Source organism: Pseudomonas sp. PS02288, assembly GCF_029959715.1.
Classification (GTDB): Bacteria; Pseudomonadota; Gammaproteobacteria; order Pseudomonadales; family Pseudomonadaceae; genus Pseudomonas_O; species Pseudomonas_O kuykendallii.
Genome location: NZ_JASCPA010000009.1, coordinates 57204 through 101977, shown reverse-complemented (window position 1 = coordinate 101977; position 44774 = coordinate 57204). Strand labels below are relative to the sequence as shown.

36 protein-coding genes and 1 pseudogene (1 of these 37 only partly in view) are annotated in these 44774 nt (G+C 58.9%); 20 read left to right on the top strand and 17 right to left on the bottom strand.

Annotation, left to right across the window (positions count from 1 at the left end; translation table 11 throughout):
- Positions 1–259: 259 nt before the first annotated feature.
- The 7 genes from QMX85_RS06210 (at position 260) to QMX85_RS06180 (ending at position 4832) form a co-directional block, all read left to right on the top strand.
- The gene (locus QMX85_RS06210; RefSeq protein ID WP_004420416.1) at positions 260–589 is read left to right on the top strand and encodes a hypothetical protein; all 330 of its coding nucleotides are present in this window, start codon (positions 260–262) and stop codon (positions 587–589) included.
- A 95-nt stretch (positions 590–684) separates the two neighbouring features.
- Positions 685–1653: a DUF932 domain-containing protein gene (locus QMX85_RS06205; protein WP_282339282.1), complete on the top strand. Its 969-nt coding sequence runs from the start codon at positions 685–687 to the stop codon at positions 1651–1653.
- 75 nt (positions 1654–1728) lie between these two features.
- Positions 1729–2733 carry a lambda-exonuclease family protein gene (locus QMX85_RS06200; RefSeq protein WP_282339281.1) on the top strand — a complete coding sequence of 335 codons (1005 nt, stop codon included), beginning with the start codon at positions 1729–1731 and terminating at the stop codon, positions 2731–2733.
- 91 nt (positions 2734–2824) lie between these two features.
- Positions 2825–3775 carry a hydrolase or metal-binding protein gene (locus QMX85_RS06195; protein ID WP_282339280.1) on the top strand — a complete coding sequence of 317 codons (951 nt, stop codon included), beginning with the start codon at positions 2825–2827 and terminating at the stop codon, positions 3773–3775.
- Entirely contained in the window at positions 3747–4244 is a 498-nt protein-coding gene (radC, locus tag QMX85_RS06190; RefSeq protein ID WP_223624054.1) for a DNA repair protein RadC, read from the top strand. The genes QMX85_RS06195 and radC overlap by 29 nt, the downstream gene beginning before the upstream one ends.
- A gap of 13 nt (positions 4245–4257) precedes the next feature.
- Positions 4258–4467, top strand: a complete 210-nt coding sequence (locus QMX85_RS06185; RefSeq protein WP_282339279.1) for a hypothetical protein — start codon at positions 4258–4260, stop codon at positions 4465–4467.
- 53 nt (positions 4468–4520) lie between these two features.
- A complete protein-coding gene (locus tag QMX85_RS06180; RefSeq protein ID WP_282339278.1) occupies positions 4521–4832 on the top strand; it encodes a hypothetical protein in 312 nt (103 codons plus the stop codon).
- Here QMX85_RS06180 and QMX85_RS06175 read toward each other — a convergent pair.
- A complete protein-coding gene (locus QMX85_RS06175; protein ID WP_282339277.1) occupies positions 4819–5166 on the bottom strand; it encodes a helix-turn-helix transcriptional regulator in 348 nt (115 codons plus the stop codon). The two genes, QMX85_RS06180 and QMX85_RS06175, sit on opposite strands and share 14 nt — an antisense overlap.
- Positions 5167–5303: 137 nt before the next feature.
- Between QMX85_RS06175 and QMX85_RS06170 the strand changes: the two genes are divergently transcribed.
- The 3 genes from QMX85_RS06170 (at position 5304) to QMX85_RS06160 (ending at position 7104) form a co-directional block, all read left to right on the top strand.
- Complete coding sequence (locus tag QMX85_RS06170; RefSeq protein ID WP_282339276.1) at positions 5304–5657, top strand: hypothetical protein; 354 nt, start codon at positions 5304–5306, stop codon at positions 5655–5657.
- A gap of 127 nt (positions 5658–5784) precedes the next feature.
- On the top strand, positions 5785–6588 hold the full coding sequence (locus QMX85_RS06165) for a hypothetical protein (protein WP_282339275.1): 804 nt from the start codon (positions 5785–5787) through the stop codon (positions 6586–6588).
- A 213-nt stretch (positions 6589–6801) separates the two neighbouring features.
- The gene (locus QMX85_RS06160; protein WP_282339274.1) at positions 6802–7104 is read left to right on the top strand and encodes a hypothetical protein; all 303 of its coding nucleotides are present in this window, start codon (positions 6802–6804) and stop codon (positions 7102–7104) included.
- Between the two features lie 37 nt (positions 7105–7141).
- Here the strand turns inward: QMX85_RS06160 and QMX85_RS06155 are convergent, their stop codons facing one another.
- The 7 genes from QMX85_RS06155 to QMX85_RS06125 all read right to left on the bottom strand — a co-directional run bounded on the left by QMX85_RS06155 (position 7142) and on the right by QMX85_RS06125 (position 20123).
- Positions 7142–9973, bottom strand: coding sequence for a DUF499 domain-containing protein (locus QMX85_RS06155; RefSeq protein WP_282339273.1), 2832 nt, complete (start codon positions 9971–9973; stop codon positions 7142–7144).
- 103 nt (positions 9974–10076) lie between these two features.
- Positions 10077–10658, bottom strand: a complete 582-nt coding sequence (locus tag QMX85_RS06150) for a hypothetical protein (RefSeq protein ID WP_282339272.1) — start codon at positions 10656–10658, stop codon at positions 10077–10079.
- A complete protein-coding gene (locus QMX85_RS06145; RefSeq protein ID WP_282339271.1) occupies positions 10642–11685 on the bottom strand; it encodes an AAA family ATPase in 1044 nt (347 codons plus the stop codon). The genes QMX85_RS06150 and QMX85_RS06145 overlap by 17 nt, the downstream gene beginning before the upstream one ends.
- 13 nt (positions 11686–11698) lie before the next feature.
- Positions 11699–14590 (bottom strand): DUF1156 domain-containing protein, encoded by a 2892-nt coding sequence (locus QMX85_RS06140; protein ID WP_282339270.1) that lies wholly within the window; start codon positions 14588–14590, stop codon positions 11699–11701.
- Positions 14591–15646 (bottom strand): hypothetical protein, encoded by a 1056-nt coding sequence (locus QMX85_RS06135; RefSeq protein WP_282339269.1) that lies wholly within the window; start codon positions 15644–15646, stop codon positions 14591–14593.
- A 157-nt stretch (positions 15647–15803) separates the two neighbouring features.
- The gene (locus QMX85_RS06130) at positions 15804–19337 is read right to left on the bottom strand and encodes a helicase-related protein (protein WP_282339268.1); all 3534 of its coding nucleotides are present in this window, start codon (positions 19335–19337) and stop codon (positions 15804–15806) included.
- Between the two features lie 114 nt (positions 19338–19451).
- On the bottom strand, positions 19452–20123 hold the full coding sequence (locus QMX85_RS06125; protein ID WP_282339267.1) for a hypothetical protein: 672 nt from the start codon (positions 20121–20123) through the stop codon (positions 19452–19454).
- A 138-nt stretch (positions 20124–20261) separates the two neighbouring features.
- Between QMX85_RS06125 and QMX85_RS06120 the strand changes: the two genes are divergently transcribed.
- Both QMX85_RS06120 and QMX85_RS06115 read left to right on the top strand, forming a co-directional pair.
- On the top strand, positions 20262–21137 hold the full coding sequence (locus QMX85_RS06120) for a WYL domain-containing protein (RefSeq protein ID WP_270067435.1): 876 nt from the start codon (positions 20262–20264) through the stop codon (positions 21135–21137).
- Positions 21122–21730: a plasmid pRiA4b ORF-3 family protein gene (locus tag QMX85_RS06115; RefSeq protein ID WP_282339266.1), complete on the top strand. Its 609-nt coding sequence runs from the start codon at positions 21122–21124 to the stop codon at positions 21728–21730. Before QMX85_RS06120 ends, QMX85_RS06115 begins: the two co-directional genes overlap by 16 nt.
- A gap of 552 nt (positions 21731–22282) precedes the next feature.
- Here QMX85_RS06115 and QMX85_RS06110 read toward each other — a convergent pair.
- The 3 genes from QMX85_RS06110 to QMX85_RS06100 all read right to left on the bottom strand — a co-directional run bounded on the left by QMX85_RS06110 (position 22283) and on the right by QMX85_RS06100 (position 26148).
- Positions 22283–24433 carry an NERD domain-containing protein gene (locus QMX85_RS06110; protein ID WP_282339265.1) on the bottom strand — a complete coding sequence of 717 codons (2151 nt, stop codon included), beginning with the start codon at positions 24431–24433 and terminating at the stop codon, positions 22283–22285.
- A 179-nt stretch (positions 24434–24612) separates the two neighbouring features.
- Entirely contained in the window at positions 24613–25578 is a 966-nt protein-coding gene (locus QMX85_RS06105) for an inovirus-type Gp2 protein (protein WP_069953202.1), read from the bottom strand.
- A 336-nt stretch (positions 25579–25914) separates the two neighbouring features.
- Entirely contained in the window at positions 25915–26148 is a 234-nt protein-coding gene (locus tag QMX85_RS06100; protein ID WP_033978991.1) for an AlpA family transcriptional regulator, read from the bottom strand.
- Between the two features lie 422 nt (positions 26149–26570).
- Between QMX85_RS06100 and QMX85_RS06095 the strand changes: the two genes are divergently transcribed.
- The 8 genes from QMX85_RS06095 (at position 26571) to QMX85_RS06060 (ending at position 34015) form a co-directional block, all read left to right on the top strand.
- Positions 26571–27425, top strand: a complete 855-nt coding sequence (locus QMX85_RS06095) for a hypothetical protein (RefSeq protein WP_282339264.1) — start codon at positions 26571–26573, stop codon at positions 27423–27425.
- A 352-nt stretch (positions 27426–27777) separates the two neighbouring features.
- The gene (locus QMX85_RS06090; RefSeq protein WP_282339263.1) at positions 27778–29016 is read left to right on the top strand and encodes a tyrosine-type recombinase/integrase; all 1239 of its coding nucleotides are present in this window, start codon (positions 27778–27780) and stop codon (positions 29014–29016) included.
- The gene (locus QMX85_RS06085) at positions 29013–29657 is read left to right on the top strand and encodes a hypothetical protein (RefSeq protein WP_282339262.1); all 645 of its coding nucleotides are present in this window, start codon (positions 29013–29015) and stop codon (positions 29655–29657) included. The genes QMX85_RS06090 and QMX85_RS06085 overlap by 4 nt, the downstream gene beginning before the upstream one ends.
- Positions 29658–29727: 70 nt before the next feature.
- On the top strand, positions 29728–29946 hold the full coding sequence (locus tag QMX85_RS06080; protein WP_282339261.1) for a transcriptional regulator: 219 nt from the start codon (positions 29728–29730) through the stop codon (positions 29944–29946).
- A gap of 109 nt (positions 29947–30055) precedes the next feature.
- Positions 30056–30967: a toprim domain-containing protein gene (locus QMX85_RS06075; RefSeq protein WP_282339260.1), complete on the top strand. Its 912-nt coding sequence runs from the start codon at positions 30056–30058 to the stop codon at positions 30965–30967.
- Complete coding sequence (locus tag QMX85_RS06070) at positions 30954–32735, top strand: DUF927 domain-containing protein (protein ID WP_282339259.1); 1782 nt, start codon at positions 30954–30956, stop codon at positions 32733–32735. The genes QMX85_RS06075 and QMX85_RS06070 overlap by 14 nt, the downstream gene beginning before the upstream one ends.
- 327 nt (positions 32736–33062) lie before the next feature.
- On the top strand, positions 33063–33374 hold the full coding sequence (locus QMX85_RS06065; RefSeq protein ID WP_282339258.1) for a hypothetical protein: 312 nt from the start codon (positions 33063–33065) through the stop codon (positions 33372–33374).
- Positions 33371–34015: a helix-turn-helix transcriptional regulator gene (locus QMX85_RS06060; protein WP_282339257.1), complete on the top strand. Its 645-nt coding sequence runs from the start codon at positions 33371–33373 to the stop codon at positions 34013–34015. The genes QMX85_RS06065 and QMX85_RS06060 overlap by 4 nt, the downstream gene beginning before the upstream one ends.
- 302 nt (positions 34016–34317) lie before the next feature.
- Here QMX85_RS06060 and QMX85_RS06055 read toward each other — a convergent pair.
- The 6 genes and pseudogenes from QMX85_RS06055 to QMX85_RS06030 form a co-directional block, all read right to left on the bottom strand.
- Positions 34318–37503: pseudogene (locus QMX85_RS06055) on the bottom strand (DEAD/DEAH box helicase family protein).
- The gene (locus QMX85_RS06050; protein WP_282339256.1) at positions 37503–38879 is read right to left on the bottom strand and encodes a restriction endonuclease subunit S; all 1377 of its coding nucleotides are present in this window, start codon (positions 38877–38879) and stop codon (positions 37503–37505) included. Before QMX85_RS06050 ends, QMX85_RS06055 begins: the two are co-directional and overlap by 1 nt.
- Entirely contained in the window at positions 38876–40858 is a 1983-nt protein-coding gene (locus QMX85_RS06045; protein WP_282339255.1) for a class I SAM-dependent DNA methyltransferase, read from the bottom strand. The genes QMX85_RS06050 and QMX85_RS06045 overlap by 4 nt, the downstream gene beginning before the upstream one ends.
- 1462 nt (positions 40859–42320) lie before the next feature.
- Positions 42321–42839: a nuclear transport factor 2 family protein gene (locus QMX85_RS06040; RefSeq protein WP_282339254.1), complete on the bottom strand. Its 519-nt coding sequence runs from the start codon at positions 42837–42839 to the stop codon at positions 42321–42323.
- 438 nt (positions 42840–43277) lie between these two features.
- Entirely contained in the window at positions 43278–44582 is a 1305-nt protein-coding gene (locus QMX85_RS06035) for an MFS transporter (RefSeq protein WP_282339253.1), read from the bottom strand.
- A gap of 20 nt (positions 44583–44602) precedes the next feature.
- A protein-coding gene (locus tag QMX85_RS06030; protein ID WP_282339283.1) for an SDR family oxidoreductase crosses the window boundary here: on the bottom strand, positions 44603–44774 show its final stretch. Its footprint extends 857 nt past the window's final position; 172 of the gene's 1029 nt are visible here — the last part of the coding sequence; its start codon lies off the right edge, out of view; the stop codon is at positions 44603–44605.

Sequence of the window (44774 nt, the reverse complement as noted above, 5' to 3'; positions counted from 1 at the left end):
GTGCTCGCGCCGGCTATAAATCCGGAAAGAGGGGATGATTTGATCGTTTTCTAGCCGAATCACCGTTTTGAAATCGGCAAGGGCTGGAGTCAGCCAGAAATACCTGACTACTTCAGACCATCCCTAGCTCAGTTTGCAGCGCGTAGCCTGCCCGAGCGGTGCCCATGTTGGACGATTGGAGCCCAGCACAGCCATTCAATTCGAAAAAATCTCAACCACACATTATCGCGATGACATAAGCACCAAGGAGGTTATCCCCATGTCATTGCAGTGCCCTCGCTGTCACTCCCCCAAAGTCGCTTCCTTCCATCACGCCATGAAAGTCGGCGCGGCCATCGGCACCGTGAGCGGTGTTGCGCGGGGCGTCAGCGCTGCCCTGGCAGGTGGCCAGGCTGGCGCAGCTATCGGCGCGTTCGCTGGCCCTGTCGGCATCACCCTCGGTTCCGTGTCGGGTGCCATCCTCGGTGGCCTGGCCGGTGGGGTTGGTGGTTGCGCGCTCGGCGCTCAGCTCGGCGAGTCGCTCGACCGTCACGTCCTGGCCCACAACCTCTGTCTGCTCTGCGGTCATCGCTTCAACCTGCCGGCCTGATTCGGCACCACGCCCACTCCCTCATTTCATTCGCCGGTCGGTGCTGCGCCTCGCGCAGCGCTTTATGCCGGCTTGTACCCAAAGGAATCATCCAAATGGCTCATCTCGTCGTAACCATGGCTTATGCCGGCGCCACCCCGTGGCATGGCCTGGGCAATCAGCTCACTCAAAAACAACCCATCGAAGTCTGGCAGCGTGAAGCCGGCATGGACTGGCAGATCCTGGAAAGCCCTGTGCACTTCAAATCTGATGCCGTCGGCCACCTGGGCGCTATCCATTCCTTCCCCGAACAGAAGGTGCTGTTCCGTTCGGACACCAAGGTACCGCTGTCGGTGGTCTCCCAGCGCTACCACACCGTGCAACCTCGGGAAGTGCTGGAGTTTTACCGAGACCTCACCGAGGTTTCCGGCTACGAGCTGGAAACCGCCGGCGTACTCAAGGGTGGCCGCAAGTTCTGGGCGCTGGCGCGTACTGGGCAAAGCGCTGCGCTCAAGGGCAACGACCAGGTCAACGGCTACCTGCTGCTGGCGACCTCCTGCGACGGAACCCTGGCCACCACAGCAACGCCGACTACGGTACGTGTGGTCTGCAACAACACGCTGACCATTGCCTTAGACGGCACCAGCCGTGCGATTAAGGTGCCGCACAGCACGCGCTTCGACGGTGACCTGGTGAAGAAGCAGCTCGGTATCGCCGTATCGCAATGGGACGACTTCATGTACCGCATGCGCCACCTGGCTGAACGCAAGGTGCAGTGGCATGAGGCACTGGGTTTCTTCATGAACGTGATGTGCGAGACCAGCCCGACCGGCGCCCTGCCGGAGCAGCTGCCCAACGAGCGCGCCCTGCGCAAGGTACAGGAGCTATACGAGGGTCGTGGTCGCGGCAGCCAGCTGAACTCGGCACGCGGCACCGCCTGGGGCCTGCTCAATGCCGTGACCGAGTACGTCGACCACGAGCGCCGTGCACGCAGCAACGAGTACCGCATGGACTCGGCTTGGTTCGGCCAAGGCGCGCAGATCAAGCAGCGCGCCCTGGACGCTGCGCTGCAGCTCGCCGCTTAAGCCTCCACCACATCAACCCTCGCGCCCGGTCAGCCTTGTGCTGGTCGGGCGTTTTTATGTCTGCAGGTGAATACCATGAAAGCAACGTCATTGAACGGCAGCACCAGCAAGAAACGCCCTGCCCTGCGCCTGGTCAGCACCAAGGAGCTGCCGCGCGAAGACTGGCTGCAGATCCGCAAGCAAGGCATCGGCAGTTCGGATGCAGCCGCAGCCGTGGGACTGAATCCCTATAAGTCGCAGTTGGAGCTGTGGCTTGAGAAAACCGGTCGCGATGCCGGCATGCCCAAGGCTGATCCGCACGATGAGGAAAGCCCGATGTACTGGGGCAACGTCCTGGAGCCCATCGTGGCCTGGCACTACAGCAAGCGCACGAAGAACAAGGTACGGCGCATCAACGCCGTACTGCAGCACCCGGATCCCAAGCTGCCTTGGATGCTAGCCAACATCGACCGCGAGGTGATCGGGGTCGACGATGTGCAGATCCTCGAATGCAAGACAGCCGGCATAAACGGGGCACGCCTCTGGAAAGAGGGCGTGCCGGAGTATGTCCAGTTTCAGGTGATGCACCAGCTCGCCGTCACCGGCAAGCAGGCAGCAGATGTGGCTGTACTGCTGGGCGGCCAGACGCTGGAGATCCACCGTATCGAGCGGGATGAGCAGATGATTGCTCGCCTGATCGAGCTGGAGCGCCAGTTTTGGCACTACGTGGAGACTGATACACCACCACCGGCTGACGGCACAGCTTCCGCTGAATCAGCCCTGCGCTGCCTCTACCCGGAGGATAGCGGCCAGGTCGTCGACTTCAGCCAGCATGCTGGTCTGTCAGCGGCTTACATTGAGCTGAAGGCCGTTCGTCAGTCGATTACCGATAAGGAAAAGCGCGAGGCCGAGCTCAAGCAGATTCTGCAGCAGGCCATGGGCGAAGCCAGCCGGGCGGAGTTCTCCAGCGGCTATGTCAGCTGGCGCAAGGCCAAGGACAGCATCGGTCTCGATGTCACTCAGTTGCTCAAGGACAAGCCCTACCTGCTGGCCAAATACCCGCTGCTGAAACCCGGTGCACGGCGCTTCCTGGTCGGCTGATTTCCGCCTCCATCAACTCTTCCCTCCCCTTGGCCAGGCCATGCAGTTCGCGCTGCATGGCTGGCCTTTTTTCATTTTCAGGAGAACCGCCATGCTCAAAGGTTTGGCTATCACACCGCCGGTGCTCGGACGCATCTCGATAGGCAAGGTCGTCGAGAAGAACGGCAAGCGCCTGCCGGAGAAGGATGACCAGTTCACCATCACCTCCCAGGTACAAGGCAAGGACGGCTGGCTGTTGCACCCGCTCAATGACGAGCTGCGCCAGGGCAAGGACGACAAGCTGCGCAGTATCCCGGTGCGCCTGCTGTTCAACGAACCAGAACTGAATTTCCGCGCCGACTACACCTTGTTCGACCGCCAGTCCGGACGGCCGCTGTGCGTCGGCAACGGCGAAACCTGCAAGCGCGTCACTCAGGACGGCATGCAGTCGCTGCCCTGCCCTTCGCCGGACGCCTGCCCACTGGCCAAAGGCAATGCCTGCAAGCCCTACGGCCGACTGAACGTGGTCATTGGCGACGACGACCCGTTGGGCAGCTTCGTATTCCGCACCACCGGCTTCAACAGCATCCGCACGCTGGCTGCTCGCCTGCACTACTTCCAGGCCATCTCGGGCAACCGCCTGGCGTGCCTGCCACTGGAGCTGCGTCTGCGTGGAAAGTCCACCCGGCAAAGCCATGGCACGCCGATCTTCTACGTCGACCTGACGGTACGCGGCGGTATGGAGATGACGGAGGCGCTGCAGGTCGCCAACACGCTCGATGCGCAGCGGCAAGCAGCTGGCTTCGATCAGGCCGCCTTGGATGAAGCGGCGCAGCGTGGCTTCGGCAATGGCGCCTTCGAGGACAGCGAGGAAGACGCGGGCGCCGTCGCCGAGGAGTTCTACCCCGCCGAGGAAAGCCCATCTCCAGCCACCCACACTCCCCAGCGCTCGGCGAAAACCAGCCTGGCCGAGAAGCTGGACGCACAAGCCCAGCGCCACACCCCACCGACAGATCACCACCAAGGAGCCCAGCATGCGCCTGCACAAGCTGAAGGCCAGTGAATCGACCGGCACCTACCTGGTCGAGTCGCCGGTCACCGAAACCGACATCCTGCTGATGGCCCGGCAGTTGGCGAATCTGCGTCTGCGTCGGGGGCGAGCACTGACTTCACCAAAGGAAGTGTTCAGCCACCTGCAGGCGTTGCTGGGCGAATACGAGCATGAGGTATTCGCCCTGCTTCTGCTCGACAGCCGGCACCGGGTGATCGTCTTTCACGAACTGTTCCGGGGCACCTTGGACAGCGCCAGCGTCTATCCCCGGGAAGTCGTCAAGGCTGCCCTGGAGCACAACGCCGCGGCAACCGTACTGGTTCACAACCACCCTTCCGGTGATCCGGAACCCAGCCAAGCGGACCTCACCCTGACTCACAAACTGCGGGAGGCCCTGAACCTGATCGGGGTACGAACCCTGGACCATATCGTGGTGGGCCACGAGGGCTGCGTATCGCTGGCGGAACAGGGTTACCTGTGAGGAGAGCGCGACGATGACGCTACTGCGGATCTTTGCTGCCGTGTTCATGTTCGCCGGCATCCTCGCGGGCTGCCTGGCCCTTCTGCTGCTGGTGCTTCTGATGGTGCGCTTTCCGCCCCTGCTGATCGCCGTACTGCTGGCGTGCTGGATTTTCTGCCGCCTCGTGAAGGCATTGGTACCCGGGACAGCAGCGTCAGAGTCCACCACTGCATCACCGAAATAATCACTACCCCGAGCCGCCAGGCATGCACTGGCCGCCTCAACGCGATAGGGAGCATGACGATGAACAGACAGTGTTTGATCTGCGACTCCAGCGCCGTGCTGACACGGGACGCAGCCAAAGGGCTGACCCTGCTGGCCGGGTTGCTCGATGGGGCAATCAAGGGCGCTCGGCGCCATCATGAGGGGAGCTGCCATGCCGCTCTTCTCAGCGGCCTGGCAGCGGTCGCACCCGCGTACCCGGAGGCGCGGAAGGCGGCAGAGGATGTCGTGCGGTTTCACTTCACCGGCTTCGACTGCCTGTGTCTATGCTGCGGCGCCTTGTTCGACGAGACGACAGAAAGTAATGAGGGCCTTAGCCCTGGCTGAGGCGCTCCACCAGACGCTCCACAAACTCCAGCACCAGCGCACGATCATCCAAGTTCAGCGTGGACAGGAGCCCCTGCAGTCGACGCGCCTGATCCTCCGGACGCGAGCTGCCCTCGGTCAGCAGGTCGGCGGTCTCACAGCCGAAGATGCTCGCCAGCTCGACCAGACGCTCCACGTTGGGCATCACGACGCCACGCTCAATGCGGGATACAGCCTCACTGCCAATCCCCAATCGCTCCGCGACCTGTTCCTGGCTTAGCTTACAGCGCATCCGCTGACGAGCAATCGCTTGCCCCACGACTTCAGCCAACTGCCTCGAATCGGTTTTTGACATGCCACCCTCCAGATCGACCTGGATGGTTGGGCATCAACCCGTTGACATGAAGGGCCTCACAAACCGAGACTCGACCATAAAAGTTGATATTCGACCTCTCCTACAACATCAATGCCCGGCAGGGAGCACAGAACAATATGAACGTCATCACCGGACTGAACGAAGCGCAGATCGACAGCCTCGTGCGCAGCAAAGCGTCCTTCGAGATCAATGGCCTCAGGGGCAACTTCATGGCTGGCATCAAACTGGTCGAAACCAAGATTGAAAAGCTGGGGATGACCTGTAGGGTCGTCAGCGATATGAAGAGCGCAGCCGCTCAAGGTGGAGCGCTCGGTGCCCTCGCCGGCCTCGCTGCGACTCCGGTGACAGTGACGGTGCTGGGGATCGCAGCCGTCGCCAATGCTGGACATCGGCTGCTAACCCGGAACCCCGATTACGAAATCCTGAAGGACTACGTGAATCAGCGGCTCCGGGTTATCTACAAAAAATAGTTCTCAGCCCCCGTCGAAAACACATGTGAGCACCCTGCAACATGTCGGGGTTCGCCTGCCAGTTACCGGCCATTAAACAGCCTGACCTTATTTCGCCCTCGACCGAAAACAACATACTGGAGACTCCATGAAAAAGATCATTAGCATTCTGCTGTTCATGTTCTGCACCACCGCTCTGGCCGGTGAGAGTATGGACCAAAGGGACTGGAGCAGAGTCATTTACCCAGACGAGACGTCCACCGAAGGTCTCCCTGAAGTCATCCCGTGTCGATCAGATGACTTCCAAGGCAAAGCCTTTATCGTCTGTACCTGGCTGTCATCCGACCGGCAGGTGGTCGTTTGGGATGCCCAACGTCAACAGAATGTGCGTTACTGGAATAAGGTGCGCGGCAGGTGCATTCGCGGCACGTGTCGGATAAGCGGAGGGGAAGTAGGTGAATTTGGTCAGGATGTTGAGTTTACACTAGCTATCTGGTACCGCATCGGTACCAGTACTGATGGCAAGCCGGTAGCCTACCGCCTCGACACCAATCGCCAGGTCTCATATGTCGAGGCTGGCTCTACCTTGATCAAGTTCTACCTGGATAGCGGTATTCCCGATAATAAGCTTGCCAGTGTGTTCGACGTTCGCTATGACGGCGGTTACGCAGCGTGGCAAGCCCAGAAAGGAGAAGTACGCGCAAAGACTCAGCAGTCGACGTCAGCCCCCAGTCGCTTTCAATGGCCAGAAGTTAAGAGTGCTTGGTGCAACCCCCGCATGGACGATGACTGCTACATCAATGAGGAGCCCGTGGCGATCGAAGATCTAGGCAAGTGGCTCCCTGCAATTCATCCTGAAGAAATTGCAGAAGTTGAACAGGAAGGCGGGTACTGCGAAACCATCCTCTGCTTCAGTAGCGCCGACAAACCACTGGGCTTCAAACCGCAATAATAGCCCGAGCGCCACTGGATCCAGGCCCTCACCACGGGACCACTACAGCTCACCCACCTGCATGTGGCTCGGCTGCAACGAGACACAAATTCAAATGGTGCCGCAATCAGGGAGAGCCGTAGGCAAGCGGCTCTCCCTCAACATATCCTTGGATGTTCTTTTTTTGTCAGTCAGGCAACATCCACAGCCCGATTGGATATCCACCAAGCACTGATGAAACTACTCAACACCTACGACGACCGAGATGAAGCCGAAACTGCTGCCGAAAAGCTCAGCGGGGAAAAGCGTCTTGCCAGCGAGCGCGACGCCACCGCGGTCATCTACAACCTGTTTGGCTTACCCAGCTGGGGAAACTTTCATCGCCTGGGGATGTACAACCTGGGCGAGCTGAAAGGCCTACTGGATCGCCGTGAAATCTGGAATCCAGCCGATCAGGCACGACACGCTGAGATCCTCGCCACACTGAAAACCGTCGCCAAGAACTACGGCATCGAAATCCCGGGTCACTGGCGGTAGCAGTGGGCGTCATCAAGGACGCCCACCATCAAGGCCTCTAGTCAAACTCGTAGGTATTCACCTTCAGCACGCTGCAGTTCTCCTTCACCGAACGCTGCACCGAATCGTCAAACCCCCCTGCGCTGCTGGCTTGGATGTCGATGGAGATTCTCACATTCACGCCATGCTTGGCCGTGAACTGCTGAATCACCTCGTCGACCAGCGTTGCAAACTGCATCTTGGCTTTGACTGGATCTAGCTCCGCGCTGGCATAGAACTGCGTCGGCAGTGCCTTCACCACCGGTACATCAACCGAGCCGACCGAACCATCCACAGCACCAGCACCGCCAACTGATCCAGCAGAACTGCCAGCAGGAATATCATGGACCAGCTCGCCGGCAGGCATCTGCACTGTGGACGCCGCATTGGCTGCTGCCTCCTTGGCTCGGAGCGACTCTGCATAGTCCGATGCCGCACTTGGCTCAATTAGTAGGCAAGAGCCATCGAGAATGACCGAGGTCGACTTGCCATACACAAAGCCCGGATAGCGATCGCCTTCCTTACCCTGCGCCACTGCGAAGAAGTCCTTGCTCTGTACACCTTGATTCAGAGTGCGAGCGAACACCTGATCGTCGCGCAGGCGCGGCAGGTACAAATAGCAGCAGGTTTTCTGCCAGACATCCAACGCGCCAGCTTCAGCCACGCCGTCTTTCCAGAACCAGCGCTTGAGCATGTTGGACAGATGGATCGGAGCCCACTCGGTAATCAGCAGCTCGTTTTCCCGCAGAACCTTTTCGATCTCCTGGGACAGGCTCGACGCGCCCGGGTTGACTGCATAGGGCTCCCAGACAATCTCTGTCAGGTTACTGGCGTGCTGCACAGGCGCCAGCAGCCACTTCCAGGTTTCGCGCAGGGTACGATTCAGCGTCTCACGCGCCTGCTCCAAGCTGGCTGAGGCATTTTTCGCCATCAGGTTGTCGAGGGTAAGGCGGTTATCCTTGTAGTCGCTGACGATGGACTCCCAGGCCAGCACCGAACGTGCGTGATCCTTCAAGCGGCTGACGTTGTCGGCATCCGCGGCCAGGAAAATCAGGCGATTCTGCTTTTGACGCGGCTGCTCGCCTCGACTTTTAAGGATCTCCAACGCCTTGTTCAGCGCCGCATTCGGCCCGGTTTTGCTGTAAGGCGAATCAGGCGCCAGCACTACCAGACGTAATGACCAGTCATCCGGTACATCGGCACTGCCAGTGAAAACGTGCACCCCACCAAAACAGCCGCCCAGGTTGTTGAGGCGCTGACGCAAGGTCGGGAACACATCCTCACGATCCTTGAAGCGCTTCTTACGTTCCTCCATCTCGCGACGCAGGTTCGGACGCGTGTCGAACCAGTAGCGGCTGTTGGCACTGTTCAAGTAATGCAGTTTGTCACCCAGGCGGCGCAGTGCATCCTCATACAGGCCCAGTTGCTGCTCCGGCTGAGCACTACCCAGCAACACGCGCTCAAGCTCGATACCGCGAACAAGCTGGCTGGAGGTTGTCGGCGCACTACCGAGGAAAATGGTACGCGCCGTCCGACGACATGCATGCACAGCGCCAAGGCGTGCATCGTGGTTTTCGATGGCGACGGTTTCGGCACGCGGCCCGTCGATATCCCGATCCACTACCGGATCCCAGCCTGCTGGCAGGTAATAGGTGAACTCGTTGCGGGTGTCGGTATCCGCAAACGGGAGGCTACCAGCCATGATCAACGGATCGTTGTTTCCGTCTTTCCAGAGGCTGTAGATGATCTTAGCCATCATCTTCAGCACGCCACGGGTGCGCTGGAAGTTATCGAGGCTCGACCAGTCGTCATAGAGCCGGTCAAACACCTCAGGATGAATGGGATAAGCCTGCTTCAGACGCTCGTAGTAATGGCTTTCCTGGGTTTCAGACGGGAACTTGCCGCTATGGGCAATGTAGAAATCCGCGAACTGACGGCACACCTGTTCGGCAGCCAGTTGGTCATTGATTCGGCTGAACAGGCGACGACGAACGATCTCAAACGCCTCCTCCGTTGCCACCGGTTTCCACAGTGCCTGCACACGACCGAAGTAATGCGACAGTGCCTCCAGGGCGCGCACGCCACGCTGGCTGCCAGCTTCTTTTTCGGACTCAGGCAGCGAGGCCAACATCACCGCCGTAGGCACAGCCTTGAGCGCCTCGGTCAGCGCCTGGACAAAGGTCAGGTTGGAGTCGAAGGTTCCGCCGGCCAGCGAAACGCCTTCCTCGAACTGGCGGATATAGGCCACCAGTTCGTCGACCAGGATGACGCAAGGTGCATAACGGCTTAGCAGAGTGACCAGCACGTCTTTACCCGGCGAGGTGCCCGACAGGTCAGCATCAGCGACCAGCGCATAGCCCTCATCACCGCCCAGTTGCCAGGCCAACTCACCCCAGAGCGTACGTACCGAGCAAGCCCCATGCTGTACCGGTTGATTAGGGGAAGACTTGATGCCATCCAACACCGCTACCCGCGCAGGTGCCAGCTCGGTAACACCGGCTTTGTTCAGAATCGCCCCAACACCCGGCATCTCACTAGCAGGCACCTTGCCCTGAGCGAGGTGATAGACCGCCAGCATGGTGTGGGTCTTGCCGCCGCCGAACGCCGTCTGCAACTGGATAACCGGATCCCCGCCCTTGCCGGACAGCCGCTTGACCACCGAATCCAGCAACAGGCGCATGCCCTCGGTAATAAAGGTGCGCTGGAAGAACAGCTTCGGATCTTGATACTCCGCTGGCGCCGTACCGGTGTGCACTCGCGTGATATCCGCAGCGAACTCAGCCTGAACAAAGGTGCCGCTGCGCACGTCTTCATGGGGTTCGGCGATCAAACGCCAGGGTTTCAAAGTCATTCTTTTGCTTCCTCGATTACCGGAGCAGAGCCAGGCGCTCCTTCCCCACGCGCGTCCTTTACGGCGCAAATAATTCGACCACGCACAGCACCGCGAGCGACGTTCAAATTCTTGATACCTGACAGGCCAGGCCGGCCACACGCCCAAGGTCATTAACCACTAGGCCCTGAAGCCCATACGGCAGTAGTACCCTATTCAGCTTCTGCTGCAGACGTTGGGCTAGACGGTTGAAATCGGCGATGTCCCAAGTAAGCAACAAGATCACGCTAAATGGCATCCCCTGATCAAAGACGGCCACATAGGGCTGCAACTCGGCCTCTCCCTGGCGCTTTGCTGCAAGCACACTGACCAAAGTACTGCGCAGCTTCTCGATCAGTTCATCGATGATGAACGGCTTGGCGCGTGTCAACCGCACACGGCTTTCTAGCCCTTGTGATTTGACCCATGTACGCGCCTGCTCTACCTCCTGCGGCTCAGCGGGTGACATGCGCGGGCGGTTATCTTGTTCAAACCCCTCACAGTCCTTGATCTCAATCCACCAGTGCTGACCAGAATGGGTAGCGAGAACATCCATCGCCTGATGATGACCAAATCGCTGGCGATGCCAGGACGTATCATCAAACTTGAGCGCCTGCCAGCCCGCCGGGAACGTCAGACGCAGACCACCTTCAACCAGCTGCGTCATGGGATATCTCCATTTCCCTGTCGTACTGGGCCAGTTCCTCATCCAACGCAACGAGGCAAGTCAGCTCTGCCAGGCTATCAACCTGCTCACACTGCACCTGCCTCGCATCATCGAGTGACAGACCGATATAGCGCTGCGCAACAGGCTGCTGACGCGAAAGCAGATCCAGTTCCTTGAGCAAAAAGTAACTATGCGTGGCGATAAACACCTGAAGCCCCTGCCGGCAGAGCGACATGATGCTGGCAGCGATCTTGCGGATCAGCCTTGGATTCAAGTTGGTTTCCGGCTCGTCCCAGAACAGATAGCCCTGCTCCAGCAGGGAGCCGGTAGCAATCAAGCGAGCCAGCATGGCCACCTTGCGCAAGCCCTCGGCAACCAGCGGCATTTCCATTTTGCCCCCACCGGGTACCTGCAGGTAGAAGCGCCCGCTGGGCGTATCCACCACAACCTTTCCGCCCATCACCTCTTCCAGGGGTTGCAGCAGGCCGGCGGCCACTGCCTCGCGCTTGCCTTTCAGCGCCGGCTTGCCCAACAGCGAAACCGTGTCGCGCCAGCTTTCCTCGAAGGGCACATGGTGGTTGTCGTATAGAGGTACGAACCAGGGGCACAGGGTGAGCAGCTCGCGGGTCGGTAGGTAGACCGGCGACAGCTCAAGCCTCGTCGTCGGCAGCACGTCAATCTGTACGCTGCTGCTGGAACGGGTGGACAAGCTGATGGCCAGATCCTGCTTTTGCTCCTTCATGGAGAGGACAACCTCACAGCGATCATGCCCCTGGCGGCGAGTGACCAGCCGGCCAAGGGCATCCGCGCGGAATACCCCTACCAGCTTGTCAGCACAGTCCTTCTGCAGCGTCGTCTTGTTCAGTTCCTTGCTGTCGGCCTGCACCTTGAGCAAGGCATACAGCAGCTTGAGCAGCTGGCTCTTGCCGCTGCCATTTTCGCCGACCACCACATTCAGGCCAGGAGCGAACTTGTACTCGCCGCTGGGCAGCCGGCCGAAGTTTTTGATCGTTGCGCTTTTGAGCATGGCGATATCCCTTTTAGAGGTCCAACGCAGCCTGGCTGCCGATGTGGCCAACTTCCTGGCTGGCTTGTTCGATCCCGAGCCAGGCGCCTTGCAGTTCGTTGTAGGCACGAGCTTCGTTGGTCCAGCCTTGGCGCTCGCAGAGGGTGTAGAGGCGATAGGTCAGAGCAGTGAGGCCAGCGGTTTTGTCGGGCATGCGTGCCAGCAGTTGGCCTGCAGCGGTTTCGCCGTCCTGATTAAGAGCGCGAATCAACTGGTGTAGGGCTTCCCAGACAGGCAGGCGGCTGTCGTTTTCCGGCGACCAGTCGCGGGGCATTTCTGCCCACTTGAGCAGACGTAGATTGCCACTGGCGCTCTCCACCACACCGGCGTCCACCAGGCCGTTGACGCTCGTGCCTTTGGCACGGGCTAATACATCGGCATCGCCGTACTTGCCCTCTGCCCAACCATGCTGCTCGAACCAGGCGAGGCAGAACTGAGTGTCGTGGTCAAAGTCGTCTTCGCCGACAAAGCGATTGATCAGTTGAAGCGCGCTGCGCACGCTCATACGCGAGCCGTCAGCCTCCAACACAGCGCTGTACTTGCTGAACACCTCCATTCCGGGGCCAATAATCGCCTGCGACAGATCCACCGGGGCTACCGGCGAGTTAATGCCGCCACGAGTCATGTCCAATAGTGCGTCAGGCAAGGTGGCGTTGAGTTCACGGATAAATTCGCGGCGTGAAATGCTTGGCGCATCGGTCGCGCGTGGGCGGCAGACCAGAACGATGCTAGAGGCGAGAGCGTTACTTCCAATTCCAATTGCTCGAGCGTCTCGCTCAGTGCGCATTGGCCAAGTACCACTAAGAGCAAATCCAGCTTTGAGTACTGCGGCAAGGAAGGTTTCCCAACCGGTACTGGAGGTGCCTGCCTCTACCTTTGTCTCCGCCTGTTTAAATGCGTAGTAAATAGTGACAGGAAATGCTGGATGCGCCTGCTCGGCCAGATTGTGCATGGCAGCGGTCATGCCATCGAGGAAGAAGGCTTCTGCCTTATCCCTACTGCCGTGGCGGTATGGTGTGGCGACTAATTCCTCGGCTTTGGGCACCGCCAGAGTGCTATAGAGAGCAGGGAAGATGGGGCGAAGCGTGCGGCGCAGCCAAACGTAGAAGAAGTCCGACAGATCAGCGTATCCAATATTGTCATAGTAAGGTGGGTCAGTCGACACAACCTTATCCTTACTAATCGACTGAGTTTGAGCATCGGCCTGCGAGACGAAACCTGGAGTAGTAGGCGCCAAATTTTCCGCAGCATTAACAATACTTTCTACAGCGGAAAACCATGGTCCAACAGCACCGAATGGAGAAAGCTCTACGTAGTCCCAAGCCATAGGTATCGCTTGGCGTGAAAAAAGAGCTCTTACATTCTGGTTAATGTTGTTCCAACCACAGAGACTGTTGGACAAGTCTGCCCAGCGTGATGTTGCCATCCCCAGGTAAACCCCAATTGCCTGAGCATAAGCTGTAGCACCCTTCCCACCTTGCTCCAAGCCCACTCGATCGTCAGCCATTCCGGCGGCCAGAGCATCCTCACGAGCCCGGGCAATAGCCTCCTGGACCAGATCTGAAAAGCTAGTCAAGGCTAGTAGCTGACGGGGTGTAAATAGGTCGCCATATACATCGAGCCCGTAATTGGAAACATTGACCCGACACTTCCCATGTAACTGTACTTCTGGGCGCCATACCGACTCAGCTGCACTGGCTGCAATTACATGTTCATCTGTCGGTGTTAGATAGACACGCCCCCGCTTTCCCTCGGCGACAATTGCCATGAGTCTTTGCCCCATTCGGCCTGCGGCCCCCTCGGCTCGAATGTACTTGTAGTCCATAGGTGCATCTGAAAATAGGCATAAAAAGCCACCGCGTTTGCCTGCCGCAGTCCCCTCTTTTGCAGACACTGGCGGCGCGCCTACCTTCACAGCAAAGCGATAGCTGTCGCCGTCAATCACTGGATCAACATAAGCTTCCTTTCCAACCTTATTAGACAAAATAAAAGTAGAAGCTAGAGGGACGTCAACATGGCTGAACGCCGGGTTGGGACTTTTGACCGTACGAGCCCAAAGCCAGGCGATCACGGTGAGTTTCTCACCCTGGTACTGGGCCAGATCCGGACGTTCGGCGACTATCTCGGCAGTGACTTCGATCTGCGGATAAAAATGGCCGATTCGCTTCTGGGCTTCGTCACGCATCCATGCGCCATAGCGACGAACATCCTCCGCCAACCCTTTTGTACCCGACCAATCCTCAAAGGCATCGCGAGTAGCGCGCTTTTTACTGCCCTTCTCAGCATCGATTTCCAGTCCTACCGGCGCACGTCCGGAGAACTTGGGTGGAATTTCGATCATCGCTTTGTTGATGGTCACCGCCACCGGGTTGAGGTCCGAGGCATAGCTTTCTAGCCCGAGACGCTGGCCCTCTAGAGGCAACGCACCTCCACCAGCGAAGGGATCATGGAACCCCGGCAGCTTCTTAGGATTGAACAGCTCAGCCGCCTGCGGATGGCTTTTATTCAGCTCGCAGGTCTCACGCCAGCTCTTCCAGATTTCCGCCCGCGCACGCTCCAGCACTGACTCGTTGCTAGTATTCTCCCACTGCACCAAATCCTCGATGATCTTGAAGAGCCGCTCACGCTCGGCGGCAGCCTTCTCCTTGTTCACCCCACGGCCCAAATGGCGCTCGTAACCGGGATCGTTAACCATCTGCGCAAAAATAACTGCCCGCGCCGCTGCCTGGGGGCGGCGGGCCCACCAAATGTGCATTGATCTCGGGTGCTTCCTTGTGAAAGGTTGCTTCTCAATAGCGCACGCTGCATTTATTGCGTCCAACGGCAGAGCAACTTCGATGAGTTTTTTCGGGGTCTTGATGTTCATTTAATCGTCATTCTCCCAGCCTGCTCTGCCATCGCAATGGCTGCAGCCTGTTAAGTAACTGCCATCCATATCCCCGGTATTCGGGGTATTGCACCATTCACATTGCTCAAGGTGATCCGAGAGCTCGAAGCAGTTGGCGCAAAAATAAATATCGTCTAGCCGAACAACAGTCTGATACCCCTCGCAGGTACCGCAGTTGGCCAGCCCCCAGCTATCGTCCCCATCCTTGATGGCGCTGTGTATTGCGTCATGATCGGCCAGTGCATCTACCAGGTGCTCAGGCTCAATTGCTCCATGACAGTGATCGCAGGTCGCATACCCTTCATTTGCGACAACGATGGGTTTGTCGCAGTGTGGGCAGTCGATCTCGACTTGCGTTCCGGCGTAGTCACATACGCGGCAAGACACCGTTTTGATCTGATCGTGAATTTCATCCTCTGGGATGGCGGCCTTGAAGCCGCAGGCACTGCAACTCGTAGGTTTTCGGCCAACCTTGCGCGCAGCATCCAGTTCGGGTTTGAGCGTCTTGAACTTGGTGCTCAGGTACTTTCGGTGCTTTTTCATCGATCGATCAGCTCGGGAAATTTCTGGCCGAAAGTCGCTGAAATAATTGCCCCACCGTAGCAACAGGCCATGCAAATGAAACCAAGACCGGCAGTGCTCTGCGACGATGAGCTCTTTGGCTTGAGCATCTTCTTCCATGTCCGCATGGAAAAAATGGATCATCTTGTTGCGGTGATTGGCCAGTGCTCGAAAGCTAGTGAACGCATCGCTACCGATGTCTTCCCCGGCGACATCACGAATCCGCGCGCGTGCCTCATCCATCGTGACCGAGGCAAAATCTCCAGCCATGAATTTAGCGAGATTGGCTTGCTCAGGTTTGGCAACAGTCAGTGACCAGTGCTCCCTCATCAGGCGCGCCTTGAGCAGCATCTCCACCGCAGCGCAGAAATGGATCACCGAATATTTGGGGGATTTGTCGAACTCTTCTATCCCTCGTTCCAGAAAGTCGAAGGCGTTTCTGGCGAGTGAGTCGAATATCTCGTGCTGCTTCATCTGCCGCAGCCCTCCAGAAGGGCCAGGCCGTGAGGCGCTTTCGATTTGATTTGAGCGGTCATAGCAGCTCAGGCGCCCCCTGACGCAGTACGGCTTCGGCAATCCATCTCTAAGTCCTCAAAGCATCGATGCCTGCTCAGGTGCAGGCCGGCGAGTTTCAGAGGCTTTGCTCCGGCTTGATCGCACGCCCCAGTAGCTCTTGCAGGTCATAGTTAACGCTGGCAATGCCGAACTCAGGCTCGCTCTTGAACGGGTGCTTGATGTAGTAAGGGCCGTCGACATCCTCGCCATCCACCAGCACGATGGCGAGAATGTATTTCTCACCCTGGTTGTAGCTGGAGAAAATCTCGTTCTTGGTGACGGTGACAGTGGTCGCGCCCTTGACGCGCCCCTTGACCTCGATATGGCGGTCATCCTTGATGCTGCCATCGGCGGCTACCGGTGGGCGCGCAGTGATATCCCAGCCGCACTTCTCGGCGGATACATCCTTGATGCTGTGTCCCAGAGCCTGCTCGGCTGCAATGACGGCATGCATAGCAGCCCACTCGATACGCGAGCGCGACTCTGCATCTGCGCAGAACGCAGTATCGCCTTGGCGCTGAGCCAGCAGGCCCGCAGGAATCACCAGGGCTCCGCCAATCACCACGGGCGTGGCAGAGCTGACCTGTTGCATGGTTTGCAGCTCACGGGTGCGCTGCTCCAGTCGGGCAGTCAGCTCTTCATAGCGGCGGCGGGCATTCTCCGGCTGCATACGCGGCTGCTTGCCAGCAGCCACGTCGTCACTGAGCTTAAGATAACGATCAGACCAGTAGTTGATTTCCTTGACCAAGCGCTCATGCACAGCGGCCAGCACGCGCTCGGCCTGGCGCTGAATGCGAGTTTTCACTTCGCTGTAATGCTCAGGCACCAGTTGCTGCGAGGCATGCTGTAGCGCGAGATTTTCCAGGTTCTGTTGCAACCAGGAGGCGTTCAGCACGTCCTGCACCAGGGCGAGCTCGTCCGGCTTGATCGGCAATAGATCCAGGTGCGGCGCCCAGCCCGCGTTACTGCTTTGGCCCTGCGGGTCGATTTCCACAAACTGCAGTCGGCGCGAGACGATCTTGGGGTGTTCGGTGCTGTGGCCGGCACTCTCGCGCATGCTGTGGTCGAGCATGAACAGCACTTTAGGGGTCAGGCTGTCGTCATTGGGGTCGACCAGCACCGAACCCTGCTTGAGCTTGCCGCGATGAGCGCTGAGGGTGATATCGGTCAGGGCCTGCATCAGCGGATGGCCGGGGTGGATCAGATCCGCCATAGGCTTGCCCGGCACACGTACCTGCTGCTTCTCGAAGCAGATGCGCTCGTACTGCTTGAGCACAGGTGTACGGGTTTCACCGATTACGCGGTCACGCTCGCGCAATGCGGCCGGTACGTGACGAATCTCATAGCGCGCAGGTTCGCGATTTCGCAGCTCGCCGCCAATGCTGGTGAAGGCTTCATTGAAGAAAGCGCGGATGAAATAGGGCTGCAGCTTGCGGGCTTCGGCCTTCTCCATTTCTTCTTTGACGGCATACAGCTGGTCGAGGCTCATGTGCTGCTCGACCAGCGCGTTGCGACGAAGGATTTCACGCAGGTGCTCGGTGTCCAGCGCCCCTTCGATGACCTGGTTTTGCCGTGCTCGTACTTCGGGCGAGTCGCCGTAGCGAATGGCTTCGATCAGCAGATCCTTGAGCGATACGTTGTCGAACGCCTCGCCCAGGATGTCGAACACCTTGCCGCCCAGCGCCTGCTTTTCGATTTCCAGCTTCTCGAACAGCTTCTGAAACACTTCACCTTCACGGGTTTCATTGGCGACGATGTTCCATAGGTGGCAGACCTGATCTTGGCCGATACGGTGAATACGGCCAAAACGCTGCTCCAGGCGGTTGGGGTTCCACGGTAAATCGTAATTGACCATCAGGTTGGCGTTCTGCAGGTTGACGCCCTCACCCGCCGCATCGGTGGCGATCAGCACCAGCACGCGCGGGTTGTGGCGAAACTCTTCCTGCACCTTGCGCCGCTCGTCACGGTTGGTGCCGCCATGGATGGTGACGATGGCCTGCGGATCCCCCAGCATGTCGGCAATGCGCCTGACCAAGTAATCCAGGGTGGCGCGATGCTCGGTAAAGATGATCAGCTTGCGGCGACTTTCGCCGTTGTACATCTGCGGTGAGTCCTGCAGCAGGCAGGACAGCTCTTCCCACTTACGGTCACTGCCCGAGGCCACTAGGCGCTGCGCCTGCTGTTCCAGGCCCTGGAGCAAGCAAATTTCAGTTTCCATCTCGGCGATGGTTTCGGCAGCACTGGCCTGGTCAACCAATTGGTCGGCGTACAGCTCGTACTCATCTGCGCTGAGCTCGTCTTCCATGTCGTCGAGGTTGTCTGGCACCTCGATACGTTTTTTAACCAGGTACTCTCCCAGCACACTGGCGACACCGCCACCACGCAAGTGCAACTTCTCTTCCTCGACTCGATTCTCCAGACGCTTGCGACGATTGCGCAGGGACTGATAGATCGCCTCAGGACTTGAAGCCAGACGGCGCTGCAGTTGTGTCAGAGCAAAGCCGACGTTGTTCTTACGCTGACCATCGAGACGATCCGCCAGGTTCATCTGGTTGCGCACGTAGTCGGTCACGTCGTGGTAGAGCGCAGCCTCCAGGTCAGACAGCGAGTAATTGGCCGTGTAGGCGCGCCGCTCGGGGAACAGCTTGGTGCCGTCGAACTTGAGTAGCTCCTCCTTGACCATGCGCCGCATCAAATCGGACACGTCGACCTTGTGCGCACCCTCGCGGAACTTGCCATAGAAACGGTCACCATCGAGCAGCGACAACCAGATTTGGAAGTCTTCTTCTTTGCCGTTGTGCGGGGTGGCCGTCATCAACAGGAAGTGACGGGTGATCGAGCCGAGCAGTTCGCCTAGCTCGAAGCGCTTGGTCTTGTTGACCTTGTTACCAAAGTAGTTGGCCGACAGTTTGTGGGCTTCGTCGACAATGATCAGATCCCAGTCGGTGTTCTTGAGCTTGAGCTGGTAGTCCTCATTGCGCGAGAGCTGGTCGAGGCGGCAGATGAGCAGGTTTTGCTCTTCGAAGTAGTTGCCAGTGGCGCACTGCTCCTGCTTTTCACGGCTGAACACTTCGAACTTGATGCCGAATTTCTCCAGCAGTTCGTCCTGCCACTGTTCGGTCAGTGAGCCGGGCGAAACCACAAGGATGCGCCGAGCATCGGCACGCATCAGCAACTCGCGAATCAGCAGACCAGCCATGATGGTCTTGCCGGCGCCGGGGTCATCGGCCAGCACAAAGCGCAGCGGCTGACGCGGCAGCATGGATTCGTAGACTGCGGAAATCTGATGCGGCAATGGATCGACGTTGGAGGTGTGCACCGCCATCATCGGATCGAATAGGTAGGCAAGCTGGATGCGCCAGGCTTCCAGGGCCAGCTTGAAGTCGCTCCCTGGCGCATTAAAAGCCCAGGCTTTGCCAGCCTGGGCAAGTTCAAGGCGGGGCTCATCGCTGCGGAACAGCATCTGGTCGCCGTAGCCACCCGCACTCTTCTGGTAGACGACGCTGATTGCCGAGTCACCGACCCTATCGACGCTGATGACCTTGACCACCTCGTCGCCATGCAGGCCACGAATCTGGGCGTCTTTGGCGATGTCTTCCAGCTTGACCATTTAAGCTTCCAGATAATCGTAAAATTGATGAGTTTACTTGGATATGGCGTCATCGACACTCGATTTAACCTGGCAAATTAGGGCCAGAGCTAATGTTGAGTACCCGCCAATTTCTTATTGAATGTCTGGTACGCAATCCTTGGACATTGGCGTTTTCGCCACGTCGCCACGACCTGTGCAGATCAGACTGATGCGCATGCCACTCTGCAGACCGGCTGCATAACTGGCATGGGCGTCATCCAGCTCGAACTGAGGCTCCATGAACTGGTTTACCCCGCCACGCAGCGTGACATAGGGGTTGCCGAACAGATCGGTATTGATGCTATCCACCACACCGGTCACTTTGAAGCGCTTGCCCTTGAACTGCTGGTCCGCCGCCACCGTGTTGCGATCGTAGGCTTGGGCCAGTTGCTGGGCACTGATTTCGCGTAGCGGCTCGACTGGAGCAACTACCCTAGCCGACTGGCTCTGGCCGCTCGTAGTAGCGGTCGATTGGCTGGCTGGACGGTCACTGGACGCCATGCCAACCAACACCAGGGCCAGCCAGGCAAAGCCAATCACCCGGCTAGTGGTGCTGTGGCCCTGACGCAGCAGGAACCAGACGAAGACGATTGGAAACAGGAGAATGCCCACGCCGAGCCAGAAGCCAACGCTGCGGATAACCTGAACCCTGGGTTGAGCCTGAACAGGTGCCGGCTGCTTAGCGATAGGCGCCCCACAGTGCGGGCAGGCTGCTGCCTGGTCACTGGCCATGCGTTCGCATTCGTAACAGGTGATCAATGCCATGAGGCTACTCCTTGATTGCACTTCCTGGGTTAGCCGGCGCTGCCGGCTTGCTTGTGCCAATCAAGATATGTAGCGTGACTAGACATATCTAGAGTGTTTGCCTGTACAGGTAAAGTTTTCGAGCAGATGGAGGGGGCCATGAAACGCAAGCAGTCAATCGAGTCCGTGCGCTGGGATCTGGCCCTGCGCTATCGCCTGATCGAGACAGTGGCCTGGTGGGAAGGCCGCCTGACCACCAATCACCTGATGCAGAGCTTCGGCATCAGCCGCCAGCAGGCGTCGAAGGACATCAACACCTACATCAGCGAACACGCGCCGAAGAACCTCGAATATGACAAGCATTTGAAGGGGTACGTCCCGAGCCGCCGCTTCCAACCGCTGTTCATCGACGACAGCGCCAGCGCCTATCTGCATCTGCTCAACCAGAACCATGAGCGCGCCCCGCATATCGAGGGCCTGGCACTGGCCTATGCACACACAGAGGTACTGGCAGTGCCGGATCGCTCGGTAAAGCCGGAAGTGCTGCGCCCGCTGCTCAAAGCCTGCCGAGAGGGGCTGCGCCTGGAATGCGAGTACGTGTCCTTCACCACACCCGATGGAGAAACCCGCCTGATCGCCCCGCACACCCTGGTTTACACCGGCATGCGCTGGCATGTGCGGGCCTATTGCGAGAAGAATCGGGATTATCGTGACTTCGTTCTGAGCCGCTTCCGGGGCATACCGGGGCTGATGGATGATCCGACCGATCACGGCCGCGAGAGTGATCCGGGCTGGGCCACCTCACTGCCGGTGATCATCGAGCCCGACTCGCGCCTGAAACCGGAACAGCGCGCCATCATTGAGGCCGACTACGGCATGCAGGGTGGCCGACTGGTGATCGAAACCCGCGGCGCTCTGGTGCAATACGTGCTGCAGCGCTATCAGATCGACCCGACCAAGGTGCATGCCAAGGCGACGGCGCAGCAGATTGTCGTCGCCAACCTGGATGAACTGCAGCCGTGGCTGTATCACTGAGCAAGGATAAAGACATGGCCACTCAACCACTGCTCTACACCCTACATATCCAACTGGAACCGCTGCAGCTCGATCCGCCGATCTGGCGGCGCATTCGCGTCAGCGGCGACTGCACCCTGCGTAAACTGCACCACTTCATTCAGGCGGCCATGGGCTGGCACAGCAGCCATCTGCATGAGTTCAGTTTAGGGATGAACCGCTACATGCCCCTGGATGCGGAATTCATGGACGACGACGAGGCACTGGATGACCGCAAGTTCAAGCTGCGCCGCATGCTGAAGGAAGGCGACCGCCTGCGCTACCTCTACGACTTTGGCGATAGCTGGCAGCATGTGATCGCCGTGGAGACAGTTGAGCCCTGCGACTTCACGGGCACCTGGTGCGAGGTGCTGGATGGCGCCCGCGCCTGCCCTCCCGAGGATGTAGGCGGTGTGCCGGGTTATCTGGACTTTCTGGCACTGATCCAGCAACCGGCCAGCGAGGAAGGCCGAAGCGTACTGGAATGGGCCGGCGGCTGTTTCGACCCTGAGGGATTTGATCGCCGAGCGGCCAACGCGGCTGTGCAGCGAATCTGCAACAACCTGTGGGGCTGAGTCAGCAGCGCCCCAGCGACTCCGGCAGAAGCAGCCTGACAGGCTGTTCACGATGAAGCAGCCTGACTAGCGGGATCGATACCGCCGCGGTATCGAAGTCCGGACGCTCACTGGACTGCACCGCCATAGGCCAGCCTGGCCAGTCCAAGCAAGACCGCTACAAGACAGACAAGGGCCAGGACATCATGAGGCGAGATCAGCAAAGTGAACATGGTGAACCTCCGGATAGGTGATGGCTCGACCATAGCGAAGCATCCATGCCATGGCGACCTGTCCACTTTTCGCATGTAAACAAAGTGGGCAGGTCATCCACTCAAACGATGGATGGGGTATTTGGATTCGCCATCCCCGCCCATGGTGCTCGACTACCAGAGCATTCCCGTCCACCGGCACCGGCTCCCCTCAGACCTCAAACGCAGGTGCTGCGCAACTTTGACGAGGTACTTCACGGCCTTGTGCAGATGACACCGAATCGCCCGGTCGGCCCTCAGGATGCGGCCGATGCCAACGCACCGCGTAGCAGACCGAACCAAGGCCATTACCCTCCAAGTGCTAGCAGATGCCTCGCCACAGCTCATCGGACTCGACAACAGCGATAAATCGTCCCGCAGTAAACCCGTCGGGAAACAACGAATGCTGACCTCCCTCGTCAAGCTGCCCCATTGGCCTGAGGAGCTGCTTCTCATCACGCAGAATGACCTCCAGTGCCTCACGGGATACCACTCTGAACCCATCGACTGACTGCCCATCGAGCTCAATGGAGGTATCGACGATCCAGGCCTGCAGGTGCGCCTCAGGATGCTGACCGTGGTAGCCCAACCTGGAGCGCAGATCTTGATCAGCCACCAACGCCTTGGCCACCGCAATCCGCTTACGCCGTAGCTGCCAGGCAGCCTTACGCAAGGTGTTGGTGCGATGCAGCCAGACTTCATGGGTGGTCGAGCGGATATACCCCGACTTAACCTCCATAAGCAGCAGTACGCCATCACGCTGGCAGATCAAATCCACCTCGCCGGCGTCATCCTCTTCTGTCACAGGCGGCCGATATCCCACCTCAACAGCAAAACCTCGTTGCCGAAGGCTCTCGGCCAGCGCCAGCTCCACTCGTTGAGTTTCTGCTTGCTCATCGGCTCTGCGGGCATTCACCCGCCGCAGGTTATTGATGGCTGCCGTCAGGTTGTTTTGCTGCGCGCCAACCCAGGGGAACTGAAAGCTGTAGCGGCCGATTTTGTAGAAGGGCTGCTCATATAGGCGCGGCGCAGGCATCCCTGGCTGCTGCTTCAGTTGCTGAGATAACGCGCTGAGGTCGCTGGTCCAGAATCTGAGAATGGCCTTGGCTGAATCGGCGCTGCCTCGCGGATGTTCCTCGCTGACCGTCCAGCCTTTAATCCTGCGGATCTTCTCTTCCTCCTCGGACCAAGTCATGGGGAACCTGTTTTCCCCCGACAGCATGCCATCCATGGCCAAGCGGCCAAGCGCATGGGCAAGCACGCCCGACTCTCGAAGGTAGTCTTGGAATGGCTGAATGAACTGGCTCTGAAAGAAAACCGAGGTCAGCTCGCTCGCCAGCAACACGTGATGAAGCTGAACCTGGGTACCATTACTGAGAGAAAGCCGATGACCCAGGCCGTAAATCTGCTGCAACTGCAGCTCGCTGCGCATCGCCTTGATGTAGGCCAACTGATTCAGCTCATGATTCTCCGGCGAGCCGATCATTTGTTCGGCCAGGCCGGAGTTGACGAATGCCTGCACGGCACGGCTCATCCAGTAGTGCCAAAGCAGATCGCTCTTGCGCCCGGTTCGCTGCCACCGCTCTGTTCCCGCCTCCGACTGGTTATAGATAACCAACTCGCCCGGCTTTAGCTGGTAACGGCACTCCGGATCGAAGCAGAACCAGTCAATCGAACCTTCGTAGTCGATCCGCTCTTGGGTTGCCGCAATCAGAACAGCTAGCCATTCGAGGTTTTCACGACACCTGGCTGCGTCCGCGGTGGACGATTCAGGGAAAATGACCGGTGACAGGTGGCGCTTCAGCGACTGCCCGAGTCGTGACTCGTTCAGGCGGAAGTCCTGCTCAGGACAAGCCCGGAGTTTCCTCAGGATAATGCGGTTGTAGACCTGCCACTGCTGGCCGGAGCGATCATCGGGGGCATCTTCGGCAAATGCCTGATAGGCCAGCACGCTGAGGTAGGCAATCAGCTCCAGCAGGGACAAGTGCTCGAGCTGTTTTTCAGCGTTACCAATCAGCTCATCAAAGGGCTTGAGCTGATCCAGCAAACGGTCACAGACACCGAAGAATACCTGCCACTCTCCCCCCACGAGCGCTGCACGAAGCGCAAGCCATAGCGGCGAAGCAGTACGCTCAAACAGCTTCGAGTAGCGGATTGCCCATCTGAGCGTGTCCGGGGCATGACTGGCCAGCTCCAGCAGTAGCTCGGCGCTGACTGCATTGTCGAAGTGCAGCACCCGACTGAGGGCAAGGCTTGCCAGCTCGGAGCGAGCGACCGCCTCCGCATCATGCCAGAACGGTGCTGAAGCCAGGCCAGTCGCGCGGTCAAGTGCAGAGAGGTTTTTACCTGCAGGCCGTTGATCCAGGAAATGATGCAGGCTTTCATCAAGAGCACGCCCCTTGCTGAGTGCCGGCTGATTCCTTTCATATACCGACTGGTAATGCTGCCGGCATCGCTCTCCTTTCTCTGTCATCCCACAGCACTCACACCAGCCTTAGATTCCTGGACAGAGCCTAAACCATCGGCCGACCAGGACTCCACAGGCAGCGCGCTAGCGTCCGGCACGCTGGCAACCCACCGGATCACCAGCACAAGCTTTAGCTACCAAACCAACCTGCGTGATGAGTTACGGTCGAAGGGAGAGCGGGCCGATTAGTCACCCCGAAAGCCCCTCCTTGCCTGCCCCTTACGCAAGCAGCGAGCACCTACCGGCTTGAGTCGCAGATGTTGATCACTCTTGACTAGGTAACGCATGGCGTAATGCACGTGACCCCGCGCGTTCAGGTCTCGCCGGTGGATCAGGCCAATGCCAAGCCTGTCTTGGTATTTATCCTTTTCGAGGTTGCAGTTGTTGAAGCAGCCCTGACCACGGGTAATGCGCTCCCAGAGCTCACCGATCCGCTGGGCCCTGTAGATGTCGGCACTCACTTCAGAGCCGTTGAAGAAGAACGCAGCATGGATGTGATAGCCCCGATCCTCGCCTTGCTCAACGCTGCAGATGTAGCCGGTTTCATGGTCGAAAATCAGGTTACGCTCACGCTCAGCAATCAACCGATTCAGGTCGTCGAATACGCGCTCCACACGCAACCTCGCTTGGGCCTCTGTACGGTAATACAGATCAACCCTGACCACGCAGGTGCGGGCGTAGCGATCAAGCACGGCATCAACGTAGCGGCCGACCTCGAGCTCCTGCTGAATGGCCAGGTAGCGCTGGTCAGCGTCCCGACGCATGAACCTCTTTTGGGTGCGGAGAGTACGGATGCACTTGGTCAGCTCGTTCAGTGTCTCGCTGGTGCTCAGGTAGCGTGTTTCGTCCTCGTTCAAGCAGGTAATTCCAACGGGGCTGAGCTCAACCCCAATGGAATGGCAGGCTTGCTGAAAGAGGCTCAAGTGCCAGCTGGACTGGTACTCCACATCTCCCTCGAACAGCGTGACCATCTGCTCGATCCCATCGAAGTACTTTGACAGCCTGGTTTCACTGACCAGTTCATCACCATGCTTCGAGTATGTGATTCGGTAGGCTTGGCTATCTGTACGCTGAATGGCGTTGATGAGACGTTCAATTCGGATAGCTGTATCGGACTGGGATGGACGGGTGATGGCGTTTCGTTTGGTCATCGGTGTGCACCTGATTGGTTGTTGGCATATCAGGGGCGTGATGTGTTTTGAAATACTCGATGACCTAACCCATAGGCAGGGTGATAGAGCTCGTGTTGCCATTAGAGCTCAGCCTATTGAGTAGTCATGGATTGATAGCCTGGATCTATATAACTAGATCCCGATCCAAGCCCCAGCGACCATCCCAGGCTGGCTAGGCAATGGAGAGCAACATTGCCTAGCCAGCCGAGAGACTCACCGAATCACATCCTGGGAGAGTTAGCTGAGAGCGTTGGACTTTCCAAGCAGCATAAACGCCATGACCAGCCTTAGCCGGTCATGGCGCAGGTGGTAGTTTTAGCTGGCCATACTCAGGTGGCTGGTGGAGCGCACCGCGGCCCCCTCCTCCGCCAGATCACGCTCCTCGATCCTTGCCAGGATCCAGTCATGCACCTCGCTATCGACCCAGCCGACGCAGCGGTCACCCAGGGATACCGGCTTCGGGAAGGTGCCTTCCTTGATGTATTTGTAGATGGTCGACCGGGCCAGACCGGTCGAGTCGATGACTTCTTTCAATCGGATGATCCTCATGAACGGGCTCCTCGTATTCGTTCAGAGGATCTGCAGGGGCGATAAAAAAAAACGCTGAGCTGGGGTCGTACCCCAACACGACGTCACGCGAGACAGACCCTTATCTGCATACTTCAGGGACGGCTTCGTTGACTATGGCCAACAATCCATCAAAATTAATCAGCGCTAGCACCATCCAAAAAACGCCATGAATCAAGCCCATGAAAGCACTCATGACCAGCAGTTTCTGGGCATATCGAAGAAAAATCAATCAATAGAATAATTCTAGAATAGTTATAGAATAACCATTAACCGCCAATAGAATAAAGAAAGAATAGGTATAGATTGATCCTATAATTTCTATAGATCCAATGTGGAATTCATATAGAATTTTCAATGAAATAAATAGTAAATTTCTGTCAACAATATTTTGGTGATGTATTTTGACTATTGAAAATCATGCAGGAAGCAAGACCTCTGACGCACTCAGCCAGCTTCTTCGAGATCCGCACCAGAGCAACCGTCATGACATCTGGCTATGGCTGGATCTCTACCTCAACGAAGGAGCCAAGCTAAATCCCAATACCTGTAATCGCCCCACCATGCGAGACGAGATCGCCAAGTGCTTAAAACAACGCGCGAATCGCATTCTTCGCATCCCGTCAAAAAAGGATCGGTTACTGCTATCGGACGAAAGACTGGGCTGGATTGAAGAGGGGAACGAAAGGCAACATAAATGGTTGCTCGCACGCATCGAGCAACTGACAGGCATTCGAATCCCGCGGGAGCTGGTTCATCTCGAAGGGAAAGACCACCTTGTTGCCATGATTGATCTTTGGGACATAGAGCTTGAAACGAAGGCACGCGAAGTCAATTCCTTGCGGGAGGAATGGCTCCGCCACGTGGCGCGGGATAGTGCCTTCGAGTGGTTCTCTGACAAAAAGGAAAGCAAAAAACGTTGCACTTGTGCCTGGGAGTGGCTCGAAAAACACCACCTCCGTCCGCACTCCAGACAGCTCCCGATCAGTAACTACAACGAGCTGCTAATGTTCTTCGACCATGCCGCGCTCGGCCGCCATGAGCAAAAGGCGATGATCCAAGAGATCAAAAAGCGATGGAATCGCCAGCAATTTGACGAGCGTAACGCCGACAAGAAACAGATCAACGTGATGCTATCAAAAGCAGTGATTGCCCAGCTGGATGAGCTAGCCAAGCAACATGGCCTGAAGCGCGCGCAAGTGATTGAGACCCTGGTGAGAATGGAGGCAGAAACCAGCGCGCACCTGGCGAGCACTTGAAAGCAGCGGTGCGGCAGTGGTTGCATGGGATGGGCAAAGCAGCCACGGAGCCGCGTCTTGGCATCTCCTGAGTTCAAATCCGACTTGTCGGTATTCCAAATGGTATTCCACAAGAATATTTAACCGGATTTTTACCTTATATTTCATAGCGATAGGAAATCATTTCAGATTACCCCGGCCCACCAAATGCAAGTTTCCACATGTTCCCACATGGCCGGAAACACCCCTGAAAAGCCCGCCCCGTGCGGGCTTTCTTGTATCTAGATATCCCCATACGTTCCCCTATACGATTGCCCACCGTGTATCCCCCTGTGTATCCTCATCGAATAAATGAACCGAGGGGATACAAGACATGAAGCGCAATCAGATCAAGCGCCGCCCCATGGCCGATACCGTACTCGCGAGCCTGGAACCAGAGGCAAAGGAGTACAGGGAGCTGGATGGCGATGGACTGTATTTCCGCGTGAAACCAGACGGCTCGAAGTCCTGGCAGCTGCGCTACAAGAAGGTCGATGGCAAATGGTCATGGTTAGGGTTGGGCGGATACGGTACGAGTGAACACCAACTGACTGGTGAGCAGGCACGTCGAAAAGTCCGTGGGTTACGCGATGACACCGCAAAGGACGGCAGCATCATGGCCACCAAACGCGCCAAGAAGGCAGCGGAGCTTGAAGCGGCCAACAACACCTTCGAGCATCTGGCTCGCGAGTGGTATGCCGTCAAGTGCAAGACTTGGACGGAGGGAACGGCAGTTCGCACCATCGGAGCCCTGGAAAAACATGTCTTCCCTGTGTTCGGCAAGCGCCCCTACACCGGCATTCTGCCAATGGAGTGGATGGACTTCCTGCGCGGCATGGAACAAACCGGGATCGTTGAGCAAACCAGCCGTGTGCGCGGCATGTGCCGGGAGGTATACGACTTGGCTCGGGTCACCGGTCGGGCAACTCACAACCCCCTCGAAGGACTGCACAAATTCCTACTGACCAAACCAGTGGAGAACTTTGCCCATGTATCCCTTGAGGAACTACCCGCCCTACTCCGCGCTGTCAGATCCTACCCGCACGCCACCGACGTACGGATCGGCCTGCAACTGCTGACCATGCTGGCATGTCGCCCTTCGGAACTGCGCGAGGCCTGCTGGACAGAGTTCGATTTGGATGCTGGGCTTTGGCTGATCCCAACCGAGCGGATGAAGCGCCGCCGCGAACATCTGGTGCCACTGCCTCGCCAGGCAGTCGAGCTGCTGCGCGACCTGCAACACCTGACCGGCAGCTACCCCCTGCTGTTCCCAGGCCGCAGCGATACCACCAAGCCCCGGAGTAACACCGTATTCCTGATGGCCCTGCGCCGCCTCGGGTACGAAGGCCGCCAAACAGGCCACGGCTTCCGCCATCTGGCCAGCACCATCCTCAATGAAAACGGCTTCGACTCGCAGCACGTCGAGGCCCAGCTTTCTCACGTAAAGGAAGGCGTGCGCGGGGTCTACGATAAGAGCACCTACTTGGAACAGCGTAAAGCGATGATGCAATGGTATGCAGACCACCTGGACAAGCTCGCTGCCGGCAATGTGGTGGAAATGAAGCGGGCATGAAAGCACGTAAAAACGATTGGGCACTACTCAGTGAGCTACGCACGCAGCTTGAGCAATTCCAGGCAGCGGACTTTGAGGTGAGCCGTGCGTCTATGCTCGCCCTTGTCGATCAACTGTGCGGCCGGATTCGAGAGCAAAACCAACACGCGGGCTCAACATTTAAGGCCCTTGAAGATGCTTTCCTATCTGGAGTTATGCCAGGAAAAACCCTCTCCCAAGAGGAGCACGCTCAACGCTTTGGCGAGTTAGAAAACCGAGTTTCTGGGTTAAACGAAGCTGGAGTGCTCTGGCTGTTTTCAAGGCTGGAGTACCTAGCAGCCAATAAGATCTATGCCCTGTACGCACTGGCCCAGACCGTAAGCCCCACAAGGATTAAGGAGCAATGTGAATGGCTGCCAGACTCATTGATACGTGATGCCGATAGGGCCCTAAAAGCGGACAAGATTGCAGGTGGAAGTAAGGGAAAGCTACCTCCAGAAAAACTAGGTGCTTATCACCAAGACTATGCCAATTGGCTCGTACAGGGCGGAAAAGAGAAAACCGCATTCGATATACAGATGAGTCAGAAATATCACCGATCCCCCGAGGTCATGGGCAGATATCGCCGAGGGATAGAGGCGGAGAAAAAACGACGCGACTAGCTGCGTTGCGGACACAACCTCGCTCATGTGGAGAATAAAGCGCGTCATCCATATCCATACGGATACGCCCATGAGCAATAAACCCCCAAGCAAAGCCCTCATCCGCCAGACCGCACTCTGCGACTGGCTCGACCTGTCCCGCTCCGGTTTGGACAAGCTCCGCAAGAAAGATCCTACCTTTCCAAAACCTCTGAAGGACGGCGAAACCCGCCAGGCTGCTGCGTTCTATGTCGTGGCCGAGGTAGAGGCATGGCTGCGCAGCAAGATTGCCGAAAGGGACGCAGCCTGATGATCGCTAATAGAAATGCAGGCTGGCTAACGAGTCAGACAACATCCCAGCGAGGGGGAACACCAAACGACAGCATGGCGAAGCAAACGGCTTGCACGAGGACTGGAGCATGATCGCCGTCCACTTGAGTGAGCACTGCGCCCTGCCCTTCCGCGACGCTATGCAACGTCTCTACGGTTCGCTGGACTGGCTGCCCGAGGCAGACGCCACCCTTCACCGCTTCCACGTCCCTGGCGACCGCAAAGAGTCACGCAACGGCTGGTATGTGCTGTTCGCTGGCAGTCTGGCTGCTGGCGCCTTTGGGAGTTGGAGAACCGGAGAGACGCACTATTGGAGCACCAGCAAAGTCGCTACTACCGCAGAGACCGAGCAGGTGCGCCAGCGTATCGAACGAGCTAGGCGTCAACGTGAGGCCGCGCAGCACCAGCGCCAGCAGAGCGCCGCCAAACTGGCTAATCGCTGGTGGAGCAACGCCCGCCGCCCAGCGCCTATCCATTCGTACCTGGCCGCCAAGCAGGTGCGGAGCCATGCGTTACGCCAGCGAGGTGACGAATTGCTGGTGCCGCTCTACCGCGCCGGGCATTTGGTGAACCTGCAACGGATCGCCCCGGACGGTAGCAAGCGATTCCTGTCCGGTGGACAGGTGAAGGGCAGTTATTCGCCCCTTGGCTGCATCACCGCCGGCCAACCGTTGTATGTCTGCGAAGGGTGGGCCACAGGCGCAACTCTCCACGAGGCTACCGAGGCAGCCGTGGCCTGCGCCATGAACGCCGGCAACCTGCTGTCGGTCGGCCTGGAGCTACGTCTCCGCCATCCCGAAGCCATGTTGATCTTCGCGGGTGATGACGACCGCCAGACCGAAGCTGTCGGCAAAGGTAACCCTGGCCGCAAAGCCGCGAATGCCGCCGCCGTGGCGTTGGGCAGTCAGGTGGTATTTCCCAATTGGCCTGCCTGCGCACCGCCAAGCCTAAGCGACTTCAACGACCTGGCCGTCTGGAGAGCTGCCCGTGAGCAAGCCTGAACCAACAGCCCTGTCGCTTGCCACCAAACCGGAAGCGCCAGCGGTGACACCAGAACGCCCTGGCTGGGGCGTGTATGAAGGATGGGTGCAGAACGAGAAAGGCCGGCGCTTAAAACCTGGCGTGTACTGGCACAACACCAAACTTGATGATGAGGGCGAACGTCACCTGGTAGACGAGTGGATCGCCAGCCCCGTGTTCGTCACTGCGCGCACCGTCAACACTGATGACGGCAGCGAGGGCCGCCTGCTACGCCTGGTGACGCACAGTGGCGACAAGGAATGGGTGCTGCCCATGGAGGTCTTCGGCGGCAGCGGCGAGGATGCCAGACGCAGTCTGTTCTCTATGGGCGTGCTGATAGATTTGCGCAAGCGCAGCACCTTCATGGAATACCTGCTGGAGCAGCAACCCCGACAGACCATCGCCACCACCAGCCGGCCAGGCTGGCACGAGTCGGGAGTATTCGTCATCCCCGGCCGCATCATCGGCGGCGAGGGGGTCCGATACCAGGCCAGCAGCAATGCCCTCAATCTGTTCGCCGCAGGGGGCTCACTCGCGCAATGGCAGAACCAGGTAGCCACGCTCTGCCAGGGCAACCCAGTGCTGACTCTGGCCATTGGCTGCGCCCTGGCCGGCCCCCTCCTGAGCTTGGTCGGCGTGAATGGCGGGGGCGTCCATCTGGTCGGCGACAGCTCCAGCGGCAAGTCGCTGGCGCAACTGATCGGCGCCTCGGTATGGGGTGACCCTGGCACATTCGCCGTTAGCTGGGATATGACCAAGGGCGGCCTGGAAATCGAAGCGGCGTCGCGCAATGACACCATGCTGTCCCTGGACGAGATCAAGCGTGCCGACCCTCGTTGCGTGCAGGAGATGGCCTACGCACTGGCGAACGGCCAGGGCAAGGGCACCATGACACGTAATCGAGAAGGCCGCGCCAAGCTCCATTGGCGGCTGCTGACTCTCTCCAGCGGTGAGCGCTCGCTGTCCGAGCACGCGGCTATTGGGGGCAATCCTGCCCATGCTGGCGCCGAGCTGCGCATGGTGGACGTGAACGCCGGCACCCGTAGGCATCGTGCCTTTGACGAGTTGCACGGGATGACCGGCGAAGGTTTCCATCGTGCACTGACGGTCGCAGCCGGAAAAAACTATGGCCATCTGGGCGTCGCTTTCGTCGAGCGTCTAACCGCAGGCAACGACCGCGACAGGCTATTGGAAGACTTCACCAAAGTGCGCGCACAGTTTGCGGTGGGGAACGCACAGGCTGGGCGAGTGGCGGATCGCTTCGCCGTCATCGCCCTGGCCGGCGAGATGGCCATCGCCTACAACCTCTTGCCCTGGCCGACAGGCACCAGTCTCGCCGACAGCATGATCCTGTACCGGGAATGGTTGGAGCGAGTCGGTAACGGCAATGCCGAAGATCGTCAGATCCTGGCCGGCGTCGCCAGCTTTATCGAGCGCCACGGCAGCAGCCGCTTCTCAGACATCAGCGCCGGAGATACAGATACGCGAGTGCTCAATCGCGCGGGCTATTGGGAGATCGAACCGCGACGCAGGCTGTACCTGTTCAACAAGTCTGGCCTAGTGGAAGCCGCCCCCGGTTTCGGCTTGCCTCGCATGATCAAGGCGCTGGAGGCTGCCGGAGCGCTGGCCAAGCGCGACAACGACCGGAAGCGGCATACCAAGAAGTACCGGCTGCCAGGTGGCGGCAGCGCAGGGCTGTACGTCATCGACCCCGAGCGCCTGGAAGGCGAAGGGGGCGCCCATGATTGAGTTTGTACGCGGGCAAGCCAGCCACCTTCACACACGCCGGAACCTGAAATCTGTGGGAACGCAGGGAACAGTGGGAATGGCCAGCGCCGACTTGGCTGTCAGCTGTTCCCACCCCATAGGGAGAAGTGGGAACGGGTGGGAACACAATTCATCCTGTGAACATAAGGACGCCTGGCCATACATACGTTATCTGTTCCCACTCGAACACTTGGTGGGAACAGGTTTCCAGCCTCGGCCCCGCGTGATTGCTGGCTGTTCCCAAGCGCCCACCGTTCCCACGAACTTTCAGACATGTGCATATCAAGCCAATGGCGTAGGGAGGTGGGCATGAGCTTGCTCGCCGAACTGTTCCAGCAGTTGGATGAGTCCCACAGACATCACCGCCTACAGCAGAACACCGCCCTGCCTGATCAGCTAAATACCTGCGCTTCGGCCGTAGTTGCCAATGCTTCGGCAAAGGAGATCGAAGAGCCCTGCCAGCCTGACTTTGCCACTCAAGCCACCCGGCGTGCTGCTTGGCGCATCACTCTGGGTGGCGAGACGATCTGCAGCATGGTTGGCACCCCTACCACGTATTCCGATGCCCTGGCGGCCGTTCGCTGGCGCTGGCCCGCAGCAAACATCCTGGAGACACCATGAATACCGTTGATACCAAATCTCTCGCACGCACCATCGGAGTACGTCTTCGGGCCGCCCGACTCGCCGCAAAAATGCCAGCCACAACAGTCGCAGAGCGGCTTGGCTACCAAGGTCAAACGCAGGTATCGCTGGCAGAAAGCGGCGATCGCATCCCTCCCCTGCCAACACTGATGACCTATGCCGACCTCTACGCAGTACCGCTGGATTTTCTCTGCGGCCGGATGGATGACCCGATTGCCGACGCGGCCGAAACCAACCAAGGGGTGATCGTTAACGTCCTGGCGGAAGCCATGCAAGAGCAATTCAGCCGACTGGTAAACAGCGTGGCGGAACAAGCCAGCGTCACGATAGCTGGCTACAACCAAGACCGACGCGACCTGCAAATGACTTGCTCTACCGCAATGCGTGCACGCGCTGCCTTGAAGCGAGTGCGGGAGCTGAGCCCTGAGTTCGACGATGACTGGCGCGGCACCGCAACCCTGGTTAGAGAGGTTGAAAACCTCGCAGCCCTCGCCACCAGCACCAGCGACCGGCTCGCTCGGGAACAGCGCTTGCGCGGTGCGGTAGACCAGGAACTGTCGCTGAGCGAAATGACCGACAAGGCTCGAAAAGGCATTATCCAACTGACGCTCACCGCCTGAGCGGGCGCTCGCCGCTCGAAAGGAGGTTAACCGAAGCTAACAACGTCCCCGCAAAAATGGCGACATCCAATCACTGATCGACGCTAACAGTTGCTAACAATAGCTAACGTCTACAGCGCCAGCCGGAAGCCAACTTCACGCTACCGGCGGGCGCTTGAGCGAACACACCGCCGCACTCGCTCGCCTCCAGTCAGAGGTCAAATATCCAGCGGCCGCAGGCTGCCCGCGGCTTCCTCCGAATCCAGACTCACCGTACCCACGCGCTGGAATAGCTCCAACGGGTAACTGGGGGTTGCTCATGCTTAATCCCCCATGCTCGCCGCCATGCCGCCTTCAGCCGCCGTCTTCAGCATCTTCAAAATCACCAACGCAAACGCCCGGCTCTTGGTCTCGTTATCCAGCACTTCCAGCGACAGCTTCTCGTGGTCGGTCATGGCGTCCAGCACGGTGTCCAGCACCCGCTTGGGGAACAGGCCGTGCATCACCTGTTAGACCGAGTGGTTGTTGACCTGGGCCATCACATCCTCCTGACGACTGATGCGATTGGCGATGCCGGTGAGGAACTGCAGCTGATCCTCATCGCTCACCTCGGCACCGAAGATATCGTTCAGCGCCTCGATGATTTCCGATAGCCGCTTCTTCTCCGGATCATGGGGCTTGCCGCTGCCCAACCCCGTGGCCGGTTCGAGGCCGTAGTCGCCTTGCTCCTCACTCAAGCGCAGCTGGTGCTCGGCGCGCTTGGTCAGGCGGTAATGGGTCAGTTGCAGCTCACCCACGTCCACGTCTTCCTGATCGAGGCGATCCACGCGCAGCAGCGGGTGCAGGTGCTTGGCGTACACGCACAGCTGCTCCAGCTCGCGATCCTCATAGGGAATGATCTGCGAGAGGAACTCGTACAGGCGCACAAAGCTCTGCAGGTTCTTCTTGAACAGGTCGAGCTGATCCACCTGCTCGCCAGCTTCCTTCACGGCCGCCTCGGCCTTTTTCAAGCCGGCGCTGTCGCCGTTCTGCTCGGCGGTACGCTTGAACTCCAGCGCCTGTTGGCGTGACTCCTGGGCCAGGATGTAGCGCTTGGCAAAGCGTTCCTTGGCCGGTGCGCAGTAGTAGCTGAGCTTGCTGGCAGCGGCCTTGGGGTCGAAGAAGGCCAGCGCGAACGCGGTCACCTCTTCCCAGTGGTAAATACCCTCGGCATCCAGCTTCTTCTGCAGGTCATAGATCAGCTGCGGGTCGGTCACGTCGGTCAGCTCGGCCTTGGTGTAGTACGGCAGAAAGGCGTCGAGAATGTCCTGGGCGTCGTTGAAGAAGTCGAGGATGAAGGTGGGTTTGCTGTCGCCAAAGGTGCGGTTCAGCCGCGACAGGGTTTGCACGCAGTCCACGCCCTGCAGCTTCTTGTCCACGTACATGGCGCACAGCTTGGGCTGATCGAAGCCGGTCTGGTACTTGTTGGCGGCGATCATCACGTTGAAGTCCTGGGTGTCGAAGGCTTCCGCCAGATCACGCCCGTTCAGGCCGGGGTTGAGCAGGCTGCTGCTTTCCGTCACCTCTTCGGGAATCACCCCGTCCGGCAGCACGCTGCCAGAGAAGGCCACCAGCGGATGCACATCGCCGTAGCCCATCTGCTTCACATAGGCCTGCACCGCCAGCTGGTAGCGCACCGCTTCCTGCCGACTGCTGGTGACCACCATGGCCTTGGCCTGGCCGCCCAGCAGATGGCGGATGTTGGCGCGGAAGTGCTCGACGATCACCTCCACCTTCTGGCTGATGTTGTACGGATGCAGGCGCACCCAGCGCGCCAGCTTCATGCGCGCCTTCTTCGAGTCCACTTCCTCGTCGTCGCCATCCGGGTGGGCGATCTTCCAGGCGGTGCTGTAGGTGGTGTAGTTCTGCAGCACATCAAGGATGAAACCTTCCTCGATGGCCTGACGCATGGAATACAGGTGGAACGCCTCGGGCTTGTTGTCGGCGCTCGCCGGCAACGCCGGGTTGGCCGGGCGACCGAACAGCTCCAGGGTCTTGGCCTTGGGCGTGGCGGTAAAGGCGTAATAGCTGATGCGCTCGTTGGGCGCGCGGGCGGCCACGGCGGCGTCCAGCAGCTCTTCGGCGCTGATTTCCTCAGCCTCCGGCGCATCGCTGCCGAGAATCTGCTTGAGCTTGCTGGCCGATGAGCCGGTCTGCGAGGAATGCGCCTCGTCGGCGATCACCGCATAGCGGCCGCTCGCCAGCTTGGGGTACTTGTCCAGCGCATCGAACAGCGCCGGGAAGGTCTGGATAGTGACGATGATGATGCGCGTCTGCTCGGCCAGCGCCTCGGCCAGTTGCTCGGATTTGCTCTGGCTGCCGATATCGCGGGTGATGCACTTGACCACGCCCTGGGCGTGCTCGAACTGGTAGATGGTGTCCTGCAGCTGCTTGTCCAGCACGGTGCGGTCGGTAATCACGATCACCGAATTGAACAGGCGCTGGCCCTCGGCATCGTAGAGCGAGGCCAGTTGATGCGCCGTCCAGGCAATCGAGTTGGACTTGCCGGAGCCGGCGCTGTGCTGGATCAGGTAACGCCTGCCCGGCCCTTCGGCGCGGGTGGTGTCGATCAGCCGGTTGACCACTTCCCACTGGTGGTAGCGCGGGAAGATCAGGGTCTCCTTGGTGACGCGCTGGCCATCGGCATCTTCCTTCACGCTCTTCTGCAGGTGCAGGAAGCGCCCCAGTACCTTGAGCCAGGCATCGGGCTGGAACAGGCGCTGCCACAGGTAGCCGGTGGCGTACTGGCTGTCGTCCGGTGCAGGCGGGTTGCCGGCGCCGCCGTCGAGGCTGCCGAGGTTGAACGGCAGGAAGAAGGTCTCCTTGCCGGCCAGCTTGGTGGTCATCGCCACCTCATCCTGGCTCACGGCAAAGTGCACCAGCGCGCCGCGCTTGAAGGTCAGCAGCGGCTCGGGCTTGCGCGTCAGCGGGTCTTTGACCGGGCGGTCGTAGCGGTACTGGCGCTTGGCGTTTTCCACGCTCTGCTTGAACTGGCTTTTCAGCTCCAGCGTGGAGACGGGGATGCCGTTGACGAACAGCACCAGATCCAGACGCGGGTTGTATTCCCCTTCACGGTGGTGGGGTGAATAAGACACCTCCTGCACCACGCGCAGGCGGTTGCACTGGTAGCGCTTCAAGGTGTCCGGGTTCATGCCGTGGTCGGGCTTGAAGCTGCACGCCTCGATCTTCACCCCCGGCAGCTTGAAGCCATGGCGCAGCACATCCAGGGTGCCGTCCTGCTCCAGCTCGCGCACCAGCTTTTGCACCAGCACGGCGTCCGGGTTATTCGGGTTGGCTTTGGCGAACTTATCCCAGAGCTCGGGCCAAGCCTCCTTGAAATAACCGAGAAAATCCTCGGTATAGAGCGCCGTGCGCCGGTCATAGCCGCTGGCCGGGCCGGTCAACCAGCCTTGGGCGGCCATGGCGCTGATGATGTCCTGCTGGAATTGCGCTTCCTTGCTGTCCGCCATTACACGGCCTCTTGTACTAATTTGGGGGCTTGGGTGCTGGCCGGTGGCTGCCAGCTGCGCACGTCGATTTTGCCGGTAACGGCGGCGGAGATTAGGGCTGAGCGGCGTTCTTGAAGGAGTGTAATTCCGGACTGCGCTTCACTAAAAAGCGAGTCGATATTCTCATTCAGCCTCTGAATGAAACTAACGATTGCTTGCTGCTCAGTAACTGGGGGCAAGGCGATTAACCTTGTACTCATTGAGGATAATGGAATTCGAGCGCGAGTAGATCCTGTTGAAAGAATACCCGCATCGGCAGTAGCTCCTGCGGTTAGCTGAAGCGCAATAAATTCAGATACTGCCACATCAGGCATAAGACGAAATCTAAAGCAATCAGCTTTAACCATCGCAGGAGCGATGTTTTCGGGTGCTACACAGGCTCTTCCGACGGGGTTGTTATCATCCCCCAAGCCTGCAATCAATACATCGCCAGAAACCACATCGCTCTTGCCAATATTTTCTCGATAATAGTCAGCATCAATGAATGCTGAGTCAGCATCATTAAACCAACCGGACTTAATATTTTGGAGGCGAATAACTCTGACACCTTCATCAGTGTAATGCTCAGACTTCAAGGCCGAACCGAATGGACCGTCACATCTATCAGATGCGAGTAGACCAAGTTTTATTACCTTCCAATGCGCCGGAACCTCGCCCAGCCACGCTACCCCGGAGTCTTTCATCGGCACCGTCGGGTCGAGGCCTTTGGTGATGGCGTGGGAGATCACGGCCTGGCGCTTTTCCTTGAGCAGCTCGATCAGGCGCTGCTGCTCTTCGATCAGCGCGTCGATGCGGGCGGTTTCGTGGTCGAGGAAGCGGGCGATTTGGGTTTGTTCGACCCTCGCCGGGGCAAAGAACCTCACAAAGCTAATAAGCTCTTGATTCAGCAAAGTCGCGCCGTAGATATTCTCTCTGCCATACCTTGGAATAAATTCCGGGGCAGCATATTTCCAGTACTCAAGATCAAGTGGCCCGCAAGGGAGAAAGCCTGCTATCGCTTCGTTCGTATAGGAATCAATTGTTAGAAAGGCGATCTTTCCAACAGACAACTTGAACGAGAAGAGCATGCTTCCAGCGGGAACAACTTTCGCGCCTTTATCCCGAACTGCAAGGTGGCTAATTTTTGACTTGGTATCCTCGACGGTCATCTGCGTCATATCTGCAATCGTAACCCAAGGCAAATCGCCGTCGTAGTACTCATCCTTACCCGACGGTGGCGTCCAACCAACCACGAATGGGATATCCCTCGCGATCTTCCTATCCATCCAATGTGCAGGGACTTCTGGCAACCAATCAAAGCCAGATGGTTTGTATTCTGGATAGGCTGGAAACGTCATGCCGACAGCCCCTCGATCATCTGCTTGATGCGGTCGGTGCAGGCTTTCAGATCGCGGTCGATCTCTGCCAGCGGGCGCGGCGGCTGGAACACATAGAAGTGCCGGTTGAACGGTATCTCGAAGCCGACCACGCCGACTTCGCCGTCCTGCGCATCAGTCTTGCTCTCGTCGATCCAGGCATCCGGCACATGGGGTTTTACTTCGCGCTCGAAGTAGTCGTACACCGATTCGCCCAGCGGCACGTTCTCGTTGTCGCGCAGGCCGGCATCGGCTTCGGGTTTACCTTTCACCAGGCAGATATCGGCCTCGGGGTCGCGCTCGCTCAGGGCGTTGAGGATGGCCTTCAGCTCGGGCGTGCTGGGTGATACGTCGTGGGCGCTGAGTGCCTTTTTCAGCAGCTTGCTGAACTGCTCGCGGTTGCGGTGCAGCACGCTGGCATCCATGGTTTGCAGGGCTTCGATCAGCCGCTGGCGGGCCGGGGCTTCCATCTTCTCGATGGCTTTCTCTTCCAGCACTTTTTCGATGCGCTCGGCACTGGCCTGGAAGTTCAGGCGCAGCGGGCGCTCGACGGTGATGCGCCGGTAGCCAAAGGCTTCGACGGGGAAGATTTTGCTCTGCGCGGTTTCCTCGAAGCGGCCATACAGGCGCACCAACTCGTCGATCTGCTCCTCGGTGAGGTACTGGCGCTTGCTGCCCAAGGATTTGCGCATCTTGGCAAAGTGCTGGCTGCCGTCGATCAGCTGTACCTTGCCCTGGCGCGTGGCGGTCTTGTGGTTGCTCAGCACCCACACATAGGTGGCGATGCCGGTGTTGTAGAACATGTCGGTGGGCAGGGCGATGATGGCTTCGACCAGATCGTTCTGCAGCAGGTAGCGGCGAATCTCCGACTCGCCCGAACCGGCGCCGCCGGTAAACAGTGGCGAGCCGTTGAGGATAATGCCGATGCGCGAGCCACCTTCACGCGGGTCACGCATCTTGCTGACCAGGTGCAGGAGGAACAGCAGCGAGCCATCGGACACGCGCGGCAAGCCTGGGCCGAAGCGGCCGTTGAAGCCTTTCTCGCTGTGCTCGTCGGTGATCTGCTTCTGCACCTTCTTCCACTCCACGCCAAACGGCGGGTTGCTGAGCATGAAGTCGAAGCGGTGCTCGGGGCCGGACAGTTGGTCGTTGGACAAGGTATTGCCCAGCTTGATGCTGGTGACGTCCTGGCCCTTGATCAGCATGTCCGCCTTGCAGATGGCGTAGGACTCGGGGTTCAGCTCCTGGCCGTGCAGCGACACGGTGACTTGCTGGCTGATGGACTGGATGTACTCGTCGCCCTCGGAGAGGAAGCCGCCGGTGCCGGCAGTCGGGTCGTAGATGGTGACGATGCTGTTGGGCTTGAGCTTGTCGTCCTGCCCGGTGATCACCAGCGAGGTGGTCAGGTGCACGATATCGCGCGGGGTGAAGTGTTCCCCGGCGGTTTCGTTGGAGCTTTCCGCGAACTTGCGGATCAGCTCTTCGAAGATGATGCCCATGCCGAAGTTGCTGATGCGCTCGGGGCTCAGGTCGGTGGCGGCAAAGCGCTGCACCACCTGATACAGCAGGTTGGCGGCCGAGAGCTGCTGCACGAAGTCCTCGAAGTGGAAGTGCTCGAAGATCTCGCGGGCGTCCTTGCTGAAGGACTGCACATAGCTCATCAGGTCGGCGGCGGTCTGGGTATCGGACAGTGTGCCGAGGGTCAGTTTGGAAGCATTGAAGAACTGCTGCCCGGCTGCGCGCAGCAACAGCCGCTCACGCACCAGATCAGGACGGCCTTCCTGCGCACAGGCCTCACTGATCACCGCGTTCTTGGTCGGTTCCAGAACACATTCCATACGGCGCAGCAGGGTGAACGGCAGGATGATGCGGCCGTACTGCGACTGCTTGAAGTCACCGCGCAGCAGGTCGGCAATCGACCAGAGAAACGCGGCCGTCTGGGAATGGTTTTCCGTGTTCACGTAACTGCTCCTGGGTGAGGCGGCAAAAACTGCACTTTAACCTGCTACGCCTGCGGAGTTCAGCCCGAAAACGGATCACCTGCGCGGGAGGTACGCAGTGGGGCGTTATGCCGGCTGGTGCTCACGGTTTTATGCGGTTTGGTTAGCGCCCAGGTTAGTGCCAAATCCGTGATTAACAGATGAGCGTTAACAAGCTGGTTAACATGGAAAACCGCGTTTTTAGCTGCGTGGTGGCTGCATGGTTACAGGTGAGGTTACACGCTGAGCGGCGGTAAACAGGCTTGGTATCCAGCGCGGTATCCACGGAATTACATGTTTGCCGCCGGTGGGTTGGGAGCAGTCGCTGAGCGCGCTTGTGAGACCAATACGCGCCCGCGTACGCGCGCGAGGGCTCCAGAAGAGGTTTAGGGGCAGATCATTTGCCCGCCGATTAGCTGGCAGGCCGGGCCGCCATTGGCAGGGAAGTGGGTTGTGCCTGCGCCTTTTGTGTAGCGCATACCGTTGCTATCCCAGCAGCCAGCGCTGTCGCAGTTCGTTATGACAGCTGGCGGTTTCGATTCTGCTATTGGTGGTGGTGCTGGAGCAGAGCGGGAGGCAGGCGCGGGAAGGCTAATGCCAGCACACAGCTGAGCGGCATGAGCGCGCTGCGCGGCAGTCAGCCCATGCGCGCCTTTGTGGGGTGTGGACGCTTCCTTGCAGAGCTTTTGGCGTTGGCGATCGGCGTCGCTACTTGAGCCGACTCCGCCCACTCTGATACCCGAGGGTGCTTCCTGTTGAAACTGGTTGGCGTCGGGATAACTGGAGTCGGCTTGCTGTTGCCGATATTGGGAGCCGTCAATGCTGTTGGCCGGAGCGACCCGGATCGAAGTCATTTCTTCGCCTGAGCTGCAGCCCCGATCCGAGAAGGTGATTTTTCCTGTGACAGGGTCAGTGCACTTCTGTAGCTGTGCTGAAGCCATGAATGGCCAGGCTAGGAATGCAAGCAAGACGCCGGAAAGCACCAATGGCTTTCGGAATTGGTTTTGGATAGCCATTACGCACGTCCCTGTGTTCAGCCATAGATAGATGGAGGGTAGGCCATCCATTCCATATTCGGAATAGGGCTGGGCGTTGAGTCTAGGGCCGTGACTGCGTTCTTCGTGGTTCCCTAGGCGTGCTTTCGACGGCGGTTCAGATGCCTGGATGGCAGTCCGCTTCGCAGCCTGCGGTGGCCGAAAAAACAGCCAGCAGACGGCTTCTTGTATCCCCGCGTGTATCCCTGCGAATTTTAACTCTTAGAAACTCAAATAGATTCAATGGATTAGCTATCAGGTTAGGGTGACCCCGGCCCAAATAAGCCCCTGATTTCCGAAGAAGTCAGGGGCTTTTCTTTGCGTGTCGAAAACGTGTCTAAGACCCGGATTCTTACGTTCCACACTTGCGGCAACGGGCCTGTTTCAGGTCATGGCAAGTCAGCCGTCAGTCACTGCGTGGGGGCTGGAATGCGCTGCAGCACGTCGTCGTAGGCCGGAAGGTCAAGGTAGGCCGTCACTTCGAAGGCCTTGCCTTCACGCATGTGGAAGATCCAGGCATAGCTGTTGCGATAGGGCTGGCCGTCACGGGCGACGCCGGCACCGTCCCACTGGATGATCACGTGGTCGCCATCGGCCCAGATCTGCTTGCTGACTGGGCGCACCGGCGTGGACAGGCGTGAAACGAAAGGCTGAACCGCTTCGGACACGAACGAGTCCAGGCCATGATAAACACCGGCACTGGGGCCGGAGCCCTTGATGGTCCACACCACGTCGGGCATCAGGATGTCGCGAAAGAAGGTAGTGCCGCCGGCCGCCCAGCGGTCGAACGCCTCGGTGACCGCCTGTTTGTTGCGGACCTCGACGTCGCTGCTGGCATTGGCGAGCGCCGGCCCCGGCAGCAAAGCGCCAAGGAGCAGTGCGCCGGCCAAGGTCGCCGCGCGGGTGACACCTAACGTTGGAATACGCATGGCTGAGTTCTCTTAGGGTTGCTGGTCATCAGCGGCGTGCTCGAAAGCGGACGTGCACACCCGGTCTTTGCGTGAAAGAGCCTGCCCTTGCGGAACGCCGTGGTCGTAGCAGGATCGTCCCGGATTCTTGCCCGATCCTCCTGTCGAAAAGCGCTGCAACACTTCGGCCGGGGGAAGCAATTAGGTCTCGCGGGCTACCCGGTAGCCATCACCGCCCTGTCGGGTGATGACTGACGGTGGCGGCATTCAGGCTCGATCTCATCTGCCGAGCCCCTCGCCATGCATGATGAGATCGCCATAGCACCGAAAGGCCGGAAGCTCTTCCAATTCAGCATCCTTGGAAAGAAGGATCGGCCACATCGAATGAATACCGTGTGGTCCCGCACCTCACATCGCGTTGGTGTCCGGGGTTCAGAGATAAGGCCCAAGTTCAGGGGGTCACCGAACCGACGTCGAGCGCTTGCTTAACGCGTCGGCCTGCTTGCCCAGGTACCAGCCAAGTGCTCCCCACAAAAGGGCGCAGGTGGCACCGACCAGCGCCACCGGCACCACGCCCTGACCGAGCATGTCCAGGCCACTTTTCACCCAGCCGCTAAGGGCGTCGCCTGCCCGGTAGACGACCGTATCGATAAACCCCTTGGCTTTGTATTTACTCTCGGCATCCAGGGGCGCGAAGAGCATCTCCCGGCCGGGGCGGACGAAGGCGTACTCACCGATGCGCCTGACGATCATCAACGCTGCCAACATGGCGAACGTAGGGGCCAGGGCGAGACCGACAAAGCCCACGCAGACCAGCGCCGGCACGATCGCCAGCAACATGCGCACTCCCAGCGTCCGAGCGATGCGCCCGATGATGAACAGCTGCGCCAGCAAGGCTCCGGTCTGGACGATCACATCGATGATGCCGAACACCCTGATCTGCGAAGCGCGCTCCGGAAAGCGCTCGGCCACCAGCCGTGCCTGCTCGAAATACAGAAAGGTCGTCACCGTGGCGAGCAGGATGACGAAGACGGCGATGGCAAACAGATAAGGCGACTGCATGACCCGCGTCAGGCCGCTGAACGGGTTGCCCGTTACCGGCTTGCGCGGACTCTCCGTGACGGACGCTCCGGGTCTGCCGGCGCCACCGACTTCCCGCCAGCGCATCAGCGGCACCTTCAGTGCCAGCGCGACGCCCAGCAGCACCGCCGCCAGCAGCACCAGCCCGGATTGTCCAATGACCCCAACAAGCAGCGCGCTCATCGCCGGCCCAACCAGGCCACCAACGCTCGCGCCCGCCGCAATGAAGGCGAACAGCCGCTTGGCCTGACGCCCATCGAACACATCGGCCATCAGGCTCCAGGCCACCGAGACCACGAACAGGTTGTAGACCGAAATCCACACGTAGAACACCCTCGCCAGCCAGACGCTGTCAGCGCTGAGCTGAAACAGTCCGGCGAAGGCCAGCAGGTTCAGGCAAAAGAACCCATAGACCCAATCGACGAAGTGAACACGCGGCACCCGGGAGCTCAGCCAGGCGAACAACGGCACCGCCACCAGCATGACCACGAAGGTGACGGTGAATAGCCATTGCAGGTTCTCGATACCGGCCATGATGCCCATCGACTCGCGAATCGGGCGCAGCATGAAATAGCCGGAGAACAGGCAGAAAAACAGCGCGAACCCTGCAAGCGCAGGTTTCAGCTCGTGACGCTCGGCTTCGATGGCGGCGCCGAGGCGCTGTACCAGAGTAGCTGACAGCATGATGACTCTCCTCGCCTGGCTTAGCGGTAGCTGACACCCGTCAGCTGTTCACTGGCCGTCCATAGCCGGGTGGCCGCCGCCGCGTCGTTCGCAGCGCCCGGTACGCTGGCCAGCCCCAGAGGACCGCGCTTTTCTCCCTCGCCCGTGGGGCCGTAGTAGGCACCTGGCTGCGCTTCGACGGCGGTGGCTGCG

Excerpts from the sequence above, each read along its gene's own strand:
- QMX85_RS06210 (WP_004420416.1), top strand. The coding sequence starts at position 260 with ATGTCATTGCAGTGCCCTCGCTGTCACTCCCCCAAAGTCGCTTCCTTC.
- QMX85_RS06205 (WP_282339282.1), top strand. The coding sequence starts at position 685 with ATGGCTCATCTCGTCGTAACCATGGCTTATGCCGGCGCCACCCCGTGG.
- QMX85_RS06200 (WP_282339281.1), top strand. The coding sequence starts at position 1,729 with ATGAAAGCAACGTCATTGAACGGCAGCACCAGCAAGAAACGCCCTGCC.
- QMX85_RS06195 (WP_282339280.1), top strand. The coding sequence starts at position 2,825 with ATGCTCAAAGGTTTGGCTATCACACCGCCGGTGCTCGGACGCATCTCG.
- radC (WP_223624054.1), top strand. The coding sequence starts at position 3,747 with ATGCGCCTGCACAAGCTGAAGGCCAGTGAATCGACCGGCACCTACCTG.
- QMX85_RS06185 (WP_282339279.1), top strand. The coding sequence starts at position 4,258 with ATGACGCTACTGCGGATCTTTGCTGCCGTGTTCATGTTCGCCGGCATC.
- QMX85_RS06180 (WP_282339278.1), top strand. The coding sequence starts at position 4,521 with ATGACGATGAACAGACAGTGTTTGATCTGCGACTCCAGCGCCGTGCTG.
- QMX85_RS06175 (WP_282339277.1), bottom strand. The coding sequence starts at position 5,166 with ATGTCAAAAACCGATTCGAGGCAGTTGGCTGAAGTCGTGGGGCAAGCG.
- QMX85_RS06170 (WP_282339276.1), top strand. The coding sequence starts at position 5,304 with ATGAACGTCATCACCGGACTGAACGAAGCGCAGATCGACAGCCTCGTG.
- QMX85_RS06165 (WP_282339275.1), top strand. The coding sequence starts at position 5,785 with ATGAAAAAGATCATTAGCATTCTGCTGTTCATGTTCTGCACCACCGCT.
- QMX85_RS06160 (WP_282339274.1), top strand. The coding sequence starts at position 6,802 with ATGAAACTACTCAACACCTACGACGACCGAGATGAAGCCGAAACTGCT.
- QMX85_RS06155 (WP_282339273.1), bottom strand. The coding sequence starts at position 9,973 with ATGACTTTGAAACCCTGGCGTTTGATCGCCGAACCCCATGAAGACGTG.
- QMX85_RS06150 (WP_282339272.1), bottom strand. The coding sequence starts at position 10,658 with ATGACGCAGCTGGTTGAAGGTGGTCTGCGTCTGACGTTCCCGGCGGGC.
- QMX85_RS06145 (WP_282339271.1), bottom strand. The coding sequence starts at position 11,685 with ATGCTCAAAAGCGCAACGATCAAAAACTTCGGCCGGCTGCCCAGCGGC.
- QMX85_RS06140 (WP_282339270.1), bottom strand. The coding sequence starts at position 14,590 with ATGAACATCAAGACCCCGAAAAAACTCATCGAAGTTGCTCTGCCGTTG.
- QMX85_RS06135 (WP_282339269.1), bottom strand. The coding sequence starts at position 15,646 with ATGAAGCAGCACGAGATATTCGACTCACTCGCCAGAAACGCCTTCGAC.
- QMX85_RS06130 (WP_282339268.1), bottom strand. The coding sequence starts at position 19,337 with ATGGTCAAGCTGGAAGACATCGCCAAAGACGCCCAGATTCGTGGCCTG.
- QMX85_RS06125 (WP_282339267.1), bottom strand. The coding sequence starts at position 20,123 with ATGGCATTGATCACCTGTTACGAATGCGAACGCATGGCCAGTGACCAG.
- QMX85_RS06120 (WP_270067435.1), top strand. The coding sequence starts at position 20,262 with ATGAAACGCAAGCAGTCAATCGAGTCCGTGCGCTGGGATCTGGCCCTG.
- QMX85_RS06110 (WP_282339265.1), bottom strand. The coding sequence starts at position 24,433 with ATGACAGAGAAAGGAGAGCGATGCCGGCAGCATTACCAGTCGGTATAT.
- QMX85_RS06105 (WP_069953202.1), bottom strand. The coding sequence starts at position 25,578 with ATGACCAAACGAAACGCCATCACCCGTCCATCCCAGTCCGATACAGCT.
- QMX85_RS06100 (WP_033978991.1), bottom strand. The coding sequence starts at position 26,148 with ATGAGGATCATCCGATTGAAAGAAGTCATCGACTCGACCGGTCTGGCC.
- QMX85_RS06090 (WP_282339263.1), top strand. The coding sequence starts at position 27,778 with ATGAAGCGCAATCAGATCAAGCGCCGCCCCATGGCCGATACCGTACTC.
- QMX85_RS06085 (WP_282339262.1), top strand. The coding sequence starts at position 29,013 with ATGAAAGCACGTAAAAACGATTGGGCACTACTCAGTGAGCTACGCACG.
- QMX85_RS06080 (WP_282339261.1), top strand. The coding sequence starts at position 29,728 with ATGAGCAATAAACCCCCAAGCAAAGCCCTCATCCGCCAGACCGCACTC.
- QMX85_RS06075 (WP_282339260.1), top strand. The coding sequence starts at position 30,056 with ATGATCGCCGTCCACTTGAGTGAGCACTGCGCCCTGCCCTTCCGCGAC.
- QMX85_RS06065 (WP_282339258.1), top strand. The coding sequence starts at position 33,063 with ATGAGCTTGCTCGCCGAACTGTTCCAGCAGTTGGATGAGTCCCACAGA.
- QMX85_RS06060 (WP_282339257.1), top strand. The coding sequence starts at position 33,371 with ATGAATACCGTTGATACCAAATCTCTCGCACGCACCATCGGAGTACGT.
- QMX85_RS06050 (WP_282339256.1), bottom strand. The coding sequence starts at position 38,879 with ATGACGTTTCCAGCCTATCCAGAATACAAACCATCTGGCTTTGATTGG.
- QMX85_RS06040 (WP_282339254.1), bottom strand. The coding sequence starts at position 42,839 with ATGCGTATTCCAACGTTAGGTGTCACCCGCGCGGCGACCTTGGCCGGC.
- QMX85_RS06035 (WP_282339253.1), bottom strand. The coding sequence starts at position 44,582 with ATGCTGTCAGCTACTCTGGTACAGCGCCTCGGCGCCGCCATCGAAGCC.